The following is a 49878-nucleotide window of genomic DNA, read 5'->3' on the forward strand; positions in this document are numbered from 1 at the left end:
TCCTTCTTTTGGGTTAGTATAACCTCTTAAGCGTGGTCCGATTTAATTATGCCACTACAAAGCATATAGGAACTATTCCGAAGGAAAGTTTTTAGTGAATAGAAAATACCAGAGAAAGTTAGTTTGGACAGTAGATGAGAAGGAGTATTTAATTGACAGTATAGTTAAAGACCTACCCATACCTTTGATATTACTTGCTCAGACTGAAGATGGTAAGTTAGAAATAATAGATGGATTACAGAGGTTGAATGCCATAGTTTCATTTATTGAAAATAGATTCTCAATAAATAATAAGTATTTTGATATAAGTCAGTCTTCAAGAGCTATGCAATCAGCGAAAGAAAATATTTTTGAACCTATCGAAGAGCAACATATACTTTTAGACTCCAAAACCTGTGCAAATTTTTTAGATTACCAATTGGCTATAACCATTTATCCTACCAATGATGAGAAAGAAATAACTAATATTTTCGGTAGGATAAATTCTGGAGGCAAACAGTTAAGTCCACAAGAAAAAAGACAAGCAGGTATGTTAGATGTACTTTCTGACACGGTTAGAAAGGTTGCATCTGAAATAAGAGGTGACTCTTCTAAAGATATTTTAAACCTCTCAGAAATGCCAGAAATAAGTATTGACTCAACACGTGAAAAAATTGGATATGGTTTAGTAGCTGAGGAGATATTCTGGTGTAAAAATGGGATTATTTGGAAAAAACAACTACGCGATAGCGAAGATGAAGAAATGATTCTGGATTTAATTGCTAGTATAGTAAAAGATGAGCCCCTAGCCAAAAGCAGAGATTTATTCAACAAAATCTATGATAGTGAAACAGATGAACATACAGATTTTAATAATGCGCTTATAAAGTATGGTGTAGAAAGACTCATACACGAAATAAAGGTTACCTTTTCTATAATTGAAAGCGTTTTCAACGATAAGGAAACAACAATAATTAATACGGTTAATAAAAAGTCCAGAAATCCTGCCAAAGAGTCTTTTTTTGCAATATTTATGGCTTTCTTTCATTTAATTGTAAAAAAAGAAGAGTCGCCAGCAGATAATGAAAAAATTATTCAAGCTCTCTTAAATCTACAGAAAAAAATGACATCTAGTGCCAATTATGCAGTCACTTCGGACAGAGAAAAAAATATCAACCTTACTGTAGGGTTGATTCAAGGATTCTTTGTAAAGAAAGATCCACCAGTTTTACGCCATGGCTCTGGTCTAGCTTTGGATTTTGAAAACTCGATTAGAAGATCTAAAATAGAGTCCAATAGATATGAATGTAAACAAGGTTTGTACGATCTATCAAATTCAAGGCAGTTGAACGAGAATTTATACAAAGATATGATAGAGACGATTTGTGGTATTGCTAACCTTGGACCAGACGAAGATGGATATTTATTCATTGGAGTAGCTGATAAAGAAGCAGATGCATCAAGAATAAAAAATTTAGATAGTATTGAGCCCAAAGCTATTAACCAAAGATATGTAGTAGGAATTGATCGTGAGTTAAATTTGCTGAAAGGTAATCTTGATGACTATATTAATAAACTGATGGGTAAGATATCAAAGTCAGATTTATCAGAGCCTTTGAAAAGCCAAGTTCTTAGTCAAATAGATGTCATTGAATATAAAGGAATGACTGTAATTCGATTACGGGTGCCCAAGCAAAAGGAAATGGCTTTTATTGGAGGCTCTAGCTTTATCAGAGAAAACTCCAAAACTGTTGAACTAGATGGTCGTAAGCTGATATCAATAAGTAAATTGTTTGATTGAAGCAATAAAATGCTTTAATTCCACCTCAAAAAGTATAGATAAGTAAGTCTATATATTTAAACGAAGAATTGGATTAGTGGCTTTAAGTCTAGTCCAATTCTTATAGATAACCTATTAATTCAACTGCAACGACCCTTTCGCATTCATCAGTAGCTCAACCACATCATCACCACTAATCACTTCAAAGCGCTTGTCGATATCTGACTCTTCTACGCCATTATGTTTCATACAAGCGCCGCAGACCAATACTTGACCACCTTTTTCGATAAAGGCATCTAGTAACTCACCAGCTGGCTCAAACGGATCGCCGATATCTACATTGTCTAGCGCGTTTGGTTTTGCCAGATGTACGGCATCCACCATTAATATCACAGTAGCAGAATGGCCTTTTTTCAGTGCGACGCCTGCCATGGTAAATGCTAAAGTAATTTTGCTTGGGTTTGATTCGCTATTATCAAATAACGTACCGACATAATCTGTTGTATTAGCCATATTATTCTCCTTATAAGACTATATTTGTTTTGTCTGAGTATGTACTCACCACTATCATAACAACTCATTATATGTATTTATATAATGAGTTGTTATGAAATAGTAGCTATAAGGTTGCTTGCTTGTACCGTCTGTTAAATAAGATAAAAATAATGGACTACTGTTTTATCAAGTTAAGTTAGTCAGCTGTATCGACAGGCGGCCACGGACGATCAGCATCACTTTTGATCCACTCAGCTACGTAACCCGTTGGCGGTAGATCCCAATCAGATTGACCCAACGCAGCCAGTACTTGTGCCGTGTCGATCACTCTACCACCCTTGGTCACACCAGTACGCAGTAGTCCAGATGAGCAAGGCTGTCCTTTGACCCACATTGATTGCTCTATATACAACCAGCGCGCATCAATACCGACGATTTTGGTCTTGAGCGTGACTTTTTGAAAGGCGCGAATACGCTTACGGTATTGAATAGTGCTGCCAGCGATGACCAAACCCCAGCGTTGTTTTAACAACTGCTTGCCAAGCCCAGTCCGTACTGCAAAGTCCATACGACCCAAATCATAAAGCGTAAATACGCGACCGTTATTCATCTCCAAAAAATTATCTATATCGGATAAGCGGCAGCGAAACTGAATCTCACTGGTGTCCTTAAACGTCAGTGTGTCGCCCTTTTTTGCTTTTAGAGCAGCATGAGCGATGGTGCTAGCATAACGGATAAATGGGTACATAAAACACTCTCAAAAGGTTATAAACGTTGGCGTTATTATTTTGTCATTGATGACAGTGATTATTTATTGTCAGAGCCCACATCCTGAGAAGACTCGCTATTAGAAGCTACACCAATCCAATTAAAATAAGCACTGACCGTCTCAGGTATCCAGTTAATATCGAATTTTGGAGTCTTGGACTCTTTATCATTACTGACAGACGATTTGCTTTTGGAATGACCGTTGTCTGATCGATAACGTAGATAACCGATGTGCCCACCGTGCTCAGTATCTAAGATAGTGACACTCTCAGAGACATCGTTTGGGGTAGCGGTAAAGCCAATGAAAGGATCGTCCTTTGCACTGATTAATAGCAGAGGGTGAGTAACATTGCGCAAATACGGCATGGCGGATGCGGTATGGTAATAGTCGTTTTTGGAGCGATATCCGTGACGCGGTGCGGTAAAGATGTCATCGAAATCACTGATACGATTGGCAGCTTTAATAGAGTTGATTTCATCCTGCGTGAGATCGTTCGCCAATGCTTTTTTGATAATTGGGTTTAGCAGATAAGGCGTATAGATACGATGACTCAAAAAGCTATGCATAGTAATGGCAGCTGAAGACATATCGACTGGCGCGGAGATGACAACAGCACCTTTACATAGGACTTTGTCCTCATATTCGCCCATGTATTTGGCCAGTGCATTGCCACCTAATGAGACGCCAACCGCATAGATATTGGCATACTGCTGACGCAAATTCTGTAGCGCATGATGCACCTCGTCAGTGTCGCCTGCGTTGTAGAACACCGTGCCACTGGCAGGAATACCGCCGCAACTGCGGAAATGCGCCACCACAAAATGCCAGCCTTGCGCGTGCATTTGATACGCCAGTGCGCGCGCGTAATGACTGTCACTACTGCCTTCCATCCCATGAAATAAGACAATCAATGGGGTTTGCTCAAGCTCACCGTCTTTTGATGCTTCTATAGGGTGCGCATCATAGAAATCATAAGCAATATCACTCTCGTCCAATGAGTCTTTTTCGACTACGCGGCGGTAGATCGGTGCCTTTGGCGCAAAAAACTTAGGTAAGATGCTTTGCAGATGTGGATTGGTCAGCCAAAATGGTGGCTTAAAAGGGGCTGGAGAAAAAGGTTTGGTCGAAGTTGACATATATTGGTCTTATTTAATGATCGTGGAAGAGCAAATAGAGTAGCGTGATAAGGGTTTTTTATCATAACGCCAGTACCTGTGAAAACCAATAATTTTCAGTGAACGCATAATTACTGAAAACAGCTACTGAAAAAATCTAACAAATAAGCATATTGAAAAGAGAACTGTTCAAAATTTGTGACGAGAGTAGTTAACCAGAAATTTTTATTCTTCTGGCTTATCCAATACTCGACCATCCATTGCTAGTCGCTCTTTTAAATTTTCGACATCTGCTTCAGCAAGTGTGGCGGTTAAGGTTACTTGCTTGCTATAGGCGACATCGTCGATATGACCGCCAAGGCTTTCTATCATATAGCGGCATTGCGCTTCGGTCGCAAATTCTGCCAGTATTTGAATCTGGGTCATCGGTACATAAGGGTTTAGTATCATTTCATCGACGGCCGCTTGGGCAGAGCCGGCATAAGCACGGGTAAGGCCACCTGCTCCCAACTTGATACCACCGAAGTAACGCACCACAATGATAATCACATTGCCGATTGACTTATGTTGTAGCACATTCAATATCGGTCGACCCGCTGTACCGCTTGGCTCGCCATCATCATCGAAACCAGCACTAGTGGTATTATCTGGATCACCGATGATGTATGCCCAACAAAAATGCCGTGCATCGGGATATTGCTCGCGCAGTTGTTCCACGTGAAACATTGCTTGCTCGCGAGAGGTCACCGGGTAGGCGTAAGCGATAAACTCAGATTTTTTAATTTCGAGTCGCGTGGTAACGGCACGTTTTAACGTTTGATAGCTCATATTTCATCAGGCTTAGGTTGGATATGTTAAACTGGTCTGACTTTCACTGGCTTTTGTATTGGGCACAGTGTTCATTTAATTTTTCATTATAGTACCATTTCTAACCATCGAAGATAACGAGCCGCTCACGGCTGAGTGCTAGCGTCGTTAGTTTCTGATTTAGGGCTGGTATAATAAAACCGATGGTAGTAAATAGTATGCGTTTAGATAAATTCATTAGTAAAGCCACCGAGCTGTCGCGCAAAGAGTCAAAGAAGATCATGCACGCCGGCGAAATCACCGTAAATGATCAAATTGTTAAAGATCCTGGCTTACATGTCGATGTCGTCAATGATGATGTGATGTGGGCAGGCGAGCCATTATCGGTCGCTGCGGGCAATCGCTATATCTTGTTATATAAGCCTGAAGGCTTTGAGTGCACACTAAAAGTTAAAGAGTATCCAATCGTCACCGAACTGATTGCTGTACCAGAATTGGGTAGCTTGCGTATCGCTGGACGTCTCGACGTCGATACTACTGGTGCATTGCTGATGAGTGATGATGGCGGCTGGCTGCACCGTGTCACCAGTCCTAAGCACGAGCATGCAAAGGTGTACGAGCTGACATTGGCAGATGCAATGGATAGTGATGCACAAGAAAAAGCCGTGAAAAAAGTCGCTGAAGGCATCTTGCTTGAGGGTGATTATGAGCCAACCAAGCCTGCTGTTCTTGAGTTCATCGATGAAAAACATGCACGCCTAACATTAGAGCAGGGCAAATACCATCAGGTCAAACGTATGATGGGTTACTTCGGTAATCGAGTCACAGAACTGCACCGCGCCAGTATCGGTCACATCAATCTAGAAGGCCTAGAAAAAGGCGACAGTCGTTTCTTAACGCCAGAAGAAGTTGCCAAGTTTTAATAAATGAGCACTGAAACTATTAAGCTTTGGCATTGATACTTATCTTGAAATTATCGTTTTAAACCCATTAGCAGCCGCTACCCAGTGTGCTGCTTTTTGCGGTCTGCTATATTACGTTTATGTCTACTATCTGGCTGTGTTGCCTATCTCTTAAAGCTAAGTAGCAGTTTTGCGACTTTAGCCATTTAGTGCTTTGCAAAACTATCCCATATGCTACAGTCTTTTTTATCTATATTTTTATGACAGACAACCCTTAAACCAATTCTAAAAATCTGACTAATCAGAAAATGTATTGCTACCTTTGAGTTAGTAATAGCTTTGGAATTGGTCTTAATATTAAAAACTGCCATTATTAAAAATCAGATAGGAATCTTTCCGTGACATTACCTGTATTAAAGTCCGCTAGCCTAATCAGCGTCATACTATTAGCAACCACTGCTTGTGCTCAGCCAAGTTCAGCGGATGCCAACAGCAATAACGTAACGCAAAGCACTACAAATTCGCAAGCAGCTCAAGTAGTGAGTGCGACTGTTGATAAGCGATTGCGCCAAGTACTGACCCAAGCAGGTATCAAAACACAGATTACTTCTATTGTGCCATCCAAATTGCCCAATATGTATCAAGTGAATTTGGCCGGCCAGTTGCCGCTGCACATCACCGAAGATGGTCGTTACGTCATACAGGGTGAGCTACAGAAAAACCCAAGTAAGCAAGTTATCACTAAAACGCCAGTACGTAGCACGAGTGCGCAAGTAGGTAAACCTGTCAGTGCTTCAGTCAAGTCTGACATGCTAGCAAATATGGCTGCGCTTAAGAACATGAGCGCTAAAACGCCATTCTTTTATACCGCGGTACCGGGTGTTATCTGGGGAGCAACGCTAGAAGGCGTGCCGTTTTTACTATCGGACGATGCGCAGTATATTACCGATGGTGAAATATCAGTCATCGAAAACGGTCAATTTATCGGACTCGATGAGAACTTTGAAAAACGCAAAAACCAGTCTGTGTTTGCGTCATTGGATAAAAGCCAGCTAATCACTTATCCAGCAACCACTACTGAGAGAGCTGTTATCTATGTGGCTGATGATGTGAACTGCCCTTATTGCCGCCGATTACATCAGCAAGTGCCATCACTCAATGCAAAAGGCGTGACGGTCAATGTCATCGGCTATCCGATATATGAGGCGTCACCGAAGCAGATGCGTGGTATTTGGTGCCAAGCGAATGAGGACAGTCGTCGTCAGGCATTTGACAAAGCGATGCTACAGGGTGAAATGACGCCTGCATCAGCAAGTTGTACAGTTGACCATGTGACACCTAATCGTGAAAAAGCAGCTGGACTTGCGGTAATGGCGACGCCTGCCATCTATCGTGAAGATGGCGTGCTATATCAGGCGAGTTTTGAGAGTCCAGAATTTCTAGAATTCTTGGGTGTTGAATAATCGATTGGTATGGTTAAGTGTTTCAATAGTTCAAAAAATTAATATATTTGACTGCTAAACAACTTAAAAAGACCGCCTTATGAATCAGTTCATAAGGCGGTCTTTTTGGGTTCTATTCAGACATTTTTGCATCTCAAAAGCTGTCTTAAATAATCTATGGTAAGACGATATCAACGATTTTCCAATTGATAAGCCCTTCGCGCTGCATCTCGATAGTGAGAGGGTAGCCTTTTACCTGACCACTAATACTAAAGCAGTTGATACCGCAGTAGCTCAGCGTTGGCTTTTCGCTGTCATTGCCTTGGGCGACTTGCTGCTCAAGTTCTGCCGCTTGTTTTTTCATGACTTGCTGCATTTGGCTTTTGACCACCGCATCGACATCACCGCGCTGAATGATTAAGCTCTGAATTAGGTTTTTCAAGTCAACTTGATCGCTAGCGATGGCCCATGCTGCGGCTAGCTCTTTGGTTGCTGTATTGGCTTGACCTTGGGTATTAATCACCTTTTCGATATTCTGCGGGGTGATGGCCCCTTCAACTGCCTGCGCGATAAAACCATTCGCGGCTTGGGTCAATGGCTCACCACCTAGCTCAGAAATTAGTGGATACTTAGTCATTGTCGTCGCAAACTGGCTGGTTAGCTGATTTTGGACGCTTGGTCGCAATTGCTCATAATTAATAGCCGCTGCGATAGTGGCACCATCTTTATCGTCATAAGCATTTTTGAGCTGATAAGCACTGTAGTAAGGCGAGCCTGCATACACTGCTACCGCAATGATGATGAATAGAATAACCAGCTTTTTCATAAGACTTGATACCTTGTCGCAATCGTCATCACTATGAGTATAAATGACCGTAGATGTGACGGTAAATATTAGCACGACTATGCACCGCTCAGGTACGAAAAGCTTTGCAGTAACCTTAATGAATCGTTTGGCTTTTGCCGCAGCGATGCCAACTACTAATTTCATCATTTAAGAGCTTGATAAATCAGCAGACCATCTCCATAAATAGCGCAAACTTTTTATAATTGATTTGGCTAAGCAGCCTACACCGTATTTGTTGGTTAAGTCTAAGCATTATGGTTCTATAGCATGGTGAGTTGTGATGTTTCATGTGAAACGTTATACGTATCCACTAGCTAAGAATCACGAATAAGATTAAGACAACTATCAATTGAGCTGATGATTTGACGAGCCGGTGTGGCTGTAAAGACGATAGGAGAGAGCATGAGTAAGCGCGATTTTTATGAAATATTAGGTGTCAGTAAGACCGCTGACAGCAAAGAAATTAAGCGAGCCTACCGTAAGCTTGCCATGAAATACCATCCAGATCGCAACTCTGATGATCCTGATTCGGAAGACAAATTCAAAGAAGCTTCAATGGCTTATGAAGTATTGAGCGACGAAGAAAAACGTTCGGCCTACGACCGTATGGGCCATGCAGCCTTCGAAAACGGCATGGGCGGCGGCGGCTTCGGCGGCGCAGGTGGCGGTAACTTCCAAGATATCTTTGGCGATATCTTTGGTAACTTCGGTGATATCTTCGGTCAGCAGCGTGGCGGCGGTGGTGGGCGTTCGCGTCGCGGCTCTGACTTGCGTTATGTGATTGAGCTGACATTAGAAGAAGCCGTACGTGGCTGCAAAAAAGAAATCAGTTTCACGGCTCCTGCGCCTTGTGATACCTGTGATGGTAAAGGGGCAAAAAATGCTTCTGATGTGGTTACCTGTCAGACTTGTCATGGTCAAGGTCAAGTACGTATGCAGCAAGGTTTCTTTGCGGTACAGCAAGCTTGTCCTCATTGCGGCGGTACTGGTAAACAGATCAAAAACCCTTGTTCAGACTGTCATGGTAACGGCGTAAAAGACAAATCACGCACCTTAGAAGTCTCTATCCCTTCAGGCGTCGATGATGGTGATCGCGTTCGTCTAGCAGGCGAAGGCGAAGCGGGTGGCGCTGGCGTACAAAACGGCGATCTGTATGTCGAAGTACGTGTCAAACAGCACAATGTCTTTACCCGTCAAGGCGCTGATCTATATATGGATGTACCCGTAAGCATCACTGATGCAGCATTGGGTAAGGAAGTAGAAATCCCAACCTTAGATGGCAAAGTAAAAATCAAAGTGGCAGAAGGTACGCAAAGCGGTAAGTTACTGCGTGTACGTGGCAAAGGTGTAACGCCAGTCCGTACTACCATGAAAGGTGACTTGATTTGCCGTGTGGTTATCGAAACGCCAGTGAATCTGACTCGTGAGCAAAAAGACTTGCTACGCCAATTCCAAGATACTTTGGATGATGACAGCAAGCATCAACAGTCGCCACATAAGAAGTCATTCTTCAAAAAAATCGGTGATTTGTTCGATTAAGAAATAGTTTAACTTAGTAGCTAGTATTAAACTAAGCCCAAAGGTTTCACATGAAACCTTTGGGCTTTTTATTGATGGTATAAAAAGCCATTCATGTGATGATATTTGCTAAACTTACGATAAATATGGTCAAAAATAATTTCACCAAATATAAAACATCTAAGGTAAAAACATGAGCGAACAAGTAAATAATAAATCTATCAACGTTGGGGTAATCGGTGCAGGCGGCCGTATGGGTCGTATGCTTATTGAGGCAGTACAGAACAATCCACAAACTGCATTAAAAGCAGCGATTGAGCGTCAAGGCTCTAGCCTAGTTGGTGCTGATGCCGGCGAAGTTGCTGCTATCGGTCATTTAAATGTACAAATTGTTGATGACTTAGTCGCTGTGATTAATGATATCGATGTACTGATTGATTTTAGCTTGCCTGACGCCACTGAAAAGAATATGCAAGTTTGTGCTGAGCATAATGTTGCTATGGTCATCGGGACGACAGGGTTCAATGAGCAGCAAGAACAAGTACTGGCAAAAGCAAGTGAGAAAATCACTATCGTATATGCGGGTAACTATTCGACAGGCGTTAACTTATCATTGAAGCTACTTGGGATGGCTGCCAAAGCGTTTGGTAATGATGCTGATGTAGAAATCATCGAAGCCCATCATAAGCACAAAATCGATGCGCCTTCTGGTACCGCATATATGATGGCTGAAGCCGTCGCAGAAGCGCGCGGACAAAACCTAAAAGACGTCGCTATCTATGGCCGCGAAGGACAAACTGGCGAGCGCGAATCTGGCACAATCGGCATTCACGCAGTACGTGGTGGCGAAATCGTAGGCGACCATACTGTGATGTTTATCGCAGATGGCGAAGTGGTCGAGATTACCCATCGTGCACGCGCGCGCATGACATTTGCCGCTGGTGCAGTACGTGCCGCAACTTGGGTCGTTGAGCAAGAAGTAGGTCAGTACAATATGCAAGACGTGCTTGGATTAAGTGACTAACGACTATTTATAGTTGACGGTCAAGTTTAACGTGATAACTGATGACTTAATAGTAATAAGGGAGCAGGTATGAATAGTATCAAACGTTATATTAGTCATAGACTGATTGGTGCTGTTTATGCCATCAACCTTGCAAGTCTATCAGCTTTTGCACTGAGTCTAGCGGTTCTACCAATTACCGTACAAGCCAGTACTTCTCAAACCTATGTTATCCATACTTATGGTGGGGCTAGTCTGTTACCTGCAGTAAGGCAGCAATTAAATAGTAGCGCAGACGGTGGTACGGTGACTACGTATCAAGATAAATTGGTACTGCGGACGACGGCACGCAATTATGAGGCGGTACAGCAGTTGTTGTCTCAAATTGACCGTCAGCCACAGGCATTGACGGTCGCTGTACGTGTTGGCAATAGTAGTAGCAGGCAAGGTAGTATTCAGCAGGGTCAGGTTATTATTACCAATCGCGGTATCCAAGGTGCAGGGGTTATTAGTCAGCGTAGCAGCCAGCAGCAGGATAGTAATCTATATCAAGTACAAACACTATCTGGCAGTGCGGCGAGTATCAGCACAGGTACGCTCTACTCACTGACTCAAACCTATAATACTAATAATCATTCAACTTATCATCGTTCAGCTAGTCACGACTTCAAACCACAGATCGTGATTCAGCAGCAAATACTACTGCCAACGACACAAGGGATTGCCGTCACACCAAGACTGCTGCCTAATGGACAGGTGGAAGTACAACTATCCCAAGTAGAAGAAAGCTTAGTGCAGCCGAATTCACCTTATAATCAAATGAGTTCTACTGACAACTCTACTGGCAGTGCTAGCAATGCTATTCGAGGTCAAAGATTGAACAGTACGATTATCGTGCCGCGTGGACAGTGGGTGACAATTGGACAGATTTCACAAAACTCAACCAATAGCACTAGTAACAGTAGCCGTAATACCAATAATAGCGTGCCTATTTCTTTAAGGGTTGAATAGTCATTAAATTGTCAAGCACAAAAAAGCGCGATACGGGTATTAACCGTGCCGCGCTTTTTTGTGGAATAGTATTAAGTACTAGTCAATATAAACCACTTCGAGCGGTGGGAAACCATTGAACTCTACCGATGAGTAAGAGTTGGTATAAGCACCAGTGGTCAGCCAGTAGATTTTATCACCAATCTCAAGCTCTTCTGGTAGCTGATAACCCGCTTCTTCATACATGATATCGGTTGAATCACAGGTTGGGCCTGCCAATACCACAGTACCCTCGCTGGTAGACGTTTCCATCTTAGGCGTATAGACAGGGTACTTGATAGCTTCGCCTAGCGTTTCGATTAAGCCTTGGAATAGACCAACGTCGGTATATACCCAACGAGTCAAATCGGTATCTGACTTACGAGAGATCAGTACCACATCACTAACCAAGACACCTGAACCACCAACGAGTGAACGGCCTGGTTCTAAAATAATCTCAGGCATCTCATCATCATTATAATCATCAGTCAAATAGCTGGTAATCTCTTCTGCATAGACCTTAATAGGATTGACTTCGCTGATGTAGTTGGTTGGGAAGCCGCCACCTAGATTGATCATTTGTAGCTTGATGCCTTCTTCGTTCTTCATCCAGTCAAACATATATTTAACTTTGGCTAATGCATCATCCCATGCAGCGACGTCTTTTTGCTGGCTACCAACGTGGAACGATATACCATAAGGCACCAAGCCCAACTCACGTGCTTGAACCAGTAGGTCGATTGCCATATTAGGATGGCAACCAAACTTACGTGACAATGGCCATTCTGCTGTCTCTGAGCCTTGCACCAAGATACGAACAAATATTTTAGAGCCTGGAGCGTGTTTGGCAATGTTTTTTAGATCTGCTTCTGAGTCAGTCGCATATAGATCGATGCCCTTCTCAAAAGCATATTTAACATGCTCAGCTTTTTTGATGGTGTTGCCATACGAGATACGAGATGGATCAACGCCGCAACCAAGCACGCGATCAAGCTCATAAATAGAGGCACAGTCAAAGTTAGAACCAAGGTTTGCTAGTAAATTGATTACTTCCACCGCCGGGCTAGCTTTCATTGCATAATGCAGTTTTGCATTAGGAAACAGACTTACCATTTCATGGTATTTGGTTTCAATACGACTAAGGTCAACTACTAAAAAAGGCGTCTCGCGACCTTCAGCAGCCTTGGTAAATTTCTGCCAGCTGGCAGGGTCAAAATATTGGTCAATTTTGATCATTGTCATAGTAGTAAACCTTTTGTGGAAACTGTATCGGTTAGAAAAATTATCGCCAAACAGTGAATGCTAAATATTAACACCCACTGTAGACGTAACTATGTGAAGGATAAAGACGAAATAAAAAAGATAAGAATAAAGAGTAGCGCTTTAAGAATTGACGGCTTGTGTCTGTTTTTCTGCTGATTGAGCTTCTTGCTTTTCGCGTATTTTAAGAACTTTACGGACTTTATCACGAGCACGAGTCTGTTTAAGACGAGACAAGTAGTCAACGAAGATTACGCCATTTAGATGATCCATCTCATGCTGAATACAAACAGCAAGCAGTCCTTCGACTACTTCGTCAATGACCTCACCGTTACCGTCTAACGCTTCGATACGGACCTTATTAGGACGTTCGACTTTGTCATAGACATCAGGTACAGATAAGCAGCCTTCTTCATACGGTTGCTTTTCTTCTACCAGTGGCGTGACTTTTGGATTGATAAAAACTCTAGGAGAGCTTTTGTCTTCAGACAAATCCATAACGATAAGCTGAATATGATGATCCACTTGACTGGCTGCAAGCCCAATGCCTTGAGCATCATACATCGTCTCGATCATGTCTGCGATTAAGGTTTTGATTTCAGCAGTCACTTCCTTGACAGGCTTGGCGATAGTACGCAAGCGAGGATCTGGGTAACTTAAGATAGGGAGTAGTGCCATAACGCTCACCTCAATGATAAGGACAAAATAGGGTTGATATTATAAGATAAATGGGGACAAAAGTAATGCTTATCAATACTTTCGCAGTCATATGATGCTATATGCAGATAGAAAGACTGGATTTCGATGATAAATGGCATAAAAAAGCCCTGCTTAATGCAAGGCTTTGTTTATATAGTATTTTAATTAGCTAGTAATCATTTATGACTAAACTATACATGGCTTATGACCAATTAGGCACGGCGTTTGCTTACAATCATTTCATACAAGAACAGTAAAATAATGGCACCGATTACTGAGAAGATAAGACTCATAAAAGTGCCTGCATCGTCTATACCAACTATATTAGCTAATACTCTACCTACTATTGCACCGAGAATACCTAATATAATGGTCATGATCCAACCCATAGCATCGTTGCCCGGCTTAATTGCACGTGCTAATAAACCTGCAACTAAACCTGCGATAATTGCTCCAATCCATCCCATTTTTTTCTCCTAAATTTTTAATATTTATAATGTGTTACAAGTTTTGATAAATCTATTGTAAACACTCCTCGGACGCAAAAGTAAGCATAAAATGTTACTACTGTAGGGGCTATGTGAGGAAAAAGTCCGATTTGCTATTGAGTAAGAGCAATAAGTAAACGAAAGGTTACAAAGGTAGCAGTGGTGCTAACAGCGTTTATCAACGTGGTACCTGTAGTGCCGAATTCATATAATGAAGACATATAAATATTAGAAATGAAAAACGCAGCCATCTATTAGATGACTGCGTTTATATGTAAGAGAATAAGAAGAGCTATTTCTTTATAAGAGCTGCTTCATTATCTTAGCTAGAAGCATTAGCCGTTATGCAATGCGGTTAATAGACGCTGATGAATCCCTTCAAAACCGCCATTTGACATAACCACAATCGCATCACCTGCTTTTGCATGACCGCTGATATGCTCGATAATAGCATCAATGCTTGATAGCACTTGTTGGTTGCCGATAGAGTCGCTAGTAGACTTAGCTTGTTCGATGACCTCTTTTAAGCCCCATTCCAAACCGGTAGGCTCGTACCATAATGTGTAGTCAGCAAGTGCCGCTGATTGAGCCAAGCTGTCTTGATGAATACCCATTTTCATAGTGTTGCTACGCGGCTCAATGATAGCCCAAATGCGTCTATCAGACAGCTTCTTTTTGGCACCATCTAATGTGGTCGTAATAGCCGTTGGATGATGGGCAAAATCATCAAAGACTAAGATATCATTGACGTCGCCGATCAGCTCCATCCGACGCTTGATACCAGCGAAATCTGATAAAGCAGCACAAGCAGTCTCAACACTGACGCCAACATCATAGGCCGCAGCCACAGCAACTAATGCATTATTGACGTTATGGATGCCGCTCATTGACCAGTTTACGATAGCAGAGACATCTCCATTAGCAGCAAAACTGACTTTGAACTTACTACCGTCTTCTTGAATCAGCTCAGCCTGCCAATCGCTACTATCTTTCAGAGCACGCGCATTTTCGCTAATATCAGCTAAAGTAGAGTCGATGACGGCAGTACGCCAGATAGGTGTCCAAGCCCCTTTCGCTAGCGTGTCTTCTAAACTGATGGTCGCGGCTGGCATGATAATTTTGCCAGTGCTTGGAATCATACGCACCATATGGTGGAACTGAGTTTGTATCGCATTGAGATCTGCAAAGATATCTGCATGATCAAACTCAAGGTTATTCAAAATAGCAGTACGCGGACGATAGTGAACGAACTTTGAGCGCTTATCAAAGAAGGCAGAATCGTACTCATCTGCTTCAATTACAAAGTAGCCAGATTTATCATTATCGCTTTTATCAGCACCCAAATAGCTGCTGTGCGCAAACACTTGCTGTAAGTGCTCGTCAGTTGTATCAACCAATGGCACACCGCCAATCAAAAACCCTGCATCGATACCAGCATAATGTAATATCCACGCAAGCATAGTCGTGGTTGTGGTCTTACCATGCGTCCCTGCAACAGCGATTACGTGGCGTGACTGCAATACTTGCTCAGATAAAAACTGCGGACCTGAGGTATAGCGCAAGCCATTATCTAGCATATACTCAATCACATCCATGCCGCGCTTCATCGCGTTCCCAACGACGACTAAGTCTGGCGTTGGTTGCAAGTGCTCTACTAGGTAGCCCTCTTCGATAGTCACGCCAGCATTTTCGAGCTGAGTGGACATAGGAGGATAGACATTGGCATCTGAACCCGTGACCGTATGTCCAAGCGCACGTGCTAGCAATGCCAGTGAGCCCATAAAAGTACCACAAATACCAAGGATATGAATATGCATAGACGTTCCGTACGCGCTTGAATGAAAAGAATAGAAAGCGGATAAAATAAAGTATGAGGTGCCTAGCTGTCATCAGTAAAAATAAACGCTTTGATAAACAATGACCAATACATCAGCTGGGCAAACAAGCAATCATTGTAAAGTAAACCCTGTTCGATGACCAATAAAAAACGCCTAACAAGTAGGCGCTATGTAGCTAATGTAATTTGGCTGTTTTAGTATGTAGAGATACGCCAGCTAACAGTCAGCATGAGGACGCTTTTATTTTCGTGATAACGTATAGTCATCCTCTAAATTATCGTGTTCATCGATCCGTATCAAATGATTGTCTTGGATGTGGTAGGTCTCGATATTTTTCCCTTCATAGACAATGGTGATTTTATCATTGTCTTGTCGGTAGATACCCGATTCGAGTAGGGGTGTTTTTGGTTTTTCAGGATTATGATAATAACTTGTTTTTAGTACGGAACCATCAGCGAATAAGTTCAATGTGACATCGATACTGTCGCAATCTGTACAAGAGACCATGCCGCCATAATCGCCCATCAATGTTGCTTGCAGCATACTGCTTTTCGCTTCTGATCGCTCCATAGAGCTGTCTGCATAGGTATCTTTATTTGACTGAGCAGCAGCAATTAATGATTGCCCTTCCACCATTTCGCCTGTTTCATCATCATTCGCTAGCTCAGCATTTCTAGCATTGTCATCTTGCAATGATTGTGAAGCCTCTTGCGATTCAGAACCAGTCGACGCGAACGTCGATACCATGTCTTTATCGGTATTGGACGAGGCACTATCACAGCCTACGAGTAGCACGCATAGTGATGCTACAAGTAACGAAGGACGCCACCGTTTTACGATAGCAAGCGTGGTAGAGCGAACGGGAGCAAAATATATCATGGTCATACCAAAAACAGTTTTTAACAAGTATTTTTCAAGCTCATCTATACTATCGACAACGTAAAGCCATTGTCAAAGATAAGGATAATAAGGCATGGGCGCGTAGTAATAATATAAATTAAGAACTTGACAGCATTATCTTATATTCAAAATACAGATAGCTTATGAGTAGAAAGCGACAAATATCTAATGCTTATCCGTTTATAAGGTAAGCTGACTAAAGATATCAAAGGCTTGAAAATATCTCTGTGGGCTTTTTGTTGTTGGCCTTATATCTAAAAGGCATAAGTCGACATTAGCGATACCTGTTGGTAACGCTAATATGGGTTGTAAGGGCGGGTTAATAGTAGACAAAAAAACAGACATCGTATCGAAGATAGCAATGTCTGTTTTAAAAGCAGAACTAGGAAAGAAACCTAACGTCTTATTGAGTCATAAGATACTACTTGGAAGATTTTACGATACGCATTAATATCAAGACATGTACGATCAGCAGCACACTAAATAGAATCAACGACTGCTCAGGGATACTTAATCCCATAAGCATCCAATCAACAGAGGCGCATTCACCAGATCCTGCAAATACTTCTTTGAATACTTGTAGGATAGGGAGGGTATCAAGCCAATAGTTCAGTCCTGGACCACAAGAAGGTACTTGGTCAGCAGGCAGATGTTGTAGCCATACATGGCGTGCTGCTACTGCGGTTGCCCAACCAATACCTAATAGGCTACCAAGCCATGATAGTAGTCTTATCACTTTAGACTTAGGATTAAACAACGCTGATATCAGGGCAAAACCGCCCATGACGATCAAGCCAACACGCTGAAAAATACAGAGCGGGCAAGGTGAAAGCCCTAAATGACGCTGTAAATAAAACAGCGCAAAGCTCATGCCTATCACGGCCATCAATACTAAAAATATTTGTAAGTTACGGTAAGTGGTCAGCTGTCGCATGGTGCGTTACTCTTATGGTTTCATCTATACAGAGGTTAGGATGCAATCAGGTTTAGCGATACTGCTGTAAAAAGTCCATAAAGTCTTCTGTCTCAGACTTCTCAATCTCAGCCTGCTGCAAGATAGACTTTTCTGCCAATACTTCGTATTTCGCTTGGGTGTTTGGACTGAGAGTCTGCTGCAATAATGACTCGCGATGCTGCTGCGCTAATGTAAAACCAAGCTGCCATAGACTACCTAAGCGTTTGCTGTCGGAATTTACTTGTGCAGAGATAGTCGACTCAGAGTGTCCTGCTTTGCCCTGCATTAGTGCTACAGCTGCACGGTAATCATTACCACCGTAGTGAGCATCAAGCAACGCAGCAAGCGGCTGCATACGCTCTAGATGCGTTAGCATCCAGCTTTCAAGTGACTGCTCTTGACCATTATTGATAATATGCAAGTCATCACGGCGACCTTCATTGACCACACGCTCAAGATTGATAGCGAGCGTGTCTTCTTCTTCAGGTAGCAAGTCTGGTGAGTCACTGAACAGACAATACAGCGCCATCACTTCCAAGAAGCAAGCACTAGAGAGGCGAATACCTACGTCACTGTATGGGTCAAGATCGATAGCACGGAACTCGACATAGGCGATACCGCGACGCTCAAGCGCTTCGGTTGGTGTTTCACCGCTCATCGCGATTTGTTTAGGACGAATAGGGCTGTAGTACTCGTTTTCTATTTGTAAAATATGATTGTTAATTTGGATCGGGTTACCATCTTCGTCTTCTAAGCCAAGCTTAGCAAAGCTTTCGTGCGGTGTTTGAATGGCACGGCGCAGACCATCGACATACTCTGGCAAATAGTTATAACGTATATCAAGTTGCTCTTGCACGCTATTGGTATAGCCAAGCTTACCCATACGTAGGCTAGTCGCAGCAGGTTTGTAATAGGTCGAATCATTGAGCAATTCTAAATCATGCTCACGCCCTGCCAAGAAACAAGGACACACGCTCGGACTGGCACCCAGTAAATATAAGACAAGGCTGGTCAGACGTTTAAAGTTACGAATCAGCCCTAAGTATTTCTCGTTTTTGAATTCTGTCAATGTTTGGCGTTGTGCGGTCGGTGTTTTGGCTTGCCATGTCTCAAACAACGTATCACCAAAAGACAAGTTGTAATGTAGACCAGCAATCGTCTGCATGCGGCGACCATAGCGAATACCAAGGCCACTGCGATATAGAGTTTTTAGCTTACCCGTATTAGAGCTACCATAATCAGCTAGTGGGATATCCTCATCTTTAGAAGACAACATACAAGGCATCGATAATGGCCACATCAGCTCACCTTCAGGTATGCCCTGATAGACCAATACGTGTAATTGGCGCAGCATATTGAGGGTTTCTTTTGGTGAGGACTTTGGTTCAGTGATGAGCTCAAGCAGGCTTTCTGAGTAATCGGTAGTAATAAAAGGATGGGTAAGCTTTGACCCAAGTTTGGCTGGATGCGGAGTCTGTGCCAAGAAACCATCAGGCTTTACGCGCAGGCCCTCTTTTTCAATACCGCGGAGCATACCCGTTAAGTGTTGGCTATCAAACCAATTAGGGATTTCGAAATTAACAAAGCTACTCGCAAAATTACTCATAATAGTCATCTATTGTTATTTATTATGGCGGATCAAAACACGATAAGCGTTTGTCCATAAAATAGGTAAATGTTAGGTCAATAATTCCGTCAGTTTAGCTCAAAGCTGTCTTGAAAACCACGGACAATTACAAATACGATAAGCTTTAGGCAACGCGATTTGTGAGGATTTTGACCCTGTTTTTAATACAAATTCATCTCGAATACAGCGTTATTCTGGCCAGACATTTTGATAAAAAAAGCATCTACCTGAGAGATAGATGCTTTGTTCATTATGCCTACAAGCCATTTGACATAGTATTGGCATACTACCGCATTATCTTAATAACCATAGCGCGACCGCGTCTATTTGGCTTATATAGAGAATGACGAACCGCAGCCGCACGTGGTCGTGGCATTTGGATTGGTCACAACAAAACGTGCCCCTTCCAGACCTTCGGTATAGTCAACGGTAGAGCCTTGCAAGTATTGATAGCTTAGCGAATCGACGACTAACGTCACATCACCATTATCAAAATTGGCATCGTCTTCGTTTAGATCGTTGGCAAAGTTAAACCCGTAAGAGAAACCAGAACAACCACCACCTGTCACATAGACACGTAACATAAGATCGCTATCGCCTTCTTCTTCGCGTAGACGGCGTACTTTTTGCGCCGCACTATCAGTTAGGCTTAATACGGTTGGGTCTACTGGCTGGCTTGAGCTTGGACTAAATTGGTTGGCTGATTCGTTCATATCTACCTCAGTTGCTAGGATCAAATGCGGTCGTCGTCCTGTTTGGGTTTGCAATAGGGTACTTGCAAATAAAGATACGCACGGCGTTTGATTTAATTGGGTGCTGTCATTATGGCAAAGCTATTGGTGCATTATAAGCTGCTTGTACAATTTCAAAATAGTATTTGTGCCACCACAATATTTTATTGGCTCTATTGATAGTGGGCACTTATCTTTCAGCAGTATATCATAATGGGGGTGCTGATTCGTTTGTCAAGAGTGATGCAACTACTGAATTTTACTAATGAATAGCAGTGTCCCATTTTTGATATTGTGTTTTTTAAAATAACTGCGCCAAGGGGCTAAACCAATAACCAGACTAAAAAATAATAGCGTGTGACTATATAAAACACTACTTAATAATATTAGACAGTCTTAAAGCTTATTAGTCATATTACGGTATTTTACGGCCATAACCTTTATAATAGTAACAACCATGTATGAGCTCAAGAGTCGCTTGTGCAACTTAAGGTGTTTAGCGTAATAAATACTTAGTTTTGAAATAGTTATTTAATTGTTTGCCTATGGGGCAAGCGTTTGAAATAATAGCCGCCAGTTGGCATACCCTATGTGTGTTTCTTATTGCCCTATACCTATATTATTGTTGAGATGAAGAAATTATATGATCGAATTTAAAGACGTTGGTGTTCGCCGTGATGGTCGTGAATTGTTTGCAGGTGCAAGCTTTCAGCTCCATCCAGGTCACAAAGTTGGACTGACGGGCAACAACGGCACAGGCAAATCTACTTTATTTGCGCTATTACTGACGCAGATGGGTACAGGCGATACAGAGGTCACCCTTGATAAAGGTGAAGTCAGTATTCCTGATAGCTGGCATGTGGCGCATATGGCACAGGAAGTTGGTGCTACGACGCAGTCTGCAATCGATTATGTATTGAGCGGTGATGAGCAGTGGTATGAAATTAATGCTGCGCTAAATGATTTGAGCAGCGTGAGTGATGAGCAAATTGGTGTGCTGCACCAGCAGTTCGATGAAATTGACGGATATCGTACACCGACTAAAGCAGCACAAATTATGGCAGGTCTTGGTTTTAAGACTAGCCAGCATGAGCTGCCTGTAGAAGGGTTTTCTGGTGGTTGGCGTATGCGCTTAAACCTTGCCAAAACCTTGATGAGCCGTGCTGATTTGATGTTACTTGATGAGCCAACCAACCATTTGGACTTAGACGCTATCTTGTGGCTTGAGACATGGATCAATGCCTATATGGGTCTGGTCATCGTCATCTCGCATGACCAAGCGTTCTTAGATGCAACCGTCGGTCATATCTTGCATGTCGAGCAACAAAAAATCACCCTTTATACTGGTAACTATCAGCAGTTTATCCGTACCCGTCATGAGCGTATGGCGCAGCAGCAGCAAGCGTTTGAAAAGCAAGAAGCGACAAAGGCTCACTTGGATGACTTTATTCGTCGTTTCCGTGCTAAAGCCAGTAAAGCTAAGCAAGCACAGAGCCGTATTAAACAGTTAGAGCGCATGGCAGAGCTGTCACCAATGATGGCTGACAATCCGTTCTCGTTCCAGTTCTATGAGCCAGCAAACATGAGCTCACCACTAATTGAGCTGACCAACGCAGATATTGGCTATAGTGAGACACCGCTTCTACACAATGCCAATGTACAGGTAACCCCTGACACCCGTCTTGGCTTATTGGGTATGAACGGCGCTGGTAAATCAACGCTGATTAAAGCATTAGTCGGTGAGCTTGGTGTACTAACAGGAAAGTATCGTGTTTCGGATACCTTAAAGCTTGGCTATTTCAATCAGCATCAAATGGATATCCTAGATGCCAAAGCAACGCCTATAGAAATGCTACGTCGCCTGGCAGGTAAAACCTCTGATGCGATGCTGCGCTCGTTCTTGGGTAGCTTTGACTTCCGCGGTGAGCGCATTGATACCCCAAGCGAGCTATTCTCAGGTGGTGAGCGTGCGCGTTTGACTTTGGCATTGATTGTTTGGCAGCGTCCAAACGTTCTTGTACTCGATGAGCCAACCAACCATTTAGATTTACAAATGCGTCAAGCATTGACTATCGCCTTACAAGGTTTTAAGGGCGCAGTGGTACTGGTATCGCATGATCGAGAACTAATTGCCAATGTCTGTGATGAGCTGTATCTGGTACATGATGGCATCATCGAAGAGTTCGATGGCGACATTGGTGACTATGGTAAGTGGCTAGCAGAGAAGCGCAAGCAAGAGAACGCATCAGATAAGAATACCGGTAAGAAAAAAAGCAAAAAAGAGAGTAAGAATTTTGTTTCACGTGAAACAGATAATAGTCAAGCAAGTAATAAAGCATCTGATAACTCGTCAAATAGTAAAGCTGCGACGCCTGCGCTTAGTAAAGAAGAGCAGCGTAAGCTAGCCGCTGAACAACGTAAAATGACAGCACCTATCCGTCGTGAGATAGAGGAAACAGAAAAGACATTGGCTAAGATTGATAAGCAGCTTGTAACGCTTGAAGAAAAACTGGCTGATACAGAGCTGTACGAAGAGAGCCGTAAGTCTGACTTACTTGTATTGCTCAATGAGCAAACAGCGCTACAGCAGCAGCATAGCGACAATGAAGAGAAGTTACTACTATCAATGACGACTTTAGAAGAGATGGAAGCTAAGTTCGCATAAAGCGTTCTAGATAGTTATATAAGCAGACATAAAAAAGGGATGGCATAAGCCATCCCTTTTTTATTACATTATTCCTTACGATATTTGCCATCACCGTACGACAGTATTTCCATCGTGGTCGTACAAAGCTGACAGTTTATTTCACCAGCAGCGGCTTTTGATAAATCAAGGATACGGCCTCTAATAAAAGGTCCTCTGTCCGTGATTTTTACAACGACGCTCTGCTTTGTCTTTTGATTGGTTACTTGTACCTTCGTGCCGAACGGTAACGTGCGATGTGCAGCGGTTAAAGAGTTCATGTTGAAGATACTGCCACTCGCTGTGCGCTTACCATGAAACTTACTACCGTAGTAACTGGTATTGGCTGCAAAAACTGTGGTGCTAAGTAGTAGCGATAAAGTGACAACCAAAGACTTGATTAAATAAGACATTTAATACCTTTAAGCAATTAATAAAATAGACAGATGCTCTTGCCTACGTTATCTATACTCCCTATGAGTATGAATAATAGGGGATTCTACAAGAGCTAGCTTGTCATATTATTACTGCCGTGTAAAAAACTCATGAGGTCAAATACCTGTTTTTTAAGGAAAAATAGCTATTTTTTAGCAAAAATAATGATGACGTAGGTACTAAAATTAGACTTATAAAGAGTGATTCTCATAAAGAAGCCGACAAAATACTGGAAAGCCAACAACGTAATATAAATAGGTAATATATAAAGACCAAATCTATCGATATAGCATAATTATCGTTATGAAAGCTCAAATAGTAATAGATAATATAATGTAAAAAAACCTTGCTATATTCTTACTATTTTGTAGAATGCATAAGGTTAAACATTATTCTAGAGTATCTATGAAATATACTCATAATAAGTTTGATTTTTGGTCAAATAATCTATTTTTTATCGTCTTTCGAGGAAGTTTTATGTTAAAGAAAATTGCGATTGCTTCAGTTGTTGCTGCTATGATTCCATTTAGCGCAGCTAATGCCGATCTTGGTTCTAAATTTAAAACGGCAGAAACTGGTCGCACTATCGAGCAGATTTATAAGCAGTGTGGTATTGGTGGTGCTTTGTTTGGTAATTCTAGCCCTATCTTAGCTATTATCTCTAACGTGACTTGGGATTTAGGTACTACGGCTGCTACTTCTGACTCTATGTCTCCTGAAACTTGCCAAGGTGGTAACGTTAGAGCTGCGGTTTTGATTAAAGAAGCCTTCCCAAGTGTGGAAAAAGATCTAGCTTCAGGCCAAGGTGCTCATTTATCTGCCCTACAAAGTGTTGCTAACTGTGATTCAGCCGCTAGTGTACGCGCACAGTATGGTAAATATACTCAGACTTCTGCCTATCGTACTGCTACGCAAGATCAAAATGCTGAGACGCTATTTAGCATCGTTAAGCAAAGCTGTGCTATCTAAATATTGAAAGTGCTAGGTATTAAGTTTTTAGTTTAATACTCAAACTTTTGATGATTTAATGATAAAAACACGTAAACCTAGTGCTTACGTGTTTTTTATTGCTCATGTATTTATGGTATCTAAATAAAATGCAAAAGATGTTTTTATGGGTGGCCTGTTTGGCTGCAACGACTATTTGCAATGCGGAAGTTGATGAAACGAATGCCTATGCTTCAGATCCAGTAATAGTAGATAACGAAAATAAGTTCTCTTCTAGTAATGATTCGGCTATCGCAGCAGACATGACTTTAAGTGATCGCGAGAACTTGTCAGATATTGAGCCAAGCGTACAACGACTCACTGAATCGCAGATACAAGAGCAAAACCGAAACTCTCAAAAAAAATACCGCTATTGATCCCATAAAACTAAAATCATTGGCTAAGCACTCCCAATGGCAACATTTATTGTTTTATAAAAATGGCAAGGCTGAAGTCATCTCACCAGATTTTTATTTAACCAATCCTAAGCCTCGTTCGAAACGTAATTTTGATCCCTATGCAGAGCTTATAGCAACGATAGAGCAAATAAATAATGAGGGCGTAGCTTGTAAGTATCCAGCCAGATATTTATGGCTTAATCATCATCTACCAGAGCTGAACGTCGATCTCAAAAACTGCTCAAAATTACCCGATGCGAATCAAGAAATAAGCTTGATCCTAGTAAGCAGCTATTTAAAAAACCCAGCTTCTTCATTTGGTCATGTACTGGTCAAAACCAACACGCCTATAGATAATGCCAATAATACGAACAGTGATGTCAGAGAGCTATCTAGCGAGGACTTACTTAATAACTCATACAACTTCGGCGCTCGTATTCCAGAAAATGAGAACGGTGCGATGTACGCGCTAAAAGGACTATTTGGGTTTTATGATGCTGGGTTTTCAGAGACGGAATTTTTTAAACAAGACGCGGTATATTCCAAGAACGAGCAACGTGATATGTGGGAGTACGTGCTCAATCTAGATGCCTTTGAAACACAATTATTGAACTATCATTTGTACGAAGCAAAGTCTGCTCGATTTGACTATTATTTTATCAAACAAAATTGTGGTTATCGCTCAGGAGAGATACTTGAGCTGATAAGCGACATAAAAACGACTGAGCGAGTAGGTCCTTGGTATGCGCCAGACTATGTATTCGATCAGCTATTAGAACACGACAACGGCGCTGATTCCTTAGTGTCTTCAGTACGCTATTTGCCCTCTGAACAAACGCAACTGCGCGAGAAGTTTGTACAATTATCTAAGCCAATACAAGCCGTCATAAACTCTGTCATTCGTACAGAAAGCACTGCCCCGCTTGCTACTTTAAACGCGGACGATAAGGCAGTTGCTCTTGATTTTCTGATCTTACATCGTACTTATAAAATCACGCAAGACGATACACCGAAGCAGAGAGCTCTCAAAAGCGAATTGCTCAGTCAGCGTTTTGCGCTACCAGCTAGCAATGGTTTGGCTCAGCTGCCTGTACCGAACAAACCCTCTCCAGCATTGAGTAACAAAACCACGCAGACTACAGTCGTTTTATCTGAGGAGAGGGCAGAAGTTGGTTTATCGTTATTTGTAAAAGACCCACTGAACGCTCATACAGATATTGATAAACGTTTTGAAGCCGTAAAAGCGTCACTGGGTTATAGCTTTGATATGCATCAATGGACATTGACGGATTTCGTGTTTTTAGACATGCAGCAGATTGAAGATCTTAGACAACCGTTATCGGGCGAACCTAAACTGTCTTGGCAACTGAAAACAGGCGCTCGTACAGACATGTTTACTGGCAATCGACATAGCCCTTACGCACAAGCTGGCGTTGGCGCAGGCGCTAAGTTTGGTAAACATATACTTGGCTATGGTATGGTCAATGCGACGGCCCATGATCAAGATAAACACGCAGATATCGGTATTGAGCTTGGCTTACGTATGAAACGTAATAACCAAAGTGCTGAATTGTCTTACGTAACTTCAAAGAGAGAAGGGCGCACTGCTATTGATGTTGCCAAATTGACATTACGCCAGCAGCTATCAAAGAATAACGACGCCAGACTTATAATGACATATTCAGACACTGTAATGGCCGATAATAGCGTAGTGTTAGGTGATTCAAATACGATAGATGCTGCTATCGCTTGGCATCACTACTGGTAATATTTATATAACGGTGTTTGTTGTAATTATTGCTATGATGATAAGTAGGCTACAAAAATTGCTATAGCAGAATCTAGTAGCCATTTATACCGTATCGTTTGAAATTGGCAGACTGATACCACTAATATGTTTTTATTTTGGGGAAAATAACATGGCAGAGAAAAACTACTATGACATTTTAGGGGTCAAAAAAGACGCCTCAGACGCTGATATCAAAAAAAAATACCGTAAGCTCGTTCGTCAGTATCATCCCGATGTCAGTGATCATCCAGACGCTGATAATAAGATTGCAGAAATAAACAACGCTTACGAAACGATCAGAGATAAAGAAAAGCGCGCTGAATATGACGCTATGCTCAATAATCCGTTTGCAGGTCAAGGTAGATCAAGTGGGTTTGGTGGCAATGGGCAAACTGGCGCAGGTCAAGGTGGTTTTCGCTGGGAAGATATCAAAGATCAGTTTGGCGACGGTGAGGCCTTTGGTGATGGTGGTTTTCGCTTCGATGACATTTTTTCAGCATTTGGTCGCGGCGCACGTGGGTCAACTGGGGGACAAACCGGCAGTCACTCTCAAAGCAGCGGCTTCGATCAATTTGGTGGTGGCTTTGGGACGCAAGATAGCAAAGGTCAGGATCAGCATGCCGAGATTACCGTTGATTTGTCTTCAGTATATAGTGGCGACGACTACAGCATTAAGCTAAACGTCCCTGTTCGTCAGCCCAATGGTAATGTCGACTACGCTAATAAAACCCTTAAGATAAAAATCCCTAAAGGCATTACTGACGGTAAGCAAATTCGTTTAGCAGGGCAAGGCGCTGCTGGTAGCAGTAATGGCAAAAATGGCGATTTGTTTTTGAAGGTTAAAATTCGTCATGATGCCAATATTCGTATAGAAGGTGCAGACGTTTATCAAACTGTGAATATTGCACCGTGGGAAGCGGCATTGGGTGAAAAAATCAACGTCAGTACGCCAGCGGGTACGCTTGGTGTGACCATTCCTAAGAACAGTAAGTCCGGTAGCAATTTACGTCTTAAAGGCAAGGGTATCCCTGCTAAGCAAGCAGGTGACCTGTATCTAACTCTAAATATTGTCAACCCTGATGTCAGTAGTGATGCGTCGAGACAGGCTTATGAGCAGCTAAAACAAGCCTTTGCAGATACCAATATTAGTCGTTAAACAAGATTATGAATAACCGTTACTCATTATTGAAGTAATAAACGAATAGCAGAGATGAACACGATACCGATGAAATAAAGAGAAAACGAGGATAATAGCTATGAACCACTCGACTGAATTTACAGACATCATCATGAGCTTAGATGAACTGGTCTCTGCCTGTGGCCAAGAGCGCCAATGGGTCATCGAATTAATCGAAGAAAACATCATTGAGTATGATGTACCAGAGCATGAAAAATTTACTGGTTATCAGCTGACGACAGTGCGCCGTGCATCGCGACTGAGTCGTGACTTTGAAGCCAGCGTACCAGCAATTGGTTTGATACTTGAGTTGTTAGATGAGGTTGAGCAACTGCGCCAACTCAAACGTCAAATAGAGCAGCAAACACCAGTCATCGAAGTCGACATAGACAATCTAAAGTAACCAAATAATCAAAATAACACATAAAAAAAGGGCCCTTTAAAGGCCCTTTTTTATGTCTATATAAAACACTTCAGCAGAAATTAACGCGAATACGTCGGATCAGCTGCTGCTGTAAATAATACATCAGTAGAAGAGTTCAATGCAGTCTCAGCTGAATCCTGAATCACACCGATGATAAAGCCAATCGCAACCACTTGCATCGCGATATCATTTGGAATGCTAAATAAGCTAGCAGCGAGTGGAATCAATAGTAATGAACCACCAGCAACACCAGAAGCACCGCAAGCACTAATCGTAGCAACCAGACTGAGTAGCAGCGCTGATGCAAACGTCACTTCAATACCCAACGTATGAGCAGCAGCAAGCGTTAAGACATTAATGGTAATCGCAGCACCAGCCATATTGATCGTGGCACCTAGGGGAATGGTCACCGAATAAGTGTCTTCATGCAATCTAAGCTTACGGGCAAGATTCATGTTGACTGGAATATTGGCCGCTGAACTACGTGTAAAGAAGGCAGTAATTCCTGATTCGCGCAGACATCTGAACACGAGTGGATAAGGGTTTTTACCCGTTTTAATAAGGACGATAAGCGGATTGGCAACCAACGCAATGAATAACATACAGCTGATTAATACCATCAAGATACGTGCGTAGCCTGCCAAAGAAGCAAAGCCTGTCTCCGCAACCGTGCTAGCGACTAGGCCTAAGATACCAAATGGCGCTAAAGCAATAATCCATTTAACCACTTGTGAGATGGCATCAGCGAAATCACCGACAACATTACGAGCAGTATCACTGGCTTGGCGCAATGCAAAACCAATAATAATTGCCCATGCTAAGATACCAATATAGTTGGCTTCAGCGATTGCATTGATCGGGTTAGCGACCAAGTTCATGAGCAAGTTCGTCAAGACTTCTTTTAGGTCAGCAGGTGGTACTTGTGCGATATCGGCGTTGATCAAGACCAGCTCAGTCGGGAATAAAAAGCTGGCACCGACTGCTGTTAGCGCTGCCAAAAAAGTACCGAACATGTACATAATAAGCACCGGCTTTACGTAGACTTCATTGCCACTGCGATGTTGACTAATTGCTGCCATAACCAGAATAAATACTAGGATGGGAGCGACTGCTTTTAGTGCGCCGACAAAGAGTGTACCAAGCAACCCTATGGCGGTGCCGATACTTGGCGCCAGCCAACCAATCAATACCCCTAATACCAAGCCAATAATAATAAGCGACACCAGCCCTATACGCTGATACATCGCAATTAATGAACGCATCTGTACACCCTCAAGTCCGTTAAAAGTAAGTGAATTGTCACAACAGAAAATCTATCGAAGGATGGTAGCATTTTTTGACATATTCGCATACCGCTCATAGCAGCAGCTGCTGTACGCAAATGGAGAGTTAGCAGAGTTATATAATCAGTATAAAAAAGAATGCAGCACTTATAGGCAAGGGCTAGCTACTCAGAATACCTCATCAATGAGAGAGTAAAAGTAGTGATATAAGCAGTGATATATAAGGTAGGAAGGGTATTTCGTTGTAAATGGTGAGGGGACTATAAACGGCAGAGCTACACTTTAAAGTGGGTCAGCTCGTAACCTAATTGCTGGTAGGCTTTATATTTATTGCGACCTTCTTGGGTGCTCGTAGCATCAGGTCGGATCAGCTCAAGGACTCGAGAGGGTTTTGAATTGTTAGTAGCAGCCATAAAATCGTTGACGGGACGTGTCGTTGTATTGAGCACGATACCATTAAAATCTGCTGGCATATGATTGCCTAGCAGTACAGGTGCTAATAATTTATGAGTAGCAATGTTGCTATCATCATTACCTCTATCATCAGTACCTCTATCATCGGTACTTTTATTGTCATTATCAGAAAGACATTGATGCGGTATAAAACTCGTAGAATCTTGTGACCAAAGTGCCGTATCTAGATTTGCTAGTAAGGTCTCATCTTCAATTAAAATCAGCAAAGACTGAGCGCTTTTGTTAAGCGCCGTCTGAGTCAGCTGACAAATAAAGCCCAAGAAATCTTGGGCCTTACTTTCACTTAATACATAAAAACTAATTTTCATAAATGAATTAAGCCATCTCTGCGCTGTTTTTTAAATATTGCATAAACAATGGCACAGGACGACCCGTGGCTGCTTTGTCTTTACCTGAGTTCCATGCAGTACCAGCGATGTCTAAATGCGCCCATGCTTGACCTTCTTCAATGAAGCGCGATAAGAAGCAAGCGGCAGTTACGGCACCAGCACCTTTACCACCAATGTTTTGCATATCGGCGATTGGTGAATCAAGCTGAGCTTGATACTCATCATCTAAAGGCATATGCCAAATAAGATCGCCTGATAGGTTGCTGGCATTTTCTAAATCAAACAGAACATCTTCATCATTACTAAATACGGCTGAACGCACATGGCCTAGCGCAACCACACAAGCGCCAGTCAAGGTGGCAACATCGATGATGGCTTTTGGCTGATAACGCTGCACATAGCACAAGGTATCTGCTAGTACTAAGCGACCTTCAGCATCAGTGTTCAAGATTTCGACTGATTTACCATTCATCGCTTTAACGATATCGCCTGGACGCGTGGCATCACCTGATGGCATGTTTTCAGCACAGGCTAGTGCACCAACGACGTTGATCGGTAGACGCGCTTCGCACAACGCTTTGATTGTACCAAGTACTGATGCCGAACCACCCATATCAAACTTCATCTCATCCATCGCCGCACCTGGCTTGATTGAGATACCGCCTGAATCAAAGGTCACGCCTTTACCGACTAATACGATAGGTGCGTTGTCATTGGTTGCTTGTGCATTGTCACTGCTATTTTTGCTTGCATTTTTAGCTGACTTTTTGGTTGGTAGTTTATCGGCTAATGCCTTTAGGCCACTCACTTTTGCGTTGCTAGTGGTTTGCTCGGTAGTGCCTGCATTTGAACTAAATTCTGATTTACCACGGTACTCCATGAGCACCAGCTTACCTTCTTTGGTAGAGCCTTGTGCAACGGCCAAGAAGCAATGCATACCTAGCGCTGACATCTCGTCCTCACCTAGTACCTTCACGGTTAATAGGTCAGGATACGTTTTTGCAAGTTCTTGAGCTTGTTCAGCCATATAAGCTGGGAAGCAGATATTGCCAGGTTCATTGGCTACATCACGAGTGAGGCTCTGACCAGCAAATACTGACTGAGCAAATGCTAGCGCAGGCTGTAGTGACTCATCAGCTAACAGATAGACATCAGTCAATACAGGAGTCGCTTGCTCAGACTTATACTTGTCAAAGCGGTAGCTTGCTGCCAGTAGATTAAGGGCAAATTGACCAAAGTGATTTTCTTCCAGTGCATCACCCAAGGCGACAGTGATAGAAGACACACGCTTTTGAGTGCTGCTATAGATAGTATTGGCGATTTTTTGCAGTACGGTGTTATTGAACTTATCAGTGTTACCTACACCGACCAATAGCAGTTGTACAGGGTTTTGCTTAGTGGTCTTTTTATCACCTGCCAGCGCATAGTCAGCAACAGTTTCACAGGTAGTACCCTTAAAGTGTGATACTTCAATCAGCTGCTCAATACGAGTGGTATATTCGGCCAGTACAGATTCAGCCAGAATATTTTTCTTGTCATCGACTAAAACAACCAGACAAGCATCGTCTTTACTTTTGGCTTCTTTTTTCAGGATTTTCTGCGTATGGGTCTTTGGTAAATGCTGAGATAATTTGATATTCATATAGTTATCCTTATTAGAGTTATGAAAATTGCAGGATTTGTATGACTGCTTATACCTGTCAGATTATTAGATTATTAGATTATTTGGTCTATCGATCAATCACAGTAGTGTAGCATATTGCGATAATCGTGCGCAGTTAGCAAGCCTTAGGTAATACGTTTGAATTATTATGCTGTGCTAACTTACGCTATGGTTTAGCGGTTACATTATCATTTTTCGATGGTGCCAACATATTAGCCATTGACCAATTCATCGGTCGTTACCATCGCGGCAAATCTGTCTTGTAGTGCGGCCATGGCAGTATCATGCATGATTTCAGCGCTTATCGGCTTTCTTGTAGCGCTAGGTAGGTCGCGAGTGGCACAAGCATCATGGCAGACAAAACTATCAAAACCTAAATCAAATGCGGTGCGGACGCTTGAGCTGACGCACATATGACTCATAAAACCCGCAAAAATAATCTGCTTTTTTTCTGCTGCTGAAATCAATGAGTGTAATTGCGTATCATAAAAGGCATTCGGATGCTTTTTGACAATCACTGTTTCGCCATCTTGCGGCTGCAATTGCTCGACTATCTCAACATTAGCTGACAAAGGGTCAAAGACATTGCCATTCTCTGCACCGTGATGGGTAATGTGAAAGATAGGTAGATCTTGCTGACGCGCTTTATCGAGTAGTAGGTGCGCATTGGCGATGGCTTTTGCCCCAGAGTCCCCTAATGGCATAGCGCCATCGACATATTCATTTTGATAGTCGATAAGAACAAGCGCGCAATTTGACCAATCAAGCGTATCAAAAGTACCGCCAGCGAGCTCAAGTAGGGTAGAGGGTGTAGAGGTCGTTTTATTCATTAGTATTATTCTCCGTTTGACGATATAAGTATATTTTTCTATCAGTCAGTCTAGCAATTAATGACAGAGATAAATGTTCGATGATACGAATGACAAACAAACCTTTCTAAAATAAATAAAGCAAAAACTTAGCGCTATAAATACTATCAATTCGATGTAATTTGAGGTTTTATTAATTATTCATCCAATATTTGCTATATTCGTTATTTGCTGTCGATAATGCGTTCTCAGCAAGGTGTAGGTAATGTTTTCAAACACATTTCACAGCCATTTTTAGGCAAAACATGCTAGCATTAGCGGTTATATTTGTCGCTTGTGTTTATTGAGTATGACTAACCAGTCGCTCAGTAACGTTTACCGTTATTTGAGTATGTAGATGACCCATATCATGCTGGTGATATGTCGTCGTACGACCTAAATAGTCAATAAGCTCATCATCAATTGCGCACATACCAACCGTTTAAGAGTACCCATTGTGATATTACGCCGCTACATGACACAACAAGTTGCCTCGACCACTGCCTTAGTGTTGGGGTTTTTGGTAGTGATGATGCTTGGCGGTCGTTTGATACGCTATTTTGGCATCGCTGCTGAAGGTCGTTTGGACGTCAGCCTACTGTTTACTATCATTGGGTATAACCTACCGTATTTTTTAGAGCTCATTTTACCGTTAGCATTCTTTATCGCTTTGATGCTGGTATTTGGTCGCTTGTATGTTGATCAAGAAATGGCAGTGATCAATGCTAGTGGCGTGTCTCGAGGTCGGCTTGCTCGATTGATGACACCATTAATATTAGCGTTGTTCGTCGGCGAAGCGGCGCTATCTGTCGTTGGTAAGCCTTGGGGCGTACGCTCGTCTGAGGCTGTGTGGCAGCAGCAAGCATTGACCAGTGCGTTCGACTTGATTCGTCCGAACGAGTTTATCAGTAGCGGTAATTATCATTTATATGTGGGTAGTCTCAGCGATGATAAGAAAAAGTTGCAAGATGTGATATTGATACAATCAGAACCTGCTAAAAAAGGTGGTGCTGCTGAAGATGTCGATGCTAATGTCAATGCTACTAATATGAATAACACGATTGACAGCGAAACAGCTGAACAAATTGGCATCTCTGATATTCCAAAAGATATTATAAGTAGTGGTGCAAAGGACATCAGCAAAGACACGATCACGTTGGCTAAGCGTGCTGAGCAAGTAGATACTGGCAATAGCGGCGTGACTCAGTTGGATCTGTTCCAAGGACGTCGTTACGAAGTCGGCGCAGGCAGTCTGAAATATAATCAAGTCGCTTTTGATCGCTATCGCATCACCTTGACTGAATCTTCACAGGAAGTTATCACCGAAGACAATATTGAAACGCAAAAGATAGGACCATTGTGGCAGGCCGCCACGAGTAGCTCACCATCAGGCTCTAACAGTGCAATGCGTGCTGCACAAGGTGAGCTTGGCTATCGTTTGGCGCTACCATGGCTGATGATTATCGCGCCTATGTTGGCCGTGCCACTGGCGCAAGTCCGTCCGCGTCAAGGACGTTGGCTACGCTTGTTTCCTTCTATCTTATTATTTGTCAGTTGTGCATTAGGTATCATTTCGCTAAAAAACGCAGTGAGCAAAGACAGCATCAGCGTATGGGCATATGCATGGCTTATTTTAGGATTTATGGCATTGGCGCTTTATATGAATTGGGGTAGCCGTGTGCAACATCGACTGCGCTTTCGCAAACAAGAAAACAGGCTAGCCGCTGCCGCAACTAGTTCAGTTAGCGACATAGATAATCAGAACAACAGCTCACAAGGAGGGCAGTCTTAATGCGCTCTTTATTTGCTAAGTCAGCCAAGTCTAATCAATTGGCTAAAAAGCCTGCCAATCTAAAAGTCCTCAGTCGTTATGTCAAACTCAACGCTCTATTGGCTATTATCGCTGCCGTTATTGGTTTGTGGGCGTTGCAGCTGATTTTCTCTTATTTATCAGAGCTTGATTCGTTAGATGATAACTACACCATGGGCGAGGCGCTCAAATATATCTTTTATCGTTCGCCTTACTTTTTAGAGCAATTTATCCCAACGGGTGCGCTATTGGGTGCTGTCATAGGGTTAGGTTTGCTGGCCAATAAAAGCGAGCTCGTCGTCATGCGCGCGGCTGGGGTCAGTATTTATCGTATCGTCGGCTGGGTATTGCAGCCCGCTTTGATATTTGTACTATTGGCATTGGCTATCAACCAATTTGTCCTACCGTCTTCTAACCAATTAGCGAAACAGATTAATGATGAGGACAGTACCTCACTGGTCACTTCGGTACGCGGCTACTGGACGACACAACCACGATTCGAAACCGCAGAAGATGGCAGTGCTACACATGATGGTAGCGACGTTTTATATATTGATTATGCTGATGTAGCAGGCAATATTGGCGAAGTGAAACGCTGGCATTTGGATAACAACGGAAATTTGCAAACCGCTGTCCATGCGGAAGGTGGAAAGTATACTGGCCGTGAACCAATTGATGTGAATAGTGAAAAGCCAAGCGAGCAGTATCGTTACGAGTGGCAGCTAAATGATATGGTTGAGCTCTCTATCAATCAGGGCTTTGAGAGTAGCCAAGCTATTTCACCATCAGATACGTTAAGCTTACCTTTTGCCCCAGAGTCTGTCTATCTGCTAACGCGTAAGGCAGAAGATTTGTCATTGACGCAGCTGTATGAGCATCGCACGTTTATGCATCAGCAGGGCAATCGTTCTTTAGATCATGAAGTCGCATTTTGGCAAAAGCTACTATCACCATTATCGATATTGTCGCTGGTGATTGTCGCTTGCTCGTTTGTCTTTGGCTCGCTACGGACGCACAGCTTAGGCTTGCGTATCGTCGTGGCATTGTTGTTTGGACTACTATTTAGCTATATTCAAGACTTAGTCGGTTTTGTATCGCTAGCCACAGGTTTTTCACCAATGCTCATGGTGCTATTGCCGATTATCGGCAGCGCGCTATTGGGTGGATACTTGATAAAACGTCAGATGTAAAAAGACAATTGGTCATACCAAATAAAAAGCACGCTAAAATTAGATTTAGCGTGCTTTCTTATGTCGATTTCAATTTAAGCTTCAGTTTAAATGGCTGAAACTCAATCAGGCAAAGCTAAAACTAGTCTTTGGTCGCCATCGTAATCGTATAGGTTTTACCTTGTTTGATTTTGTCGCTATTGCCAAACACTTCGGTAAACGAGCGTTTCACAAATTGGCGCAGACCGTTGATGGTGACGACATAAAAACGGCCACCTTTACGCATGCGTGCATAGGCATCGAGGAAGTATAAATAATGCTGCTCTTTACCGACTTTGGCTGGCAAGTTCGACATCACAAGGCTAAAGTCTTTATCTTTTGCCACATGATTAAAACCATTTGATAAATGCACATCGACATTGTTTAGACCGTTTTTCTCACAGTTACGGCGTGCGTATTCTACCGCCATAAAGTCTTTATCAATCAGCGTATGCTGACCATTTGGACATTCACGTGCTGCCGTCATACCAAGTACGCCATAACCACAGCCCAAATCGATCGAATCATCATCTTGCTCAAAATCCACATAATCAAGCAGCATCAAGCTACCGTCATCGAGTTTTTGCGGTGAAAAAATACCCCACGTGGTCGCAAAATCAAACGGCTTACCTAGCACTTCTTGGCGAAAATTGATATCTTCGCGCCAGTGTTCGGCGTTTTTTAACAGGTCAGAAGGTGGTCTATGGCTCATGGGATTCTCGGATAATAGATAGGTAAAAGGTAGTGCGCAGCCCAGTTAGGTAGCATGTATATCATGACGCACTTTAATAAGGGTATTGTAACGAGAAAAGGGCAGGTTTGCAGCTATCTATTTATGGAACTGCATTTTGCTATGTCGTAAAAATTTTTAAGAAAAAATGCTAGAGATATTAGATAAGAGGTATCGCTTAAGATAGAATCAAATCTAACCTGATAGTCTCTAAGTGTTATTTATGCCAGACATTATATTCGTATCCAAAGTAGACTTCTGGCTTGCACTGTTACTTTGGGGTTTGAGTTTATTTACTGTGTCTGTTCCATTATGGCAGTGGAAGCGAGGTGCTCACAAATCCCTCATACAAACTATATTAATGACGGTTATTCTCATCCCTTTTGCAGCACTAATGCTCATCCCTTTTTTCGGTACTAAGTACATATTAACGAATGACCAACTACAAGTAGATAGTGGGTTCTCTGTTCAAAAAATTGAAATTACAGATATCACCTATATTACGCCGACTCGAAGTATGAGTTCTGCGCCAGCACTATCATTGGATAGGATTAAAATATCCTATCAAGATGAAGAAATACTAATCTCGCCAAAAGACAAATCACGTTTTTATCGCGAGATACAGGCACGTAATCCAAGTATAGCGATAGATACAGCAGGCGAATAGAATGGCATTATAGTTAACCATATTCAGCTATATATCATTTCTGATATTGAATTTTTCTTGAAACTACTTCCTCAAACTCTTCTTTAATAAATGGTCAAATATAAATGGCCCAAATGGTAAAAACGAGCCAAGCACACCAGCAGGTAGCGCCCAAAGCGGCATTTTTATTCTGCTCGCCGTAATGACCAGCACCACGACATAAGCAACGAATAATACCCCATGCACTGGACCGACATAGCTTACCGCTTCTGGAATATCGAACATATATTTGAGTGGCATCGCGATACCAAGTAACAATAGAAAAGACGTGCCTTCTAAATAACCCATGATAGTAAGATTTCTGAGTGCAGAGTTTTGACGCTTCGTTAAGGCAGATGGTTGAGCTTGCGACACGATATATTCCTTTTACAATCATCAATAATATTAGATTTCAATGCTGGCCATATGACAATATGGCAAGGCTACCCACGTGGATGATGTTCGGCATGCAATTTCTGCAATCTTGCCGTTGCTACATGAGTATAGATTTGCGTGGTTGATAAATCGCTATGTCCTAGCAATAACTGCACACTACGCAAGTCTGCACCATGATTGAGCAAATGCGTGGCAAAGGCGTGACGTAGCGTATGCGGGGATAACTCTTTATCGATACTGGCAACTTTGGCGTACTTCTTAAGTAGATACCAAAAGTTCTGCCGCGTCATATAGCCACCTTGCGCCGTCAAAAATACCGCTTGGCAATTGCCTGATTTTAAATGAGCAATCAAGTCGCCACGCCCATGAGACAGATAATCTTCCAATGCATCAGCTGCATATTCGCCGAGGGGCACCAGTCGCGTTTTATTCCCTTTCCCCGTGATTTGTAGCCAGCCTGAGTTTAGATTCACTTGCTCTAATGAGAGGTTAATCAACTCACTCACTCGCAAACCGCAGGCGTATAAAACTTCTAGCATGGCTTTATCACGGAGACCGAGCGCGGTGCCGGTATCAGGTGCGGCAAGTAGATTATCGACGTCAGCCTCGGCTAAGTCTTTTGGCAGCGGACGTCCGAGTTTTGGGCTTTTGATACGTTCACAAGGATTGTCTTCACGCAGATTACTGGCAATCATCCATAGATAAAACTGGCGCAAGCTTGAGAGCATGCGTGCTTGTGTACGTGGGGTTTTGCCATCTTGAGCAAGGAGTGACAGACAGTGCAGCACATCATCAGGCTGCCAGCGTGTCAGAGCGATAGGATTGGTCAGCTCACAAGAGCGTAGGTCGCGGACGTACGCATTACGAGTACGCGTCGCTAGACCGCGTGCCAGCATGGCTTGACGAAACTCAGTCATATAAGCTGGCTCATCATCGACCGCCAATGCTTTAGGCTGTCGTTGTTGCACGGCACGATCACGGCTCATAGGATGATACTCAGGTAGGGATTAAGTTAGCAATAACAGACAGTTATTAAAATAATGCCAAACTTATCATGCCATTTTTTTCTTAACCAGATAGCGATATAGCGTTACGCTTGCAGGCGTATCCTCATCGCTATCGATGGTAATTTCATCAGGATCAGCGTCTAAGCTCACATTCTCAGCCAGTGTTTCTTGGCCTACTAGTTCATGACCTAAATGACGACAGAAATTTGGAATGTCGCGCGTGGTAGCCGGATCTGTCGCCAATATTTCAATCACTTCACCGCCATCTGCTTTACGAATGACGCGGTGTAGCATCATGACGGGCTCAGGACAAATCAGCCCTTGAGTATCTAAGTGATGGTGAATAGGCGTGTCTGGTATAGAAGTGGTCATAGTCATTATCGTAAAGCTAAATAAGTGAGTTTAAGGACAAGTAGGGTAAGTAGTTTGCTTAAGTGCTTATCGCGGCATACTTTGTAGATCGTCTACGCTTCAGTAATTTCAGGCTCTTCGTTGGCATCAGGCGTATCAGCTACTTCTAAAAAGTTAAAAAACCGCTTAAAACTTACTTTAAATAAAAATGCCACACCCAACCAACAAGATAGCCCTAACCATGCAGTATCGGCAAAAATTAATCCGCCAACCAATATAATGGTAGATACGCCAATACTCATGGCAATCATCGACGGTTGATTTAAGCGATAACGATAAACGACTAACGCATCATAAATGGTAATAGGTATCGTGAGGGCTACTAAGGCATATGGCAAATTATAAAATAACTGATAAAGCAGCTGGTTATCATGGAAGGCTTTGATACTAGCAATCGTGCCAAAGACCACAAATGCAAAAATAGCCGCATAAATGAGATAAATCGCTATTTGGTTGGCACGCTGTGCGCCTTTAATACGGGCAATAGCAAGTGGAGCGAAACCATGTTGTGACTTATGTTGCGAGGGTTGGTCTGAGACAGTGGTCATAGTAATCAGTCATTTATCCGTTGAGAAGTACGATGTATCGAAGTGGCATTATAGCCGCACACGTGTCCCTTACCTATTTGGCTGCTTTATTCTGCTTTGATTGCATCGATAGCGATAGTGCTATTAGGATCAGCAAAATAGGTCGACATTAGGATACAAGCGGAGATATCATCAATTGGGTCGCGTTCGTTTTTTATCCAACCATTATCCCATGCGATTTCTCTTGCTTCGATTGAAGTCAACCGCTCATCACACAGTGATACGGTCACTGGCAAATGTTGCTCCATTACTCTATGGGCCAGACGACGAGCGAATTTGTGTGCTCGTTTTGAGAGCATGGAGCTCGTGCCATCCATATTAAGCGGTAGACCAACCACGACTTGTGCTACGCCCCAGACTTTGATGATACCAATTAAATTGTCCCAATCTGGCTGCCCGTTATTCATCGCCAATATATCAAAGGCACGCGCCGTCTGTGTAATGGTATTACCGAGTGCCATCCCCATCTTTTTGACGCCGTAATCTAGCGCCAAGATAAGATGCGGCTTTACTTCTGGCTCAATAGTTTCAGCAGTGATATTGCTATCGTTATCGAGAGTATCAAATCCACTTTCAATGTCATTATCTATAGCGTCTGTGCTATTGGCCGTAACAGTACTATCTACCATAGTAATGGGTGTCCTTTATGTCTTTATTTAAATTCGCAGAGCGTATGAGATTACGCATGACCTATGTCACTACTAAGATAGTCGAAATTGACTCCGATTTTGTCGGCTGCGATTTGCCAGCGTTCTTCAAACGGTGTATCAAATAATAAATTCAAATCAGCAGGGCAGACTAACCAGTCACCATTACTCAGCTCTTGGTCTAGCTGTTTCTTACCCCAACTAGCATGACCTAGGCACAGCTGATAGTGACCGACGCCTTGACCTGCGGCAATACGCTTTAGAATATCTTGGCTAGTCGTGATGCAAACGTTCTCTGAAATAGCAAAAGAAGAGGCCCATTCTGGCTGACCAGTATGCAGCACAAAGCCGACCTCAGGATACATAGGGCCGCCTTCTAATGCCACATCTTCCATCACCTGCGGATTGGTCACTTCAATGTCTAAGTCTTCTAGCAGCTTACCTACGCGAGATTGCTCAAGCGGACGATTGACCATCAGACCTAGGGCACCGTGCTTGTCATGACGGCAGATATATATAAGTGCCTGCTCAAACCTTGGGTCTGACAGCTCGGGTGCTGCAATCAAAAAATGATGGGTCAAATTGGTTTTAGACATAGAAACAAACGCAACCTAATAATAAGGGTGAAAGACCACTATATGGTGATAATCAATAGAAAAGCAAGATTTGCACTAATTGCTACTGACCATCATACAGACTCAGCTAACCATCCGTTTTAATGAAAACGAATGATTATTTAACGTTAGATAGGTCAGATAAGCGTTATTTAACATCGGATAATAAGCTGCGGGCATGGTCGCGCGTGACATCGGTGATAATGACACCACCAGACATACGCGCCAACTCGTCTACTTGCGCACTGTCGGTCAGTATGAGTAGCTCGCTTTCGGTCTGTTCTTGATGGTGCTTTTGTACCAAGATATGTTGATGCGCTTGCGCTGCGACTTGTGCTTGGTGTGTGATAGCCAGCAATTGCTGTGTTTGCCCAAGCGAGCGTAGCAGTTCGCCAACCACTTGCGCAGTACCGCCACTGATACCAACGTCGACCTCATCAAATACCAACATAGGCTTGGCGGCATTGTTATCAGCATTGGTCGCTTGTAAGACTTGCATCACGAGCGCCATACGTGACAGTTCACCACCTGAGGCGATTTTGTGTAGAGGCTGCATTGGCATACCGACATTGGCGCTGAATAATAAATCAATATCGAAACAACCTTGGGCATTGTACTGACTAGGTTCGGCTTTCTTAGTAAAAACAAATTCACAGCGAGCATTGGGTAGCGCAAGTGGTTGTAGCTGTTTGATGAGTTGCTTACTAATTATCGGAGCAGCTTTTGTGCGCTCTTTATTCAACTGTGTCGCCAGAGCGAGATAGTCTTGCCAAGCCTGATCAATTTGCGCTGCCATTGCATCACTGCTTGGCTCGTTCTCTAGCTGCTCTAATTGCGCTTCCCAGCCTTTTGCTTCATCAATTAAATCACTCGCTGGCAAGCTATGCTTACGTGACAGACGATGTCCTAAGCTGATTAAATTGTCTAGTGTTTGCAATCGTTCAGGATCAGGTAGCTGCTGTTCGGCATAATCTGATAGCAGCGCAGTCACCTCAGTGATTTGCTGCTGTGCTAGATGTAGCTGTTCAGAAGCTTGTTCAAACGTTTGGCTAACGCCTACTTGGTTGTCACAGAGTTTAATTGCTTGTCCGAGCAAGGTCATGACGTCTGGTTCATCAGTATCATTGTCGAGCAAATGCAGACCATGACTGGCCTCTTGCATTAAGGCTTCAATATTGGAGAGCTCTTCGTGTTCAGATTCAACTTCTGCGTAATCCACAGCTAATAACGGGGCAATATCTGCTAATTGGCTCTGCAACAACTGAATACGATCTTGACGCTGGGCTTCGCGGCTCGCGATGTCATCTGCGCGACGTTTTAGCTGCTGATAGGCTTGATAGCTACTGGCAGTTTGGATGGCTAGCGGTGTTATCTGTGCCATCTCATCAAGCCATTGCACCACAAATTGCGGCTTAAGTAATGCTTGCTGAGCATGTTGGCTATGTATATTGACCAGTAAAGCACCTAAACTCTTTAGCTCCGCTAAGCTAACCGGTGAACCATTTAGCCATGCTTTTGAGCGGCCAGTATTGCTTAATTGTCGACGAATAAGTACTTCAGGCTCTTCTAGCGGTCGATCATTTTTGGCAAACCAGTCAGCGACGACGCTGTTATTTTCTACATCAAATTGAGCGTAGATATCTGCATGCGCAGCGCCATGCCTGACCATTGCACTGTCTGCTCGCTCACCGACACATAGTGATAGTGCATCTAGCAATAACGACTTGCCAGCACCTGTTTCACCAGTGATGACATTAAAACCTTCAGCCACGCTCAGCTCATGCTGAGCAATCAACGCAAACTGATGTAAAGTTAACGATACTAGCATCAACGCCTCTCAGGACAGACAATGGACATCATATAAATCTTAGGAAGCCATCTATAAATAGGGTAAATAAGGAAGTGAAAATATCTATTTAAACTTGCTAATTAGATAAATATTGTAGGCAAATAGTATGGTGTTAAATGTGCGTAAATACAAACTTTAAGATGAGGTATAACAGAATTTATTATTGGGAGATTACCATAAAACTATTAAAAACTGACAATAAATCATCAACATAATACCTATAATATTAATCGTTAGGGTCATTGGATATCTAAAGATAAGCACAGTATGTGAAGAAGTGTTTTGACTGATAATTATAAAAACATACCTAAGTTAGTGGCCTAGCATCCGCCTAGAAAAATACCAAATGAATATTAAACGAACGGGTAGATACTTGCCATCGAATAGAATTTTCCTAGTCGCTTTAACAAACTTTATAGATATAATGTGGTAGCATAATCTCACATAATGATAAACTCTTCTTATGAGTTTGATGCGCTATGCAACCTGATAACGAGTCATAATTTTGTAAAATTGTAGGCGTATAGTGGTAAAAATATGCCACTCAATCATTACTCAAAAGCGTTTTCATAGAACCTGTGGCTACCTTTAGCGCGCAGATATCTACTATAGAGGGATAAAGTATCTAAAGCAGGCGTGTTTGCTTACTGGTCGCGTATTTGAAGCCCAGTGCAACTCTGTCAGTACTTTAACCCGTTACTTATTTTTTAGTTTTGCCATAATTATTTGATAAGGAAGCCACTATGACAGCGGCGCAATTTACTAACGTAACAGTTAATGCCCAAGCGACAGTATCTTATGATGGTCGCTGCTCAAGCCATACCATTATGTTTGAGGATGGTCGTCATAAAACGCTAGGCGTGATCTTACCTTGTGACAACTTGGTTGAGCATTATCACTTTAGCACTAATACTTCTGAGCGTATCGAAATCACTAGTGGTGAGTGTGAAGTGAAGATCAATGGTGATGATGAATTCAGCTACTACCGTGCCGGTCAATCATTTGTCGTTGAAGGCAATAGCGGTTTTAACCTACGTACTGAAGAGATTGTTCAATATGTCTGTCATCTAGAAGGCTGATATTATTAATAGGGCGCTCGAGCTTTCATTCTAGCGCCTGTTCTATCACACATTAGTGTTTCGAGAAAATAAACAATATCGGATTGGTATTGTTTATTTCTTTTTTGACGTTTGGTTTACTGTTCTCTCATCATCAATGAGCTATGACATTTAAAGCCGACGTTACCCTCTTTTATTCCGTCGCCTAGTGCGATATCCACTTTATATTTAGTAGGCCTATTATGGCAAAACCCATTTATTTTTACGGCATTCATGCCATTGATGCGTTACTTGAACATCGTCCTCTTGATGGCCTTAGCTTGTTTGTGCAGCAAGGGCGTGAGAGTGACAGTCATGTACAAGCTATCATGGCCGAAGCGGAAGCAAACGGCATTAGTATTCAACCAACCCAAAAAGACAAGCTAACGCAGTTGTGTGGTAGTCCGCAGCATCAAGGCGTGGTGCTCAATGCTCGTCCGTTAGGTTTCGCTGATGAAGGTTTGCTTGATACTATTATTGGCCGTGAACAATGCTTATTGTTGGTACTAGATCAAATTACTGATGCACATAACTTTGGCGCCTGCCTACGTACCGCAGTGGCTATGGGTGTGGATGCAGTGGTTTGTCCAAAACACCATGCAGCGAGCCTAACGCCAACAGTCGCTAAAGTATCAGTTGGCGCAGCAGAGATGATGCCGATTGTCAGCGTTACGAACTTGGCACGCACGTTGTCGCAAATCAAAAATGCAGGCGTTTTTGTATTTGGTACGGCACTTAGTGAAGAGGCTAAGCCAATACATGCCGCTGACCTAACTGGCAAGACCGCTATCATTATGGGTTCAGAAGGAGAGGGTATGCGTCGCCTGACAATGGAGAGCTGTGATGAGTTGGTTTATATTCCAATGTCAGGAAACGAGCATGGTAATCTACAGAGCCTAAACGTGAGTGTTGCTACTGGGATGGCACTGTATGAGGTCAATCGCCAGCGAACTTTAGCTGCTGGGCAAGCGTAAGGTACTCTTGGTGCAAGGGTTCTAGTTGTAGATATAGAGAGGCAAGGTCGCTCTCATTGAGTATGACATTGTCTGCATGACGATTACGCTCTTCACGACTCAGCTGATTGGTCATAATGGCCTTAATTTTTTGTATGCTTTGATCATCACGCTGACTGGCACGCGCAAGCTGCGTGTCTTCGGTGGCATCCATGACTAAAATACGTTGACATAAATTAGCCAGTCCTGCTTCTGCCGCCTCTATAAGTAGGGGCGCAGACAAGACTATATACGGTGAAGTACTAGCATCTAGCTGTGCCTTTGCTGTCTCACGTATCGCTGGGTGAGTGATAGCCTCAAGCTCAATCAGCGCTTCAGGATTTGCAAATACGTGTGTACGTACAGCAGCCCTATCCATGACACCCTCATCCGTCAGTATCCAATCACCAAACTTTTTCTGGATTTTCTGCAGAGTGGTGCTACCTTTAGCGACAGTCTCATGGGCGATCACGTCTGCATCAATAATATCGATGCCTTGCTCAGCAAACCAAGCACTAGCGGCAGATTTGCCACTACCGATACCACCCGTCAAACCAACCACGAGCTTCTTATTTTTTGGTTGCGTGGTTTGTGGTTGGTGTGAATAAGAGTGCGATATATTTTTTGACATAATAGTGGCTTATCTGATAGATAGAACAATGAATGCAGCTTTGAACTCACAATCGGCCTTGTAAAGCTTTACTTATGAGTCGCTGCCGAAAATTTCCTACAATGATATTTACTACAATAATCTAATGTGCGCTGTCAGTTATTAGACATACATACCGAGATACCAGCTGACGATATCTGAGCCGTATAATAAGGCAGCAATACCTGCAATAGCGATATAAGGCCCAAAAGCAAAAGGTCGGCTTTCACCCTGTTTTTTCATCAAGATCAGCCCAACGATAGAGCCGAGTAAAGATGATAGTAGAATAATCAAAGGTAACATCATAGGTCCCAGCCAAGCACCTAATACTGCTAGTAATTTAAAATCCCCTTGACCCATTCCATGTTTTTTAGTTATTAAGTAAAACACCTTGACTACTATCCATAGCGATAAAAACCCAAGTAGTAATCCCCATATCGACTGTGTTGGTGTGACAAACCAACTTTGTGAATTCACCGCTAATCCTAAGCCTGCCAAAGGAAAGGTAAGGCGATCGGGTAGTAACTGTGTGTCAAAGTCGATACCTGTTAGAGCTACCAGTGTCCATACTAAAACCAATGCGGACAAGCCTGTAGTATTTACCCCAAACTTATATATTACTAATACAGATAAGAGGGCAGTTACTAGCTCAACGAGAGGATAACGCAGACCAATAGATGCTTTGCAACTTGAACAGCGTCCGCGTAGTAACAGCCAACTTATTAAAGGGATGTTTTCATACCACTTAATTTTATGTGCGCAATGAGGGCAGCGAGAGGCAGGTCGACTTAAAGTAATCGGTTGGTCAGTAGCGACAATATCTGCTATGGGCAGCGTATGCTCGCGTGGCATATCTGCCTGTTCAGACATAAACTGGCTACACTCTTGTCTCCAACCATGCAACATCATCAGCGGTATGCGATGAATCACAACATTTAAAAAACTGCCAACACAAAGACCTAATAGGCCAAATAAGAATAAAGCTAGGGTACTGTTCTCTTGTAGTAACTGTATAAATTGCATCAAATCATTATCCTACTACTGCGCCCATCTGGAAGATTGGCAAGTACATTGCGATGACTAGACCACCAACTAATACACCTAATACTGCCATAATTAACGGTTCCATTAAGCTCGTCAAACCATCAACCGCATTATCAACTTCGTTTTCGTAGTAGACAGCAACTTTATCTAGCATTTCTTCTAAACTACCAGACTCTTCACCAATGCCAACCATCTGAATAACTAAGCTTGGGAACAAGTTGGTCGAGCGTATGGAGAACTGTAATTGCTGACCAGTGGATACATCATTCTTGATTTGTTGAGTGGCATTATAAAATACAACATTATTAGTCGCACCGGCAGTGGAGTCTAGGGCATCGATAAGCGGCACACCAGCAGCAAAAGTTGTAGATAGTGTACGAGAAAAACGTGCAATAATCGCTTGATAAGCAATGTTGCCAAATATCGGAGCTTTTAGCGTAGCCCGATCTAAAAAGTCACGGAATTTTTTAGATCTTTTTTTAGCTTCTGAAAAGCCGATGATTGTACCGCCGATAGCAATGATAAGGATAAACCACCATGCCTGCATCCATTCGGACATGCCAACAACCATTTGCGTAAACGCTGGTAGCTCTGCGCCAAATGATTCAAATAGATCAGAGAATACTGGTACTACTTTTATCAATAGAATCATAGTAACAATGATAGCAACCACGATAACGGCAATAGGGTACTTCATTGCTTTTTTAATTTTTGCTTTTAGTAGCTCACTTTTTTCTTTATAAGTAGCGACTCGTTCAAGCATCGTCTCAAGTGCACCTGATTGTTCGCCTGATTCAACAAGTGAACAAAATAAATCATCAAAATAACGAGGATGTTTGCGCAAAGAAGAGGCAAAGGTGCCACCTGCTTCAATATCTGCTTTTATTTTCAATACTAAGTCTTTCATACTTGGATTATCGAGCGAGTCGGCGACAATCTCAAAGGACTGGGTCAACGGTACACCTGCTTTCATCATTGTTGCCAACTGCCGAGCAAAAATAGCAATATCAATGGCTTTAATAGCTTTTTTGAAGGTATAAAGAGGTTTTGGTTTTTTCTTAATCCCTTTAACCGTGATGCCTTGTTTACGTAGGGTCGCTTTCGCTAGCTCTAAGTTGCGACTAGTAGTTTCGCCCTTAACTTTCTGTCCACGTCGGTTCACACCGTCGTAAACAAAATCTAACAACATATCGGTCTTAGCTTTTGCCATATTACTACCCTCAAAATTGTCCAATATATATATTGTAAATTTACAATAGAATACCAGACTTAAGATACTAGTCAGGCATACTTTATTTTAGCGTAAAAAACCAGTGTCTATCTGTTTTATTTTTAAAAGTATCTGATAAAGAACATTGCTGGCTTATGAATCAGTTATCAATTAATAGGTGGGATACTAAGATTTATAATATGAATTTTATTTATTATTCAGAAGTCACTCGCATCATTTCCTGAATACTTGTGACTCCTTGCAACACTTTTAAAATCCCAGAACGACGCAAATCGCGGAAACCATTTTTAATAGCAGCGTCTTTGATATCTATTGCGTTACCATCTTCCATAATAATGCGTGAAATATCAGGGCTGACTTTCATCACTTCATAGATGCCCACACGACCTTTATAACCTTCACGGCATTCATTACAGCCGACTGGTTCATAAATAACATTATCAGTGTTATCCAGATCAGTATCAGTAAAACCAATTTCTAATAAGCTCTGACGCGGAATGCTAATAGGTTTTTTGCAGTTCTTGCATAGTCGTCTTGCCAAACGTTGAGCAATGACTAAATTAACTGATGTGGCAATATTGAAAGAGGCCACACCCATGTTACGTAGACGCGTTAATGTTTCAGGTGCTGAGTTGGTATGCAAGGTAGAAAGAACCATGTGACCTGTTTGCGCCGCTTTAATAGCAATTTCAGCAGTCTCAAGGTCACGAATCTCACCGACCATAACAATATCAGGATCTTGACGTAAAAAAGACTTGAGCGCATTGGCAAACGTTAGACCAACTTTGGCATTAACGTTGACCTGGTTAATTCCTTCAAGGTTAATTTCAACTGGATCTTCAGCCGTTGAAATATTGGTTGCGCCAGTATTCAAGATGTTGATACCAGTGTAAAGGGAGACCGTCTTACCAGAACCAGTAGGACCAGTGATAAGCAACATGCCTTGTGGTTTGTGTAATGCCTCTAAAAACATTTCCTGCTGATCTGGTTCATACCCCAATGCATCAATACCTAACATGGCTGAGGATGGGTCAAGGATACGCAAGACAAGTTTTTCACCGAATAACGTCGGTAATGAGTTTACTCGGAAATCAATGGCTTTATTTTTAGAAATTTTTAGTTTAATACGCCCATCTTGCGGTACCCGGCGTTCTGAGATGTCCATTTGCGACATGACTTTTAAACGTGCTGCAATTTTATTCGCAAGTTGAACCGGTGGATTGGCCATTTTTTGCATGACGCCATCGACACGAAATCGTACTCTAAAAGATTTTTCGTATGGCTCGAAATGTAAATCAGAAGCACCCATACGGATAGCATCTACCAACATTTTATTGACGAACTTTACAACAGGTGCTTCATCGACGCCGTCATTCAGCTGAGTCTCACCATCCTCTTTATCTTCATTACCATCTTCAAAGTCGACATTTAGGTCGCTATTAGAAAAGCTATCAAAACTTTGCATTGTATCTGCGTATGCACTTTCAATACGCTTTTTGAGCTTATTTTCTTCGACAACAATGGTTTCTATCGACAGTCGAGAATTAAAGGCAATCGCATCAATGGCATCAACGCGAGTGGGATCACTTAGTGCGACAAATAGACGTTGTCCTCGTTTAAAGAGTGGTAAAGCATTAAACTTGCGAACGATTTTTTCATCCACCAAGTCTTTTGGAATAACATCAATGTTTAATGCATCAAGATCAAATAGAGGGTCACCGAAAGCTTGGGATAGCATTTGGGCAAGTAAATAAGCATCGGCCAGTTTATTGTCTACCAGATAAGGTACCAGTCCTATTTGCTGCTGCTGCGACTCAATTTGTGCCGTCTTCATATTCGCTTCGCTAACGACACCGTCGCTAATCAGTTGCTGCGCTAGACCGCCGTACTTACTGGTTGCGATAGACATTCTAACCTCTCCTTTGATACAAAATATTCTGTAGACTTGCTTGGTATTGCACGCTACATACTTGTTGTTTCTAGTTGATAACTCGCTCGAACTATCTTGCTTTGTTTATCTTATCTACCTGTATATCTATATATAGAACCAGCAACAATATTTGATTTTATAAACTCTATATTTCATCAACTCTGTAGTATAGAACTTTACTTTAGTTTGAAAAAATTATATAGACCATTAGACGACTATAGTCACCTGACCACAAAAATGTTATAAAATAAATCAATTAAACGATTACCAGTATAAATGACCATGACTTACTCCCTAGATTATCGCAAACAAGTTTT

General features: G+C 42.4%; 48 protein-coding genes and 1 pseudogene. 19 read left to right on the plus strand and 30 right to left on the minus strand.

Annotation, left to right across the window (positions count from 1 at the left end):
* Window positions 1-85: 85 nt before the first annotated feature.
* Together FQV37_RS14330 and FQV37_RS03710 are read left to right on the plus strand one after the other, a co-directional pair.
* Window positions 86-514, plus strand: a pseudogene (locus FQV37_RS14330) (DUF262 domain-containing protein); the annotation flags it as partial.
* A gap of 102 nt (window positions 515-616) precedes the next feature.
* Window positions 617-1780 carry an AlbA family DNA-binding domain-containing protein gene (locus tag FQV37_RS03710; protein ID WP_338103978.1) on the plus strand — a complete coding sequence of 388 codons (1164 nt, stop codon included), beginning with the start codon at window positions 617-619 and terminating at the stop codon, window positions 1778-1780.
* Window positions 1781-1894: 114 nt separating this feature from the next.
* On the opposite strand, the gene FQV37_RS03715 is transcribed toward FQV37_RS03710, so the two are convergent.
* The 4 genes from FQV37_RS03715 to FQV37_RS03730 all read right to left on the minus strand — a co-directional run bounded on the left by FQV37_RS03715 (window position 1895) and on the right by FQV37_RS03730 (window position 4966).
* Entirely contained in the window at window positions 1895-2272 is a 378-nt protein-coding gene (locus FQV37_RS03715) for a DsrE family protein (protein ID WP_101204698.1), read from the minus strand.
* A 178-nt stretch (window positions 2273-2450) separates the two neighbouring features.
* Window positions 2451-3002 (minus strand): acyl-CoA thioesterase, encoded by a 552-nt coding sequence (locus FQV37_RS03720; protein ID WP_057757622.1) that lies wholly within the window; start codon window positions 3000-3002, stop codon window positions 2451-2453.
* Window positions 3003-3061: 59 nt separating this feature from the next.
* Window positions 3062-4159 carry a YheT family hydrolase gene (locus FQV37_RS03725; protein WP_160021358.1) on the minus strand — a complete coding sequence of 366 codons (1098 nt, stop codon included), beginning with the start codon at window positions 4157-4159 and terminating at the stop codon, window positions 3062-3064.
* A 204-nt stretch (window positions 4160-4363) separates the two neighbouring features.
* Window positions 4364-4966: a YigZ family protein gene (locus FQV37_RS03730; protein ID WP_101204696.1), complete on the minus strand. Its 603-nt coding sequence runs from the start codon at window positions 4964-4966 to the stop codon at window positions 4364-4366.
* Between the two features lie 197 nt (window positions 4967-5163).
* Here FQV37_RS03730 and FQV37_RS03735 point away from each other — a divergent pair, with 197 nt between their 5' ends.
* Window positions 5164-5868, plus strand: coding sequence for a pseudouridine synthase (locus FQV37_RS03735; protein ID WP_101204695.1), 705 nt, complete (start codon window positions 5164-5166; stop codon window positions 5866-5868).
* Between the two features lie 377 nt (window positions 5869-6245).
* Window positions 6246-7310 carry a disulfide isomerase DsbC N-terminal domain-containing protein gene (locus FQV37_RS03740; RefSeq protein WP_160021359.1) on the plus strand — a complete coding sequence of 355 codons (1065 nt, stop codon included), beginning with the start codon at window positions 6246-6248 and terminating at the stop codon, window positions 7308-7310.
* 154 nt (window positions 7311-7464) lie between these two features.
* On the opposite strand, the gene FQV37_RS03745 is transcribed toward FQV37_RS03740, so the two are convergent.
* Complete coding sequence (locus FQV37_RS03745) at window positions 7465-8115, minus strand: DUF2939 domain-containing protein (protein WP_160021360.1); 651 nt, start codon at window positions 8113-8115, stop codon at window positions 7465-7467.
* Window positions 8116-8158: 43 nt separating this feature from the next.
* Here FQV37_RS03745 and FQV37_RS14290 point away from each other — a divergent pair, with 43 nt between their 5' ends.
* The 4 genes from FQV37_RS14290 (at window position 8159) to FQV37_RS03760 (ending at window position 11668) form a co-directional block, all read left to right on the plus strand.
* On the plus strand, window positions 8159-8287 hold the full coding sequence (locus tag FQV37_RS14290) for a hypothetical protein (protein ID WP_267284419.1): 129 nt from the start codon (window positions 8159-8161) through the stop codon (window positions 8285-8287).
* Window positions 8288-8538: 251 nt separating this feature from the next.
* Window positions 8539-9675: a molecular chaperone DnaJ gene (gene dnaJ, locus FQV37_RS03750; protein ID WP_160021361.1), complete on the plus strand. Its 1137-nt coding sequence runs from the start codon at window positions 8539-8541 to the stop codon at window positions 9673-9675.
* A 172-nt stretch (window positions 9676-9847) separates the two neighbouring features.
* A complete protein-coding gene (gene dapB, locus FQV37_RS03755; protein ID WP_057757641.1) occupies window positions 9848-10678 on the plus strand; it encodes a 4-hydroxy-tetrahydrodipicolinate reductase in 831 nt (276 codons plus the stop codon).
* Between the two features lie 69 nt (window positions 10679-10747).
* On the plus strand, window positions 10748-11668 hold the full coding sequence (locus FQV37_RS03760; RefSeq protein WP_240990936.1) for a type II and III secretion system protein: 921 nt from the start codon (window positions 10748-10750) through the stop codon (window positions 11666-11668).
* 78 nt (window positions 11669-11746) lie between these two features.
* Here the strand turns inward: FQV37_RS03760 and FQV37_RS03765 are convergent, their stop codons facing one another.
* From FQV37_RS03765 to erpA, 8 genes are all read right to left on the minus strand, one after another.
* On the minus strand, window positions 11747-12922 hold the full coding sequence (locus FQV37_RS03765; RefSeq protein WP_160021385.1) for a type III PLP-dependent enzyme: 1176 nt from the start codon (window positions 12920-12922) through the stop codon (window positions 11747-11749).
* Window positions 12923-13069: 147 nt separating this feature from the next.
* Window positions 13070-13624, minus strand: a complete 555-nt coding sequence (gene def / locus FQV37_RS03770) for a peptide deformylase (RefSeq protein WP_057757649.1) — start codon at window positions 13622-13624, stop codon at window positions 13070-13072.
* 233 nt (window positions 13625-13857) lie between these two features.
* The gene (locus tag FQV37_RS03775; protein ID WP_102091331.1) at window positions 13858-14112 is read right to left on the minus strand and encodes a GlsB/YeaQ/YmgE family stress response membrane protein; all 255 of its coding nucleotides are present in this window, start codon (window positions 14110-14112) and stop codon (window positions 13858-13860) included.
* Window positions 14113-14468: 356 nt separating this feature from the next.
* Entirely contained in the window at window positions 14469-15950 is a 1482-nt protein-coding gene (mpl, locus tag FQV37_RS03780) for a UDP-N-acetylmuramate:L-alanyl-gamma-D-glutamyl-meso-diaminopimelate ligase (RefSeq protein WP_160021362.1), read from the minus strand.
* 261 nt (window positions 15951-16211) lie between these two features.
* The gene (locus FQV37_RS03785) at window positions 16212-16856 is read right to left on the minus strand and encodes a copper resistance protein NlpE N-terminal domain-containing protein (protein ID WP_240990937.1); all 645 of its coding nucleotides are present in this window, start codon (window positions 16854-16856) and stop codon (window positions 16212-16214) included.
* A 436-nt stretch (window positions 16857-17292) separates the two neighbouring features.
* Entirely contained in the window at window positions 17293-17805 is a 513-nt protein-coding gene (locus tag FQV37_RS03790; protein ID WP_160021363.1) for a disulfide bond formation protein B, read from the minus strand.
* Between the two features lie 52 nt (window positions 17806-17857).
* Entirely contained in the window at window positions 17858-19441 is a 1584-nt protein-coding gene (gene gshA, locus FQV37_RS03795) for a glutamate--cysteine ligase (RefSeq protein WP_478009418.1), read from the minus strand.
* A gap of 344 nt (window positions 19442-19785) precedes the next feature.
* A complete protein-coding gene (erpA, locus tag FQV37_RS03800; protein WP_057757666.1) occupies window positions 19786-20166 on the minus strand; it encodes an iron-sulfur cluster insertion protein ErpA in 381 nt (126 codons plus the stop codon).
* Between the two features lie 661 nt (window positions 20167-20827).
* On the opposite strand from erpA, the gene FQV37_RS03805 reads away from it, so the two are divergent.
* Entirely contained in the window at window positions 20828-22849 is a 2022-nt protein-coding gene (locus FQV37_RS03805) for an ATP-binding cassette domain-containing protein (RefSeq protein WP_160021365.1), read from the plus strand.
* A 68-nt stretch (window positions 22850-22917) separates the two neighbouring features.
* Here FQV37_RS03805 and FQV37_RS03810 read toward each other — a convergent pair whose 3' ends face one another.
* Window positions 22918-23280 (minus strand): septal ring lytic transglycosylase RlpA family protein, encoded by a 363-nt coding sequence (locus FQV37_RS03810; RefSeq protein ID WP_057757673.1) that lies wholly within the window; start codon window positions 23278-23280, stop codon window positions 22918-22920.
* 499 nt (window positions 23281-23779) lie between these two features.
* On the opposite strand from FQV37_RS03810, the gene FQV37_RS03815 reads away from it, so the two are divergent.
* The 5 genes from FQV37_RS03815 to FQV37_RS03835 all read left to right on the plus strand — a co-directional run bounded on the left by FQV37_RS03815 (window position 23780) and on the right by FQV37_RS03835 (window position 28056).
* Window positions 23780-24271, plus strand: coding sequence for a DUF3015 family protein (locus FQV37_RS03815; protein WP_160021366.1), 492 nt, complete (start codon window positions 23780-23782; stop codon window positions 24269-24271).
* Between the two features lie 128 nt (window positions 24272-24399).
* Complete coding sequence (locus tag FQV37_RS03820; protein ID WP_160021367.1) at window positions 24400-24666, plus strand: hypothetical protein; 267 nt, start codon at window positions 24400-24402, stop codon at window positions 24664-24666.
* Window positions 24563-26455 carry an Lnb N-terminal periplasmic domain-containing protein gene (locus FQV37_RS03825; protein WP_478009419.1) on the plus strand — a complete coding sequence of 631 codons (1893 nt, stop codon included), beginning with the start codon at window positions 24563-24565 and terminating at the stop codon, window positions 26453-26455. Before FQV37_RS03820 ends, FQV37_RS03825 begins: the two co-directional genes overlap by 104 nt.
* A 151-nt stretch (window positions 26456-26606) precedes the next feature.
* The gene (locus FQV37_RS03830) at window positions 26607-27632 is read left to right on the plus strand and encodes a DnaJ C-terminal domain-containing protein (protein ID WP_160021369.1); all 1026 of its coding nucleotides are present in this window, start codon (window positions 26607-26609) and stop codon (window positions 27630-27632) included.
* 100 nt (window positions 27633-27732) lie between these two features.
* Entirely contained in the window at window positions 27733-28056 is a 324-nt protein-coding gene (locus tag FQV37_RS03835; RefSeq protein WP_102083164.1) for a chaperone modulator CbpM, read from the plus strand.
* Between the two features lie 80 nt (window positions 28057-28136).
* Here the strand turns inward: FQV37_RS03835 and sstT are convergent, their stop codons facing one another.
* The 4 genes from sstT to FQV37_RS03855 form a co-directional block, all read right to left on the minus strand.
* Window positions 28137-29339: a serine/threonine transporter SstT gene (sstT, locus tag FQV37_RS03840; RefSeq protein ID WP_160021370.1), complete on the minus strand. Its 1203-nt coding sequence runs from the start codon at window positions 29337-29339 to the stop codon at window positions 28137-28139.
* A gap of 296 nt (window positions 29340-29635) precedes the next feature.
* Entirely contained in the window at window positions 29636-30142 is a 507-nt protein-coding gene (locus tag FQV37_RS03845) for a DNA polymerase III subunit chi (protein WP_160021371.1), read from the minus strand.
* A gap of 7 nt (window positions 30143-30149) precedes the next feature.
* Window positions 30150-31805, minus strand: a complete 1656-nt coding sequence (locus FQV37_RS03850) for a leucyl aminopeptidase (RefSeq protein ID WP_160021372.1) — start codon at window positions 31803-31805, stop codon at window positions 30150-30152.
* Window positions 31806-32038: 233 nt separating this feature from the next.
* Window positions 32039-32656: a cysteine hydrolase family protein gene (locus FQV37_RS03855; protein WP_160021373.1), complete on the minus strand. Its 618-nt coding sequence runs from the start codon at window positions 32654-32656 to the stop codon at window positions 32039-32041.
* 493 nt (window positions 32657-33149) lie between these two features.
* Between FQV37_RS03855 and FQV37_RS03860 the strand changes: the two genes are divergently transcribed.
* Window positions 33150-34466 (plus strand): LPS export ABC transporter permease LptF, encoded by a 1317-nt coding sequence (locus FQV37_RS03860; protein WP_160021374.1) that lies wholly within the window; start codon window positions 33150-33152, stop codon window positions 34464-34466.
* Complete coding sequence (gene lptG, locus FQV37_RS03865) at window positions 34466-35674, plus strand: LPS export ABC transporter permease LptG (protein WP_160021375.1); 1209 nt, start codon at window positions 34466-34468, stop codon at window positions 35672-35674. The genes FQV37_RS03860 and lptG overlap by 1 nt, the downstream gene beginning before the upstream one ends.
* A gap of 121 nt (window positions 35675-35795) precedes the next feature.
* Here lptG and FQV37_RS03870 read toward each other — a convergent pair whose 3' ends face one another.
* A complete protein-coding gene (locus FQV37_RS03870) occupies window positions 35796-36404 on the minus strand; it encodes a class I SAM-dependent methyltransferase (RefSeq protein ID WP_102092644.1) in 609 nt (202 codons plus the stop codon).
* Between the two features lie 241 nt (window positions 36405-36645).
* On the opposite strand from FQV37_RS03870, the gene FQV37_RS03875 reads away from it, so the two are divergent.
* Complete coding sequence (locus tag FQV37_RS03875; protein ID WP_160021376.1) at window positions 36646-37089, plus strand: PH domain-containing protein; 444 nt, start codon at window positions 36646-36648, stop codon at window positions 37087-37089.
* 63 nt (window positions 37090-37152) lie between these two features.
* Here the strand turns inward: FQV37_RS03875 and FQV37_RS03880 are convergent, their stop codons facing one another.
* The 7 genes from FQV37_RS03880 to recN all read right to left on the minus strand — a co-directional run bounded on the left by FQV37_RS03880 (window position 37153) and on the right by recN (window position 42597).
* Entirely contained in the window at window positions 37153-37482 is a 330-nt protein-coding gene (locus FQV37_RS03880; RefSeq protein ID WP_160021377.1) for a DUF3817 domain-containing protein, read from the minus strand.
* Window positions 37483-37550: 68 nt separating this feature from the next.
* Complete coding sequence (xerD, locus tag FQV37_RS03885) at window positions 37551-38489, minus strand: site-specific tyrosine recombinase XerD (RefSeq protein ID WP_160021378.1); 939 nt, start codon at window positions 38487-38489, stop codon at window positions 37551-37553.
* A 66-nt stretch (window positions 38490-38555) separates the two neighbouring features.
* Window positions 38556-38882, minus strand: coding sequence for a sulfurtransferase TusA (gene tusA, locus FQV37_RS03890; protein ID WP_102092648.1), 327 nt, complete (start codon window positions 38880-38882; stop codon window positions 38556-38558).
* 92 nt (window positions 38883-38974) lie between these two features.
* Window positions 38975-39469, minus strand: coding sequence for a hypothetical protein (locus FQV37_RS03895; protein WP_160021379.1), 495 nt, complete (start codon window positions 39467-39469; stop codon window positions 38975-38977).
* 86 nt (window positions 39470-39555) lie between these two features.
* A complete protein-coding gene (gene ruvX, locus FQV37_RS03900) occupies window positions 39556-40047 on the minus strand; it encodes a Holliday junction resolvase RuvX (RefSeq protein ID WP_420876972.1) in 492 nt (163 codons plus the stop codon).
* A 140-nt stretch (window positions 40048-40187) separates the two neighbouring features.
* Entirely contained in the window at window positions 40188-40751 is a 564-nt protein-coding gene (locus tag FQV37_RS03905) for a YqgE/AlgH family protein (RefSeq protein ID WP_101204671.1), read from the minus strand.
* A gap of 166 nt (window positions 40752-40917) precedes the next feature.
* The gene (recN, locus tag FQV37_RS03910) at window positions 40918-42597 is read right to left on the minus strand and encodes a DNA repair protein RecN (RefSeq protein WP_160021381.1); all 1680 of its coding nucleotides are present in this window, start codon (window positions 42595-42597) and stop codon (window positions 40918-40920) included.
* A gap of 764 nt (window positions 42598-43361) precedes the next feature.
* Here recN and ppnP point away from each other — a divergent pair.
* Both ppnP and rlmB read left to right on the plus strand, forming a co-directional pair.
* A complete protein-coding gene (ppnP, locus tag FQV37_RS03915; RefSeq protein ID WP_057757729.1) occupies window positions 43362-43697 on the plus strand; it encodes a pyrimidine/purine nucleoside phosphorylase in 336 nt (111 codons plus the stop codon).
* Between the two features lie 221 nt (window positions 43698-43918).
* Entirely contained in the window at window positions 43919-44689 is a 771-nt protein-coding gene (rlmB, locus tag FQV37_RS03920) for a 23S rRNA (guanosine(2251)-2'-O)-methyltransferase RlmB (protein ID WP_102078746.1), read from the plus strand.
* On the opposite strand, the gene coaE is transcribed toward rlmB, so the two are convergent.
* The 4 genes from coaE to pilB all read right to left on the minus strand — a co-directional run bounded on the left by coaE (window position 44652) and on the right by pilB (window position 49540).
* Window positions 44652-45338, minus strand: a complete 687-nt coding sequence (coaE, locus tag FQV37_RS03925) for a dephospho-CoA kinase (RefSeq protein WP_102078745.1) — start codon at window positions 45336-45338, stop codon at window positions 44652-44654. The genes rlmB and coaE overlap by 38 nt on opposite strands.
* Window positions 45339-45479: 141 nt before the next feature.
* Window positions 45480-46379: a prepilin peptidase gene (locus tag FQV37_RS03930; protein ID WP_160021382.1), complete on the minus strand. Its 900-nt coding sequence runs from the start codon at window positions 46377-46379 to the stop codon at window positions 45480-45482.
* 7 nt (window positions 46380-46386) lie between these two features.
* Window positions 46387-47610, minus strand: coding sequence for a type II secretion system F family protein (locus FQV37_RS03935; RefSeq protein WP_160021383.1), 1224 nt, complete (start codon window positions 47608-47610; stop codon window positions 46387-46389).
* A 214-nt stretch (window positions 47611-47824) separates the two neighbouring features.
* Complete coding sequence (pilB, locus tag FQV37_RS03940) at window positions 47825-49540, minus strand: type IV-A pilus assembly ATPase PilB (RefSeq protein WP_160021384.1); 1716 nt, start codon at window positions 49538-49540, stop codon at window positions 47825-47827.
* Between the last annotated feature and the right edge of the window lie 338 nt (window positions 49541-49878).

The organism is Psychrobacter nivimaris (genome assembly GCF_009812035.1).
GTDB classification, from domain to species: Bacteria; Pseudomonadota; Gammaproteobacteria; order Pseudomonadales; family Moraxellaceae; genus Psychrobacter; species Psychrobacter nivimaris.

Coding starts and splice junctions, on each gene's coding strand:
- FQV37_RS03725 (WP_160021358.1), bottom strand. CDS start 4,159: ATGTCAACTTCGACCAAACCTTTTTCTCCAGCCCCTTTTAAGCCACCA.
- FQV37_RS03730 (WP_101204696.1), bottom strand. CDS start 4,966: ATGAGCTATCAAACGTTAAAACGTGCCGTTACCACGCGACTCGAAATT.
- FQV37_RS03870 (WP_102092644.1), bottom strand. CDS start 36,404: ATGAGCCATAGACCACCTTCTGACCTGTTAAAAAACGCCGAACACTGG.
- sstT (WP_160021370.1), bottom strand. CDS start 29,339: ATGCGTTCATTAATTGCGATGTATCAGCGTATAGGGCTGGTGTCGCTT.
- pilB (WP_160021384.1), bottom strand. CDS start 49,540: ATGTCTATCGCAACCAGTAAGTACGGCGGTCTAGCGCAGCAACTGATT.
- xerD (WP_160021378.1), bottom strand. CDS start 38,489: ATGAGCCGTGATCGTGCCGTGCAACAACGACAGCCTAAAGCATTGGCG.
- FQV37_RS03895 (WP_160021379.1), bottom strand. CDS start 39,469: ATGACCACTGTCTCAGACCAACCCTCGCAACATAAGTCACAACATGGT.
- FQV37_RS03735 (WP_101204695.1), top strand. CDS start 5,164: ATGCGTTTAGATAAATTCATTAGTAAAGCCACCGAGCTGTCGCGCAAA.
- erpA (WP_057757666.1), bottom strand. CDS start 20,166: ATGAACGAATCAGCCAACCAATTTAGTCCAAGCTCAAGCCAGCCAGTA.
- FQV37_RS03820 (WP_160021367.1), top strand. CDS start 24,400: ATGCAAAAGATGTTTTTATGGGTGGCCTGTTTGGCTGCAACGACTATT.
- coaE (WP_102078745.1), bottom strand. CDS start 45,338: ATGTCAAAAAATATATCGCACTCTTATTCACACCAACCACAAACCACG.
- FQV37_RS03930 (WP_160021382.1), bottom strand. CDS start 46,379: ATGCAATTTATACAGTTACTACAAGAGAACAGTACCCTAGCTTTATTC.
- FQV37_RS03835 (WP_102083164.1), top strand. CDS start 27,733: ATGAACCACTCGACTGAATTTACAGACATCATCATGAGCTTAGATGAA.
- FQV37_RS03850 (WP_160021372.1), bottom strand. CDS start 31,805: ATGAATATCAAATTATCTCAGCATTTACCAAAGACCCATACGCAGAAA.
- ppnP (WP_057757729.1), top strand. CDS start 43,362: ATGACAGCGGCGCAATTTACTAACGTAACAGTTAATGCCCAAGCGACA.
- FQV37_RS03720 (WP_057757622.1), bottom strand. CDS start 3,002: ATGTACCCATTTATCCGTTATGCTAGCACCATCGCTCATGCTGCTCTA.
- FQV37_RS03785 (WP_240990937.1), bottom strand. CDS start 16,856: ATGACCATGATATATTTTGCTCCCGTTCGCTCTACCACGCTTGCTATC.
- mpl (WP_160021362.1), bottom strand. CDS start 15,950: ATGCATATTCATATCCTTGGTATTTGTGGTACTTTTATGGGCTCACTG.
- FQV37_RS03710 (WP_338103978.1), top strand. CDS start 617: ATGCCAGAAATAAGTATTGACTCAACACGTGAAAAAATTGGATATGGT.
- recN (WP_160021381.1), bottom strand. CDS start 42,597: ATGCTAGTATCGTTAACTTTACATCAGTTTGCGTTGATTGCTCAGCAT.
- FQV37_RS03815 (WP_160021366.1), top strand. CDS start 23,780: ATGTTAAAGAAAATTGCGATTGCTTCAGTTGTTGCTGCTATGATTCCA.
- FQV37_RS03875 (WP_160021376.1), top strand. CDS start 36,646: ATGCCAGACATTATATTCGTATCCAAAGTAGACTTCTGGCTTGCACTG.
- FQV37_RS03715 (WP_101204698.1), bottom strand. CDS start 2,272: ATGGCTAATACAACAGATTATGTCGGTACGTTATTTGATAATAGCGAA.
- dapB (WP_057757641.1), top strand. CDS start 9,848: ATGAGCGAACAAGTAAATAATAAATCTATCAACGTTGGGGTAATCGGT.
- FQV37_RS03855 (WP_160021373.1), bottom strand. CDS start 32,656: ATGAATAAAACGACCTCTACACCCTCTACCCTACTTGAGCTCGCTGGC.
- FQV37_RS03775 (WP_102091331.1), bottom strand. CDS start 14,112: ATGGGATGGATTGGAGCAATTATCGCAGGTTTAGTTGCAGGTTTATTA.
- rlmB (WP_102078746.1), top strand. CDS start 43,919: ATGGCAAAACCCATTTATTTTTACGGCATTCATGCCATTGATGCGTTA.
- tusA (WP_102092648.1), bottom strand. CDS start 38,882: ATGACCACTTCTATACCAGACACGCCTATTCACCATCACTTAGATACT.
- FQV37_RS03830 (WP_160021369.1), top strand. CDS start 26,607: ATGGCAGAGAAAAACTACTATGACATTTTAGGGGTCAAAAAAGACGCC.
- FQV37_RS03805 (WP_160021365.1), top strand. CDS start 20,828: ATGATCGAATTTAAAGACGTTGGTGTTCGCCGTGATGGTCGTGAATTG.
- FQV37_RS03765 (WP_160021385.1), bottom strand. CDS start 12,922: ATGATCAAAATTGACCAATATTTTGACCCTGCCAGCTGGCAGAAATTT.
- FQV37_RS03905 (WP_101204671.1), bottom strand. CDS start 40,751: ATGTCTAAAACCAATTTGACCCATCATTTTTTGATTGCAGCACCCGAG.
- FQV37_RS03860 (WP_160021374.1), top strand. CDS start 33,150: ATGACACAACAAGTTGCCTCGACCACTGCCTTAGTGTTGGGGTTTTTG.
- FQV37_RS03745 (WP_160021360.1), bottom strand. CDS start 8,115: ATGAAAAAGCTGGTTATTCTATTCATCATCATTGCGGTAGCAGTGTAT.
- FQV37_RS03810 (WP_057757673.1), bottom strand. CDS start 23,280: ATGTCTTATTTAATCAAGTCTTTGGTTGTCACTTTATCGCTACTACTT.
- FQV37_RS03790 (WP_160021363.1), bottom strand. CDS start 17,805: ATGCGACAGCTGACCACTTACCGTAACTTACAAATATTTTTAGTATTG.
- def (WP_057757649.1), bottom strand. CDS start 13,624: ATGGCACTACTCCCTATCTTAAGTTACCCAGATCCTCGCTTGCGTACT.
- gshA (WP_478009418.1), bottom strand. CDS start 19,441: ATGACTATTATGAGTAATTTTGCGAGTAGCTTTGTTAATTTCGAAATC.
- FQV37_RS03935 (WP_160021383.1), bottom strand. CDS start 47,610: ATGGCAAAAGCTAAGACCGATATGTTGTTAGATTTTGTTTACGACGGT.
- dnaJ (WP_160021361.1), top strand. CDS start 8,539: ATGAGTAAGCGCGATTTTTATGAAATATTAGGTGTCAGTAAGACCGCT.
- FQV37_RS14290 (WP_267284419.1), top strand. CDS start 8,159: ATGACCGTAGATGTGACGGTAAATATTAGCACGACTATGCACCGCTCA.
- lptG (WP_160021375.1), top strand. CDS start 34,466: ATGCGCTCTTTATTTGCTAAGTCAGCCAAGTCTAATCAATTGGCTAAA.
- FQV37_RS03845 (WP_160021371.1), bottom strand. CDS start 30,142: ATGAAAATTAGTTTTTATGTATTAAGTGAAAGTAAGGCCCAAGATTTC.
- FQV37_RS03760 (WP_240990936.1), top strand. CDS start 10,748: ATGAATAGTATCAAACGTTATATTAGTCATAGACTGATTGGTGCTGTT.